Annotated in this window: 44 protein-coding genes and 1 pseudogene; 22 read left to right on the top strand and 23 right to left on the bottom strand. The window is 42.2% G+C overall.

Going from position 1 to position 48,143, the window contains the following annotated elements; all coding sequences use genetic code 11:
• Positions 1-237 precede the first annotated feature (237 nt).
• Both R8N28_RS20220 and R8N28_RS20225 read right to left on the bottom strand, forming a co-directional pair.
• A complete protein-coding gene (locus R8N28_RS20220) occupies positions 238-567 on the bottom strand; it encodes a hypothetical protein (protein WP_065274451.1) in 330 nt (109 codons plus the stop codon).
• A gap of 168 nt (positions 568-735) precedes the next feature.
• On the bottom strand, positions 736-1,347 hold the full coding sequence (locus R8N28_RS20225; protein WP_065274450.1) for a hypothetical protein: 612 nt from the start codon (positions 1,345-1,347) through the stop codon (positions 736-738).
• Positions 1,348-1,931: 584 nt separating this feature from the next.
• On the opposite strand from R8N28_RS20225, the gene R8N28_RS20230 reads away from it, so the two are divergent.
• Both R8N28_RS20230 and R8N28_RS20235 read left to right on the top strand, forming a co-directional pair.
• The gene (locus R8N28_RS20230) at positions 1,932-2,363 is read left to right on the top strand and encodes a GNAT family N-acetyltransferase (protein ID WP_065274449.1); all 432 of its coding nucleotides are present in this window, start codon (positions 1,932-1,934) and stop codon (positions 2,361-2,363) included.
• Complete coding sequence (locus tag R8N28_RS20235; RefSeq protein ID WP_065274448.1) at positions 2,356-2,838, top strand: deaminase; 483 nt, start codon at positions 2,356-2,358, stop codon at positions 2,836-2,838. The genes R8N28_RS20230 and R8N28_RS20235 overlap by 8 nt, the downstream gene beginning before the upstream one ends.
• Here the strand turns inward: R8N28_RS20235 and R8N28_RS20240 are convergent, their stop codons facing one another.
• From R8N28_RS20240 to R8N28_RS20250, 3 genes are read right to left on the bottom strand one after another with little or no spacing between them, the layout of a single operon-like run.
• On the bottom strand, positions 2,839-5,460 hold the full coding sequence (locus tag R8N28_RS20240) for a carbamoyltransferase C-terminal domain-containing protein (RefSeq protein WP_065274447.1): 2,622 nt from the start codon (positions 5,458-5,460) through the stop codon (positions 2,839-2,841).
• Positions 5,461-5,518: 58 nt separating this feature from the next.
• Entirely contained in the window at positions 5,519-6,364 is an 846-nt protein-coding gene (locus R8N28_RS20245) for a thymidylate synthase (RefSeq protein ID WP_162780828.1), read from the bottom strand.
• Positions 6,365-6,382: 18 nt separating this feature from the next.
• Complete coding sequence (locus tag R8N28_RS20250) at positions 6,383-7,387, bottom strand: hypothetical protein (protein ID WP_065274445.1); 1,005 nt, start codon at positions 7,385-7,387, stop codon at positions 6,383-6,385.
• 1,247 nt (positions 7,388-8,634) lie between these two features.
• Between R8N28_RS20250 and R8N28_RS20255 the strand changes: the two genes are divergently transcribed.
• Positions 8,635-10,944 (top strand): hypothetical protein, encoded by a 2,310-nt coding sequence (locus R8N28_RS20255; protein WP_065274444.1) that lies wholly within the window; start codon positions 8,635-8,637, stop codon positions 10,942-10,944.
• A 78-nt stretch (positions 10,945-11,022) separates the two neighbouring features.
• Here the strand turns inward: R8N28_RS20255 and R8N28_RS20260 are convergent, their stop codons facing one another.
• Together R8N28_RS20260 and R8N28_RS20265 are read right to left on the bottom strand one after the other, a co-directional pair.
• Positions 11,023-11,868: a hypothetical protein gene (locus tag R8N28_RS20260; protein ID WP_162780827.1), complete on the bottom strand. Its 846-nt coding sequence runs from the start codon at positions 11,866-11,868 to the stop codon at positions 11,023-11,025.
• Positions 11,869-11,902: 34 nt separating this feature from the next.
• Positions 11,903-12,649: a recombinase family protein gene (locus tag R8N28_RS20265; protein ID WP_065274441.1), complete on the bottom strand. Its 747-nt coding sequence runs from the start codon at positions 12,647-12,649 to the stop codon at positions 11,903-11,905.
• A gap of 57 nt (positions 12,650-12,706) precedes the next feature.
• On the opposite strand from R8N28_RS20265, the pseudogene R8N28_RS20270 reads away from it, so the two are divergent.
• Positions 12,707-12,964, top strand: a pseudogene (locus tag R8N28_RS20270) (carboxypeptidase M32); the annotation flags it as partial.
• A gap of 69 nt (positions 12,965-13,033) precedes the next feature.
• Here R8N28_RS20270 and R8N28_RS20275 read toward each other — a convergent pair.
• From R8N28_RS20275 to R8N28_RS20285, 3 genes are all read right to left on the bottom strand, one after another.
• On the bottom strand, positions 13,034-13,984 hold the full coding sequence (locus R8N28_RS20275) for an LpxL/LpxP family Kdo(2)-lipid IV(A) lauroyl/palmitoleoyl acyltransferase (RefSeq protein ID WP_064369089.1): 951 nt from the start codon (positions 13,982-13,984) through the stop codon (positions 13,034-13,036).
• A gap of 420 nt (positions 13,985-14,404) precedes the next feature.
• A complete protein-coding gene (locus R8N28_RS20280; protein ID WP_069593657.1) occupies positions 14,405-14,740 on the bottom strand; it encodes a DMT family transporter in 336 nt (111 codons plus the stop codon).
• 123 nt (positions 14,741-14,863) lie between these two features.
• Complete coding sequence (locus tag R8N28_RS20285) at positions 14,864-15,250, bottom strand: DUF6559 family protein (protein ID WP_005377791.1); 387 nt, start codon at positions 15,248-15,250, stop codon at positions 14,864-14,866.
• Positions 15,251-15,590: 340 nt separating this feature from the next.
• Between R8N28_RS20285 and metA the strand changes: the two genes are divergently transcribed.
• The 7 genes from metA to R8N28_RS20320 all read left to right on the top strand — a co-directional run bounded on the left by metA (position 15,591) and on the right by R8N28_RS20320 (position 25,702).
• The gene (gene metA / locus R8N28_RS20290) at positions 15,591-16,532 is read left to right on the top strand and encodes a homoserine O-acetyltransferase MetA (protein ID WP_005377792.1); all 942 of its coding nucleotides are present in this window, start codon (positions 15,591-15,593) and stop codon (positions 16,530-16,532) included.
• A gap of 179 nt (positions 16,533-16,711) precedes the next feature.
• A complete protein-coding gene (pilW, locus tag R8N28_RS20295) occupies positions 16,712-17,437 on the top strand; it encodes a type IV pilus biogenesis/stability protein PilW (protein WP_062730688.1) in 726 nt (241 codons plus the stop codon).
• A gap of 267 nt (positions 17,438-17,704) precedes the next feature.
• Positions 17,705-18,634, top strand: coding sequence for a phosphate/phosphite/phosphonate ABC transporter substrate-binding protein (locus R8N28_RS20300; protein WP_005377794.1), 930 nt, complete (start codon positions 17,705-17,707; stop codon positions 18,632-18,634).
• On the top strand, positions 18,634-20,790 hold the full coding sequence (locus tag R8N28_RS20305) for a GGDEF domain-containing phosphodiesterase (RefSeq protein ID WP_065274439.1): 2,157 nt from the start codon (positions 18,634-18,636) through the stop codon (positions 20,788-20,790). Before R8N28_RS20300 ends, R8N28_RS20305 begins: the two co-directional genes overlap by 1 nt.
• A 156-nt stretch (positions 20,791-20,946) precedes the next feature.
• On the top strand, positions 20,947-24,123 hold the full coding sequence (locus R8N28_RS20310) for a response regulator (protein ID WP_082240147.1): 3,177 nt from the start codon (positions 20,947-20,949) through the stop codon (positions 24,121-24,123).
• 9 nt (positions 24,124-24,132) lie between these two features.
• Positions 24,133-24,609, top strand: coding sequence for a hypothetical protein (locus tag R8N28_RS20315; protein ID WP_017633987.1), 477 nt, complete (start codon positions 24,133-24,135; stop codon positions 24,607-24,609).
• A 1-nt stretch (position 24,610) separates the two neighbouring features.
• The gene (locus R8N28_RS20320) at positions 24,611-25,702 is read left to right on the top strand and encodes a hypothetical protein (protein WP_025766727.1); all 1,092 of its coding nucleotides are present in this window, start codon (positions 24,611-24,613) and stop codon (positions 25,700-25,702) included.
• Positions 25,703-25,848: 146 nt separating this feature from the next.
• On the opposite strand, the gene R8N28_RS20325 is transcribed toward R8N28_RS20320, so the two are convergent.
• From R8N28_RS20325 to R8N28_RS20340, 4 genes are all read right to left on the bottom strand, one after another.
• Entirely contained in the window at positions 25,849-26,160 is a 312-nt protein-coding gene (locus R8N28_RS20325) for a hypothetical protein (RefSeq protein WP_005377799.1), read from the bottom strand.
• Positions 26,161-26,362: 202 nt separating this feature from the next.
• Positions 26,363-26,797 (bottom strand): DUF962 domain-containing protein, encoded by a 435-nt coding sequence (locus R8N28_RS20330; protein ID WP_005377800.1) that lies wholly within the window; start codon positions 26,795-26,797, stop codon positions 26,363-26,365.
• A 119-nt stretch (positions 26,798-26,916) separates the two neighbouring features.
• The gene (locus R8N28_RS20335) at positions 26,917-27,270 is read right to left on the bottom strand and encodes an MmcQ/YjbR family DNA-binding protein (protein WP_017633985.1); all 354 of its coding nucleotides are present in this window, start codon (positions 27,268-27,270) and stop codon (positions 26,917-26,919) included.
• A gap of 23 nt (positions 27,271-27,293) precedes the next feature.
• Entirely contained in the window at positions 27,294-27,776 is a 483-nt protein-coding gene (locus tag R8N28_RS20340; RefSeq protein WP_005377802.1) for a MarR family winged helix-turn-helix transcriptional regulator, read from the bottom strand.
• 110 nt (positions 27,777-27,886) lie between these two features.
• Here R8N28_RS20340 and R8N28_RS20345 point away from each other — a divergent pair, with 110 nt between their 5' ends.
• Positions 27,887-28,774 carry a DMT family transporter gene (locus tag R8N28_RS20345; RefSeq protein WP_064376927.1) on the top strand — a complete coding sequence of 296 codons (888 nt, stop codon included), beginning with the start codon at positions 27,887-27,889 and terminating at the stop codon, positions 28,772-28,774.
• Positions 28,775-28,905: 131 nt separating this feature from the next.
• Here the strand turns inward: R8N28_RS20345 and R8N28_RS20350 are convergent, their stop codons facing one another.
• The 9 genes from R8N28_RS20350 to R8N28_RS20390 form a co-directional block, all read right to left on the bottom strand.
• Positions 28,906-30,402: an EAL domain-containing protein gene (locus R8N28_RS20350; protein ID WP_065274438.1), complete on the bottom strand. Its 1,497-nt coding sequence runs from the start codon at positions 30,400-30,402 to the stop codon at positions 28,906-28,908.
• A gap of 346 nt (positions 30,403-30,748) precedes the next feature.
• Positions 30,749-32,020 carry a 4-aminobutyrate--2-oxoglutarate transaminase gene (gabT, locus tag R8N28_RS20355; protein WP_065274437.1) on the bottom strand — a complete coding sequence of 424 codons (1,272 nt, stop codon included), beginning with the start codon at positions 32,018-32,020 and terminating at the stop codon, positions 30,749-30,751.
• A gap of 14 nt (positions 32,021-32,034) precedes the next feature.
• Positions 32,035-33,462, bottom strand: a complete 1,428-nt coding sequence (locus tag R8N28_RS20360) for an NAD-dependent succinate-semialdehyde dehydrogenase (RefSeq protein WP_065274436.1) — start codon at positions 33,460-33,462, stop codon at positions 32,035-32,037.
• 54 nt (positions 33,463-33,516) lie between these two features.
• Positions 33,517-34,599, bottom strand: coding sequence for an agmatine deiminase (aguA, locus tag R8N28_RS20365; protein ID WP_065274435.1), 1,083 nt, complete (start codon positions 34,597-34,599; stop codon positions 33,517-33,519).
• Positions 34,600-34,611: 12 nt separating this feature from the next.
• Positions 34,612-35,478, bottom strand: a complete 867-nt coding sequence (gene aguB, locus R8N28_RS20370; protein WP_033905196.1) for an N-carbamoylputrescine amidase — start codon at positions 35,476-35,478, stop codon at positions 34,612-34,614.
• 17 nt (positions 35,479-35,495) lie between these two features.
• Entirely contained in the window at positions 35,496-36,773 is a 1,278-nt protein-coding gene (locus tag R8N28_RS20375) for an NAD(P)/FAD-dependent oxidoreductase (protein ID WP_065274434.1), read from the bottom strand.
• A gap of 37 nt (positions 36,774-36,810) precedes the next feature.
• Positions 36,811-38,295: an aldehyde dehydrogenase gene (locus R8N28_RS20380; RefSeq protein ID WP_065274433.1), complete on the bottom strand. Its 1,485-nt coding sequence runs from the start codon at positions 38,293-38,295 to the stop codon at positions 36,811-36,813.
• Between the two features lie 35 nt (positions 38,296-38,330).
• Positions 38,331-38,888: an HTH-type transcriptional regulator PuuR gene (gene puuR, locus R8N28_RS20385; RefSeq protein ID WP_054730171.1), complete on the bottom strand. Its 558-nt coding sequence runs from the start codon at positions 38,886-38,888 to the stop codon at positions 38,331-38,333.
• Positions 38,889-38,906: 18 nt separating this feature from the next.
• Entirely contained in the window at positions 38,907-39,653 is a 747-nt protein-coding gene (locus R8N28_RS20390) for a gamma-glutamyl-gamma-aminobutyrate hydrolase family protein (protein WP_005377814.1), read from the bottom strand.
• A gap of 340 nt (positions 39,654-39,993) precedes the next feature.
• Between R8N28_RS20390 and R8N28_RS20395 the strand changes: the two genes are divergently transcribed.
• The 10 genes from R8N28_RS20395 to R8N28_RS20440 all read left to right on the top strand — a co-directional run bounded on the left by R8N28_RS20395 (position 39,994) and on the right by R8N28_RS20440 (position 47,920).
• Positions 39,994-41,337, top strand: a complete 1,344-nt coding sequence (locus tag R8N28_RS20395) for a glutamine synthetase family protein (protein ID WP_005377815.1) — start codon at positions 39,994-39,996, stop codon at positions 41,335-41,337.
• Positions 41,338-41,355: 18 nt separating this feature from the next.
• Positions 41,356-42,831 carry a Na+/H+ antiporter NhaC family protein gene (locus R8N28_RS20400; protein WP_054576461.1) on the top strand — a complete coding sequence of 492 codons (1,476 nt, stop codon included), beginning with the start codon at positions 41,356-41,358 and terminating at the stop codon, positions 42,829-42,831.
• Positions 42,832-43,080: 249 nt separating this feature from the next.
• Positions 43,081-43,764, top strand: a complete 684-nt coding sequence (locus tag R8N28_RS20405; protein ID WP_065274432.1) for a DUF4336 domain-containing protein — start codon at positions 43,081-43,083, stop codon at positions 43,762-43,764.
• 416 nt (positions 43,765-44,180) lie between these two features.
• Positions 44,181-44,648: an Sbal_3080 family lipoprotein gene (locus R8N28_RS20410; RefSeq protein WP_065274431.1), complete on the top strand. Its 468-nt coding sequence runs from the start codon at positions 44,181-44,183 to the stop codon at positions 44,646-44,648.
• Positions 44,649-44,712: 64 nt separating this feature from the next.
• The gene (locus tag R8N28_RS20415; protein WP_005377819.1) at positions 44,713-45,045 is read left to right on the top strand and encodes a YnfA family protein; all 333 of its coding nucleotides are present in this window, start codon (positions 44,713-44,715) and stop codon (positions 45,043-45,045) included.
• A gap of 141 nt (positions 45,046-45,186) precedes the next feature.
• A complete protein-coding gene (locus R8N28_RS20420) occupies positions 45,187-45,591 on the top strand; it encodes a DUF1801 domain-containing protein (protein WP_017633973.1) in 405 nt (134 codons plus the stop codon).
• A 153-nt stretch (positions 45,592-45,744) separates the two neighbouring features.
• The gene (locus R8N28_RS20425) at positions 45,745-46,125 is read left to right on the top strand and encodes a hypothetical protein (protein WP_033905190.1); all 381 of its coding nucleotides are present in this window, start codon (positions 45,745-45,747) and stop codon (positions 46,123-46,125) included.
• Positions 46,126-46,275: 150 nt separating this feature from the next.
• Positions 46,276-46,776, top strand: a complete 501-nt coding sequence (locus R8N28_RS20430; RefSeq protein WP_017633971.1) for a GNAT family N-acetyltransferase — start codon at positions 46,276-46,278, stop codon at positions 46,774-46,776.
• 98 nt (positions 46,777-46,874) lie between these two features.
• A complete protein-coding gene (locus tag R8N28_RS20435) occupies positions 46,875-47,126 on the top strand; it encodes a TIGR03643 family protein (protein ID WP_318183403.1) in 252 nt (83 codons plus the stop codon).
• 404 nt (positions 47,127-47,530) lie between these two features.
• Positions 47,531-47,920 (top strand): lysozyme inhibitor LprI family protein, encoded by a 390-nt coding sequence (locus R8N28_RS20440; RefSeq protein WP_065274430.1) that lies wholly within the window; start codon positions 47,531-47,533, stop codon positions 47,918-47,920.
• Positions 47,921-48,143 lie beyond the last annotated feature (223 nt).

Below are 48,143 nucleotides of genomic sequence, written 5' to 3' on the forward strand. Positions count from 1 at the left end.
CATAATGTCACCTGTTAACTTATGAGGTGATGATATCACCTCTAACTAAGTGACCAAATTCACTATGCCACTACAAAGGGACTCCAACGACCGAGACACTAAACATTGAAATGCCACTGTATTTCACAGAGTTTTTAATGAAACAACTAAGAAATATCGAAGACTGAGGGCTGTTTCAAACATTTGAACAAAGCTGCGCCAATATTCATATGATTGCAAGTCAAAGAAATTGATCAATCAGCAATCAATATCAGGAATTACCATTCTTTCGTATTCGAGTACTTCTGCTTCAACGATAGACCAAATCGTCACTTCGTCTCCTGATACATCAAATACTTTGCCATGATTTTTGGGAGATATGGACTTCATTTGATCAAAGTTTGATTGAAAACTCTTTATGTTCGGTAGTTGATTCCGCATCATTGATACTGTGACTCGGTCACTCCCATATCTCCTCAACTTAAGGAACACATTAAGAATCTGCGCATTAATTTGATGCTGATTTACTGCCCATTTTTTCAGCTTTCTCGCAACTTTCTCTTTTTCTCTAACAACCTCATAAGACATAGATCTACTTGTCGTTTCATGATCTCCAGAGCGAGTACCATGAGCGTCGCAAGTAGCACTTCGCTTATAGAAAGAGTTAACTCCATCTTCATTTGCAAAATCGTTTGTATGGAAGGTCTTGTCGTTCGAGGAGTCTGAACTTTGAGACTCTTCATTACCGTTATCATCCTATCCCTGTAGAATATGCGCTGTAGCAAGAGTGCCAGATTCTTCTTGCTCCATACAAAGTAGGGCTAAAACAGAATGGTGTATAGATGTAGGCTCTTCACATTCAAACATTAACACCGCCCCTCTTGAGGGTGTCAAAACAAACCCATTAGCAAAGACTTCCAACTTTGCCAATGATGTCCAGCTAAATCGTTTTGAACTCGTGGTTGATGTACGAATTATTGTTTGATTAGATATAGTGACTAGGGTCTTATCATCCTTCTGCCAGTCTTTATTTGCGTGCAGTTGTCCCACTCCAGCATTGTACGTCAACCCTTTAGCAATTCTCATTCGGTATCGGAACCCATGCCCTGCGACTCGACCAGTCGACTTGTATCGATATAAATCAAAACTTGCATCTTCAAGCATATACTCATTACGCTTACTGCGAATCTCTGAATCAATAGGCCTAATTCCGAGTTCTAGATACTCATTCACCTTTTGATTAATTCGCCTGGAGCTGCGGTTTATCTCTTCCTGCCGATTTTTTTCCGCTGTACGACGAAAGCTTGAAAGGCTAAGTGAAATCAATGACCCAGCAATAAACAGCATCACTAGACTGAAGCCATCCATACTTACGCTTCCTGACAAATAACTTTAATTATAGTCGAAAATCATAATCACATTAATTCTATCAGGCTTTCACTGAGAGTACGGTGGAGGGTTAGAAATCTTAGTTGAATCAGATTAATCAGAGCCCCTTGATTCTTGTCGAAATCGGCGTGAACACGTCCTTGGACATCTTCAATTTACGGTGACGAGCTTTAGTACCTAAGTGGCAATCAGGCACAACATACAAAGACGGAGATATACACTGAAAGGACATATCAGAATTAGACATGCTTGAATAATAGTGGAAACACGAAATCGTAAATACCGAAGTGCGCACTTTTATTATATAGTCTACATGGATCTTATCTTTGGCCAAGGGAAGTATACTATTAACTAAAGCAACAAATTGAGACCTTCAACAGAACAAAGCTTTAGTTAGCAAGTACTTTGTATAGTAAAAGTACAAACAACGTATCACGATCAAGGGCTCAAGAAAACATCATTAATGTGATAAATCTCATGACTATCAATCGACATAATGTAATACCATATTTAAAATATAACAAATATCATATATACATATCAGTTTGACAAGGTGCTACAACATGCAAGAAAAATTAATATTCGATTTTGAACCTGATACAAAAGACGTAAAATATGTTTTCGATATGCTCGAATTGCACAATAGTGACTATATCAATATTCATTCTGAACCGTTCAAGGTTACTGTTAGAAACCAGGAAGGCGAAATAATTGCTGGAATCGAATCTTTCACAAAATGGGGATTGTTACTTGTAGATATTTTGTGGGTTGATAAAAAATATCGTGGCTTCGGACTAGGAAAAAAACTGATGGATGAAGCAGAAATGTTTGCAAAGAAGGCAGGAGTAAACGGTGTTGAACTTTATACAATGTCCTTTCAGGCACAACATTTTTACGAGAAACTAGGTTACGAAACGATAGGTGAAATAAAAGATTGCTATCAAGGTCAAAGTAAAATCTACATGTATAAAAAACTGAGTGATAGCAATGAGTGATGATTTCGAGTATCCATATAAACACCACTCAAGAACAGTCGGCTATGCAAGAGAAGACAACAAATGGATACAACGAGCTAAGGAAGTCGCGCAATCAACCTCTCTTGATAAGTTCGTCCCCACAGGAGCTGTTATAGTTAAAGATGGCAAGGAGCTAGGCTTTGGTGCTAATGGTTCAGAAACTCATATAAAACATGGATGTAGAAGAATAGTAATGAACTCTAAGACAGGAGAGGACTACCACTTATGTGAAGGATGTCAACCTCATAACCATGCTGAATTTCGAGCTATACAGTCTGCAAAGCAGAAGTTATCAAGCCTAATTCATTGTGACCTTTATCTTTGGGGACACTATGGAATTTGCAAAGACTGTTGGCAGTTAATTGAAAAAAACAAAATAACTCGCGTTTTCCTTATTGAAAATGCAAATTATTTGTTTAATAAAAAAAATCCTAACAACATACTTCGTAAGTAATTATTTTACTTCTAACCCTGGGAAACGATTAAGGAACCTTCCAATCAACCGATTCTGGCTCCCCCACACATTAGATCTACTTGGTTTAGTCATAAAGTCTGAACCACCAATTGCAGAAATCTTAAAATGATTAGCATATTCAATAAGCTTTTTTGTTTGCAAATCCGAATAAAAAGGTGCACAACATATAAGTGCATCTATTCCCCAGCCCATAGCCTTATCGATAGAATACATCCAATTTCTTTCATCATCAGCAGAGGGAGAAAATACCAGAATACCCCCTTTCTCTCTAATAGTTCTCCAATCTCTATTCTTAAAAAGAGAAAAGTTATCTTTGACTAGCTCTCTTAAACCCACCAATCCTCTAGGTGAATATACATACAAGTATTCACTATCTGAAATACAAACCTTTGTCCCCCATACAACAGCTACGTCACTTTTTGGTATGGATACTTGGGCATCACCTACATTGATTGAATCTAAGTCAAGTATTAGCCCAACAATCGCAAAACTCGATTGCTTATCTAGATATCTTATTTTTTCTATCGCACTTTCTAAATCGATCTGAACAAGAAAATCAGCGTAATATTGAAACATTCCTGCCCAAGAATCATAATTATGGCTGGCCACGATCTGTCGATAAGAATTTAAAGTGTCTTTTAAGTCAATGTTTTTCTGAAAACGTATTTCTAGCTTAGTATACCAATCATTCACAACTTGAGTCGCTTCTGTTCCTGATAAGAGGATAAGTAAATGGGTATCTTTCTCATGCTTATATAGTTGTTTATTGTCGACCTTCAGGTTTAACTGTATTAAAGAATCAAATAATTGTTCAACTTCTTCCACCTCACCGCGGATTCTCAAAAATATTGTTTCATTCCGCCTTCTAGGGTTGCTTGTACCTTTTCCTGATATTCGCGAAGAGCTATACATTGGTAATACATCACCTAAATGTACAATATTATTTTCGATGACTAACATGCTATTTTCTATGCCAGCGGCTGAAAACGTTTTCAAGGCATCTTCTGGCGTTTCTACAATTGGCTCACCATGCAAATTAAACGAGGTATTTATAATTATAGAACTACCTGTAAGACGCTGTACTTCCAACAATAAGTCATACTTCCAACTATCTATCTCATCAACTAAATGAGGTCTAGTAGAGTAGCCACCTTCTCTAGTAGGGTGTACAACAGCAGGAAATGCATCGGCAAACTGCTCATTAACCAGTGGGGCCATTAGCATATGACTTAGACAGTTCCCGTCTGTAGGAGAAATTACATACTCTTCAAATTCCGACTTTAATAGACTACACCCATATGGCATGAATGTTTCTCTATCTAAAGCTGAGTTCAGCATTTCTGAAGCAGATAAAGAGTTAGCAGAACAAATAAATGAACGGTTTAGTAAGGCTCGAGGGCCATGTTCACTCCCTCCAAAGAACAATGCGACCACGTTTCCTTTAGCAATACTATTGGCTACTTTCTTAATTGTATCTTTTGAATCAGACTTAAGGTATTTGTGACAATAACGATCGAGTATATCACTAACCTCATACTTGTAGTCTCTTCCCCAAAATATATCTTTAAATTCAATTTTAGGAAATTGATTAGTTATTTTTTGTAGTAAACCTAAGGCAGAACCGAGAGCGTTACCTCCATCCCCAGCAGCTGGGAAAATATTAACTCTCGTTACACCAGTAAGCTCTGAGATTAATCGATTTAATCGAACATTTAAAAATAAACCACCACCTAAAGAGACCTTATCTCCAGAAGTTCTTAAACTGTTAGATATTATACCTAAAATGGTACTTTCCACTAAATTTTGAACCCCTGCGGCTACATCTTCTATTTTGTACTGTTTACAAGAATACTCTAGATATAACCTTAGGGCTCTGGCAACTAACATATCGTCATATTTATCAAGTTCAGATGGCAACCAATTTTTTAACTTCTGTAGGTTCCAAGATACCTCTTGATTATCAATAATTAGTAAATCATCAAAAATACTAGATACCTTACTTGGATTACCTTTATTTTCTAAACCTAATAGTTTCCATTCTTCTGCGAGCATAGAGTATCCCAGTGCCCCTGTAACATATTGATATAAGAGTCCAAGGCTACTTGTTATACCATGACTAATCAATGGTATTTCTGGCACGACTTCACATAATGGTCTGCGTATGGTTAGACTCTCATTATCTCCAAAACCATCGCATGTTACTATTAAAGTACTTTCACTATTGCTAGAAAAATGTGCTGCACAAGCATGAGAGAAATGATGATTAACTTTATTAATTGAAGCTTTCGTTATTCCTATTGATTTAATACTATGTAATATCAGTTCATTTACATCTAAATCTAAACTAGCCATTCCACATAAATATTTGTCTCGAACACTACTTAAGTGATCTTCCTCATAGTTTGAGTACGCCACATGGGATATTTCATCTGGACTTACCTCAGACGATTCAAGAACATATAAAATTGATTTAAAAGGAAAGCTCCTTTCTTTTTTATTTCTTGTTATTCTAGCTTCATGAATCGCTGATAAGACCTCTCCTTGAGAGTTGATAATAACTGCTGATGGGTCATGACCGATATTAAGTCCAAGTATTAGCATTTTAACTCAACTCCTTAGAAGATTGATGATAGTATTCGTTAACAAAACTAAGTTGATTTTAGTATGAATTATAGTTGTATAATTCCACATACCAATCATGCCAATATTTTGATAGTTCTCTAGCTTCAATAGGTTGGTGGTTTCTTAATTTCTCCTCTATTTCAATTAGTTCATATACACCTTCAGTCATGCTATCCATAGCAATTAGTTTTTTATTTGAACACTTTATAAACTCCTCCGCTATATGCAGATCTTTTTCATATAGATGCCAACTTCCAACTTGATGATGATAACTACCTAGTTGTAAACCTAACTCAAAAGCCATTAACTCCTGCATCATTGTAAAGGCAAAAATATCATACATCGAACCTATCATTACATCATTGCTACGCATAGTTGTAACCATATATAGCTTGTTGTCTCTAACAAGAAACTGTAAAGCTAATGTGCAGGGATGATCTTTAGATATGATTTTCGAATCATTCGGAGTACGAATATGAATTATTGCTTGTCTAGATGCAGAATCATTTTTAAGTACCGCTTTTACATGATCCCATTGATCATACCCTACCGAGTTGTGATGCCCGAATATTCTGTATCCATATGCTGAATTTAAAGTTACATTGTCATCTGAATACTGCGACAGAGAGGGTGCGTAATGAGCCATAGTAGCCAGACTATTTTCTCCCCGCATGTACCACAAAAACTCTGCCATGGCGAATGACAAGCTCCAAGGTTTAGATTTTCCTCTATAAATTAGACGATTTCTAGGATTACTTATCTCGAGTGATAAACCTATAATTTCTCGAGTTTTCATTCCCCTAGGGTTAGTTATCAATGCTTCATTTGAGAGTAGCCTTTGAGTAACGTTAATTAAAGCACTTTGTACAGAATCGAAAACCAAAATCATAATCCTATATATTTATTGTCTATCTATAAGTCGAGGATGCCATTGCACTGATATTTTTTTTATAGCAGTTAACGTTTTTCTATAGTCGTTGTTGTCATCCAAAGACCGAAGCCAGGTTCTGAGCTCCCCCGTATATATTTTCGCGGGCTCCATCATAAGTACAGCAGAATCATCAAAAATCTCGATGTTGGCTTTAGGCATTTTTTCATTCAGTTCTTGATAAAGCCTTTTCTCATCACACCACAACACTTCAAAATTTGCCTTTTTCAAAAATTTAACTTCTCTTTGAAAAACATCTAAATTCTTTGATTCACTCAAGTATTCTGTAGTGCACAATAAAACAAACTGACACCTTATATGTTTGTCTTCTCCAATATCTTCAATAAAGTTTACGAATTGTGGAGACCAAGCGCTTTCTGCATCACAAATATCTTGCTCCAATATCAGATACGAACTTCCACCTTCCATTAATGTTTTTGATAGTGTCGCAGTATCGTTCATCGATAATACTTGACCTTCTTCGCCTAATAGTTTATTGACTGACTCTGACCAAGTGGTAATAGTCGTTTCAAAATATGACGCAAAAGCACGTTGCATATATTTTGGTTGATTGTGACACTTTTTTAGGTAATCAGTTATTCTATTTAAATGTAACCTAGCGGATACCATATCCTTTGAAGATGAAGGCAACATCAGTTCAATTAAAGAAGAAGTAAATGCATCAGAAGTGCTTTCTACAATAGTCCCTACAATATCTTCTTGAACTCTACGCCTCATGTCCGAAATCGTTGTATAAGCCCATATAACTAACTCTACGAACAAGCCAAAAAATATACTCAATACAAATACAACAGGCTGCAATGCTGGATACTTAGCTAATTCTGGATAATATTGTGGTAAGTATTGACTGATTGCTAATCCTACCACCCCAGAGAATAAAAGTACTAATAGAGTACTAGTAATCCATACTATGGGAGATGTGACTTTTGACTTTCTTTTTGTCAGGGTAGAGGACATCGATTTTCCTATTCATAAATGGACTTTAGACACTGAAACAATAGTAAGCTATCAAAGATTATATAAAATCTCATTTTAGACCTCGTTAAGCCGTGACTCACATCATAAATGTGAATGTATTAGGTGAAAACTATATTGTACATCAGTTACCTAGCATCTTAATTGAAGTCAAGCTACTTATGGTCATTACTGCAATGCTAATAACCTTATATCCGCTAGCAATAAGTTGTTAAAGTAGACTGTGCTATCACTGAATAGGGCAAAGATGTGCCAGACGATTGGTAGTTTCTTCGTGACACGTCAGGTGTTTCTATCAGAAACTCCCTGTACCAAAAAGTTTTGCTAAGGTCACCCACATAGCCTACACATTTCTTATCGTTTCATACTCAACTTAATTGCCCAAAAAACCGTAAAAACTTCAGAGCAGCAACACCATGAGTTGGACTCATGAACCATTGCCCTCCTTCAAAGAGCAGCTTTGGTTTAGCGACTTTTCTTTATTTATATAAAGAGAGAAAGCTGCTCATTTAAGAACACACTCAAATTCAAGCGATCTACAGGCAACTATCAAAGCTTTGATGTTGCGAAAGTTTAATTGAATGCCTTTCATCCTCCCATCTATCAGTTCTTAAATCCCGAACCGCACTTTGCAAACTACTAAGTTCCTCTCAATAGTCACTGAAACGTACCCTGCTAACTTTGATAGCCTCAATAAAAAAACTCATCAGATAAATGATTGATTACACACCGAATCCGACAATAACTTTCTAATCCATTGATTTTATAAGTAGTAGTGAATTGACGAGCACATTTTCAGGCGGGTATGATTCGCTCAAATCAACGATACAAAGTCATGCAATACTTCGACAGGAACTCAACAAAACAAACAGTTTCAACAGTCATATCAAGCGGAACCAACCGTTCAACCAAAGTGGTCTACTCCATTTTTAGGTGCACTTCACTCACGCCAAACAATTGGTTGAACTTTAAGTGCATACGCCGCCTACAGAGCCACATCGAACAATTCAAAACGCAGTTTTGGGTTAGCTGGTATCAAGGTGACTTGCTTCTACTCAATGCAATGCACTGAAACAGGTTCAACAGTTTGAAGGGCACAGCGATGCTTACCTAGCAAACCTAGTTCAATCAAAATCCAATCCCTTGTTCTAGCGTTCAGATACTAAGTGATCATCTATCTGACGTCAGGCAAGGTGTACCCAAAAATCATAACAATAAGAATTTACACTATGAAAATTTTAAACGAATCAACAACTAGCGAACATGTCGGAATCAAAAAACTTCAGGAGAACAAAATCTCTATTCTCATATCCAATGGTATTAATTACGAATGTTCTGACCGAAGAATCGTCGCTCCGATGTACGGAAAAAATAATTTTTTTGAGGTCGCGAGGTCTTACATGCAAGCCAATCTACGCGACATTGAAATAGTAATCGATTCTAAGAAGCACCCTGAACTTTCAGAAAAGGCACTAGCAGAGAACGTGGAAAATGCTCGTTTGCCAATATTTGATTTAGCAACTGGAATCCATTTTGACAGGCTCAGCACAGTTCAAACACTGCTCGAAGGCTACAAACTTTTCAGAAGCACAACGCTTGCTGACTCAATCTCGAGGAATCTGATTCAGAAAATTCCACTCCATTTCGAAACTTCCGAATCTTGCCTATCGCACTACCTTGATGCTGGTTCAAATGGTTACCAGAAGCTCCTCAACGCCTTAAACAAAACAAAGGCCGATTATGAGTCGATGCTTAGTGATGCTACGAAAGTGACTGAATTCGACCGATTAGTTGAAGTTGAGTCGTTCGACAATGTCAGCTACCTCATCGAAGACACTCAATTTGATACAACAGTATTGCTAGGAAAAACAGGCACAGGGAAAACCAAATTTGCATTGCAGCCACTGATAAAGTCAGCCACTGAAAACAAAAAGGTAGTTTATCTCTCGTACCTAATTCCTCTCGTAAAGCAGCTTTGTGAATCTGTTGGAGCAGTAAATTACAAGAATGACTCATTATTTGAGATCGAGAACGCAACGTCACTGGGTGTTGTCGTTAACAGTGCCTATAAAGATCATCTAGCTTCAGTCATCCTGAACTGCGACATACTCATTATCGATGAATTTGAAAAAGTTATGGCCAATGTCTGTGGTCATAACGACACGATGCGTGACGAGGTATTTGACGTACTGACTCTAGCGATCCAGAAGGTTCCCAAGGTCGTTGTTGCCGATGCCGATATTACAGATACCACCCTACGCTGGTTGCGTAAGCATCGTAAAAGCATCCAAATCATCTGCGCGAAGCAAAACCCATACGCCAACATCAACGTCACTATTGCGAATAAATTTGCCGCTTTTAGCAACACATCTAGAAAGCTCAAAGGGGAAAATGTCATTCTCTTCGACTCTCTAAGGTCAATGCGCATGACAATGATAGACATGGGATTGACTGATAAGAGTGGGCAAGCTTGTGAAAAAGTTGCACTTAAGAAACAGGTTTTGGTACTAACTGGCAGCAACAAGACCATGGAAGCTCAAGCGAGTTTTCTGACATCACCTTCAGAAGAGTGCACCAAGTATGACATGATCATTGCATCACCGTGCCTAGCTTCTGGCTACTCATGCGAAGCAGAATTTACAGACAATGTTAACGTTGTCAGTGACCTCGTGCTGGGGATCGATGAATTGGTCAATTTCTCAAGGCGTTTCCGTGCAAGTAAAAATATTACGTTCTACTTGACTCAAAATGACCATTTTAATTATGTCCCTACTCTGCTTTGTGACACTGACTCCGACCGCGACATCCTACGCAATGAATTTGAAGACAAGAAGAAATTATTCGATGCGAATCAACCTCTCAGCATGATGTGGAACCTGAATCGGCTTGGTTTCAATGTCCAAGTGCAACAATCAAGCAAAGAGCAGCTTGAAGAAGGTGTTTTCCGATTCAATCTCCTAAAGGCTAAGGATCTCGAAGCGCGAATTAAGGCTATTTTGGCGGCACGCCTGATCACGCGAGCCGAGGCTGAAAGGCTACTCATGAGCAACCAAGTGGGTTTTGAAGAACTGGCAATGCTCAAGAGGTACGAGATCATGCGCGACTATCAACTAGAGGAGATCACCAAGCAGGACATTTTATTTGATGAGGCTTTCTATAACAAAGCACTGTACAAACAAATTTGGAATCCCAACGGGGTTAACCAAAACAAGTACCTTGTTGAGCCAGCTAAGTTCATTAAGTCACGGATTTTACAAAATCCAGACTACCAAGGTGATAATGACACACTTGTCCTTTCTCGCCCGCAAGTTCATGGCATCGCCACAGAAATTTTCGGTAATTGGGGGGCATTTAAACACTTACTACCAGATAACGAACAGAAAAAAGATTGTACGCGGACGGCGGCAACCAAACTCTTCAAGGCCTTGATGTTGTCATTAGGGTATATCTGGCCAAAAGGGGGGTATCAAAGCGAGCCTAAAAAGGTAACAATTTCGTTGGACACTAGGGCTCTAGCCTACAAAAACAGTCTTCTGTAACAGCAACCAGCGGGTAGAAATCGGGCACACATGCGCCCGATTTTCACCAAAACTAGATGAGGTCTGAATGAGTACAATTTAATGGTTCTTTAGCCTTCGCTTGTAAAATGTAACCGTCTGATATATCCCTTGCCCATCTTTACCTAAAGAAAAGTTATTCCCATTCATAAATTGAGCTGTCAAAGACTTCTCTTCAAAATTAATAGTAATTTTATCTATTGATTGAAGTAGGATTTTTTTAAAAGTTCGTCGCTCATTAGAGTTTTTGATATCTATACACTTCTCTGCCAACTCTCTCATTTTATGAAAATCTTCAACTCCCGTTTGGTGGTCATAACTTTGGTTTAGTAAACCGTTAAGCTCCTTTTTTTCCAGGTCAAAAGCTCTAATTTTTTCTTTTACCTTCATAATGATATCTATCGAATCAAGCTCATCGATAGATTTAAGTAGCGCATCAATTTTTGCATCTAGAATCGAGATGTCCTTTCGAAGCCTTTCTTCGTCGATTTTGCCAGCATTCTCCTTTTCCAAAAATTGGGGGTTAATATGCGTACATATTGCTCTTATAAAAGCCATTTCCAGTTCTTGGCAGATAAAGCTTGGTTGACAATCAGATGATTCTTTGTGTCTACCGCAATGGAGGCGCTGTACATTTCTCCCTGTATACTCATTTTTCCTATTCTTTTGTTTTTGATACTGGGTGTGGGTATTTTTCCCACAATGTGCACATACGCTTTTACCCTTACCGTAGGCTGACAATAGATACACATTTTCGTCTTCTCCATAAGATTCTCTAGAACCAGAAGTGTTTCCCTTCCTTACTTGTATGATGTCATATTCTTCCTTAGTAATAATTGGGGGGTAATAGTCATCAAGTTCATATGGTGGTTCTGCGATGTAGCGACCATTTCTTAAATACGTCAACGAAAACTTCTTATGTCCGTAAAGAGCTTTATTATCAAGAATTTTTCTGATTGTGGTCGCCCCCCCAAGCTTTACCCTTTCCTGAGGGCGTACTGTAACCTCTCTTTGTTAACTCTCTTGCAATCAGATTAAGTCCTTTGTGCTCCTTTAGATACATATCAACAATTAGCTTTACTATGTCCGCTCTTTCTTGATCTAATTGAAGATAGCCGTCTTGTGTTTTAATCCAGTGTGGGTCTCCACCTACGGATTTTGGTTTAGCACCGTCTTTAAAGGCTTGGATTTTTGCTTCAATAGCTTCTAGCGATCTAATATGTTTATGCTTTGATTCATCATGAGCACGCTGCATACTCCCCATGATCAAAAATAGCTTACTTGATTCTGTTGCTAATGTTGCTTCATTGTAGGTTAAACCATCATTTGCAGTTATGACTGTAATACCCTTTGACATTAAAATATTAAACTGTATCTGAGCAGCTAGAGGGGTATCCCTGCTTAATCTGTCCATAGACTCAACAATGAGTATGGAGCCCTCTGCAATAAGCCCATCCTCGATCGCAGCAATAAATTTGCCAAGCGCTCCTCGTTTAATATGTTCTGCTTTAAAAGCAGACAGTCCCCTGTCTCTCATTATGAGATCTTCATTTATAGGGATGTTGTGCTTTTTCGAGGTTTCCTCTGCAAGCTTCATTTGTCGCCTTAAGGAATCACCATCTTCTTGACGCTTTTTAGAAAAACGCATGTAAAGATATACCTGAGGAAGTAAGTATTTGTTTTTCATGTATAGTTCTCAATTTTTTATGCATTGTAGCATGCAGTTAAGATTCTACACTAGGCGGACGGAAGTTTTGGCTATTTCCCGTCCTACACGCTCGGTGCGATGTACGCTGCACAATTTATGGCAGCAATGAAACAAACCGTCGATGTAGATGCGGTTATTCGTTCTGGCGACTTAGCTCCGATATTCAATTGGCTCTCGGAAAACATCTGGAGTAAAGGGAGCTTATTCACCACTGATGAGTTGGTAAAACAAGCCACGGGTGAAACACTGAATGCTAAACACTTTCAAGCTCACCTAAAAGATCGCTACTTATAAAGCGAAAAGAATAGAAAGTAAAAGCCCAAGGTTCGTACGTTCCTTGGGCTTTTTTAGGCTCTCTATGTGCTATGCCAAGCTAGGGATGAGCCTAGGCTTGTACAAACAGTCCTCACCCTCTGGTCTAGTTTTAAACCGACGATGAAGCCACATATACTGGCTCGGACTTGCCATGATTGATGTTTCAACTATTTGATTCACGAATGCGGCGGCGCGTTGATGATCCTCTTTCGGGAAACCTTCGACGGGCGCACTAATGGTTAGGGTATAGTGTCCGTCTTTTCCTCTTACCATCGTAAAAGGCACAATGGCGCAATCTGTAGAATCAACCAACAAACTTGTACCTGTCGTAGTACAAGCATTTTTAACGGCAAATAACGGTGCAAATGTCGAGCGTCGGTTACCATAATCGTGGTCCGGTGCATACCAAACCCGCTCACCCGTTTTAAGTGCTTCAAGCATGGCTTTGACGTTTTTACGATCAATCAGTGTACGATTAGAGCGAGAGCGTCCTTTATACTGAAAATAATCAAAACACGGATTATTGTTTGGGCGATAAACACCGGTTCCAGACTTTTTAATGCCAAAAGCTCGAGCACCTAACTCTAGATTCATTGAGTGTACGGCCAACATTAATGCACCTTTGCCTGACTTCTCTAAAGCCTCTAGATGCTCCATGCCTTTTATCGTGACGTGTTTGTTTACCCGTTTATCTGACCAAAACCATGCCATTGCGGTCTCAAAAAGTGCGATGCCAGTATTGTCGATGTTGTCTTTTAGAATTGCTTCGCGTTGGCATTCTTCCATATGAGGGAAGCAAAGCTCAAGATTGCGTCTGATCGTAACTTGACGTTTTCTCATGAGTCGCATAGCTAAACGACCAATGTTGCGTCCCAAAGCTAGTTGAACTTTAAAAGGAAGGAGGCTAAGTAAGTACATCACGCTAATGATAATTAACGTTCCCCAGTAACGAGGCAAAAGAAATTCGGCCTTGAATGCAGGCTTTTTGTATTTGTTCATGTAAGTATTGTCAGATGTGCCCATCTATAAGTGATAAAAACAATGATAATGGACTGCACTTTTATCATTGATAACGCTAATAACATAAATTAAAGCGCGCGGATTCTATGGTTCCTCGACACACTACACAATAAGAACTTTGCAGAAATATGTAGGGAATGAAAAAGCAGTAAAGATGAGTCGCCACGTTAACATCTATCGGAGTGATTTATCTACTGCCCTTTCCTAAAGTTTGAAGAAACATAACTTTGTATTTTCAATGCGCTAAATAATGCCTGTTTTTCAATCACATAATGCGACCGTGATGAATGCAACAATAAGACATCATATCAATACTCGCCATTAGCGATTGAATTTGTACTAAAAAGCCGCAGCAATTTCTCGCTGCGGCTTCTTATTCACTTAACAAGTAGAGTGGCGTTATTCGTGCCCTACTGTTTTGGATAATAAATTTACGATCAACACACCAGCGATGATAAACCCAATACCAACTAGGGCTGGTAAGTCTAGACGCTGTCCGTAAACAAAGTAACCAACCGTCGCAACCAAAACGATCCCAGCACCACTCCATATGGCATAAACAACCCCGACAGGCATTGTTTGCACTGTGACGGAAAGCAAGAAGAAAGCGATGCCGTAACCAATCAAAACGACTGTGCTCGGCATTACTTTCGTAAATTGCTCTGTTTTGGGAATATAAGAAGTGGCAATCACTTCACATACAATCGCTATCGACAGCGCCAACATTGGTGGCATAGAGACAAGCATTTTGAACATAAGGCATTAACGCTCAACAGAAATGTAACCGACAACATGTCCGGATAATTAGGCCGCGCATTATACCCAACTCATCTCACGATGGAATACCACTAACGATGTTTACACACCATCACTTTCACTTACTTTTTGATGACCAGGTGAAAGGCTGACGTTTTGGTGCTGACGAGAAATTTCAAAGTAGATATGCATATCAATCGGCTCAGGTGTATTGAGTAGCATCTTACCTACTTCACGTTGGAAATGACCATAATTACCTAGCTCATCCGTTAGTTCTAGGAGCTCGTAAGAGGCTTCATCGGCAAACATTCCATACGCATACTGATAATGACTGATATCCTTGCTCTTATCATAACCCAGCTTTTGAAGAGCTTGATCAATCTCTTCCGGCGTATAAATGTCTTTATCACCAAAAGAATGCAGTAGCACGCAAGGAACTTCTTGAGCTATGCTCTGAATCTTTGTCTTTCTCTTGAAAATACCGAACATAATGTCCTCCACTGACGATGTTTCCAAATATGCACATTAATGCAAAATGGTGAGCTGATTGTTTTTAGTATGGCTCATTAATTTGAGACTTCCTTACTACGAAGTCACCTTCACATATTAACGTGATCGCATAATTACCAGCAAATAGTACACACTGCGTTTCAAACCTATCTCATCAGAAACTCTGCTTTAGTCACAATTGTGTGACAACCCCGAGTACGGTTTACCATAATGTAAAGAGTAGATTGAAAAGTCGGATTTCGTATCGACATCTAAACTTAATTAAGTTAGCTTTAGAAGTATAGACGTCTAGATTGACTATACTTAGGGAGAGAAAGTCGTGCCAATTAGAATTCCAGATCAATTACCAGCTACCGATGTATTAAGGACAGAAAACATCTTCGTGATGAGTGAAACGCGTGCAGCGAGTCAGGAAATACGTCCTTTAAGAGTGCTGATCCTTAATCTGATGCCAAAAAAAATAGAGACTGAAACTCAGTTTCTGCGTCTACTCTCAAACAGCCCACTACAGGTTAACGTCGAATTACTGCGCATTGATAACCGCCCGAGTAAAAATACGCCAACTGAACATTTAGACACGTTTTATCGCCAATTTGAAATGGTGAGAGATAAAAACTTCGATGGCATGATCATTACTGGAGCTCCATTAGGTTTGGTGCAATTTGAAGATGTCATTTATTGGGATCATCTCAAAACCATCATGGAGTGGGCAAAAGATCATGTGACATCTACTCTTTATGTTTGCTGGGCTGCGCAAGCAGGGTTAAAGCTACTCTACGATCTACCTAAAAAAACGCGTAAAGAAAAACTTTCAGGTGTTTATCATCATCAAATCCATCATCAGTTTCACCCTATCTTACGCGGATTTGATGACACGTTTTTGGCTCCTCACTCGCGTTACGCAGATTTTTCGCCTCACTTTCTAGAAGAGCATACTGACTTAGACATTTTAGCGACATCGGATGTCGCAGGTGTGTACTTGGCCACCACAAAAGACAAACGCAATGTCTTTGTCACAGGACACCCTGAGTATGATTCTCACACCTTACATAATGAATATATCCGAGATTTAAGCGAAGGTATGGAGCCCGCTATTCCTGTCAACTATTACCCAAACAACAACCCAGATAACCCACCAATTGCAAGCTGGAGAAGCCATGGACACCTCCTCTTTTTAAACTGGCTTAACTACTGTGTTTATCAGCAAACACCGTACGACCTCGATCACTTCAGTGAAGATGCTTTCACTAAAGACGATTAGCTTCAAAATAAGCAAACAAAGCACTCATCATTACCGAAATGTAATATGTGAACCAAGCCGCCATATGGCGGCTTTTTCATAACAGTTTGCAAACCTGATCGCATAGTGTTTTTTCCTCAATAGGCTTTTGCTAAGTAATTCATATCATGCAGAAAGATTCAGGGATGTAGGGATAAAGAATGAAAACAGCAAAGCTCGGTGCACTATTATTATTGTCTCAGTTTGCACTCGTGGGTTGCGTGACGGTGAAAGAAGATGGAAGCCCTGTCGTTAAAGCCGATCCTGTGGCAATGGCAGAATCACGTATCGCACTTGGCTTAGGTTATTTAGACGGCGGTAACATGATTCGCGCGCATGATAACTTACAACAAGCCTTAAACCACGCACCTCAATACTATCGCGCGCAATTATCTATGGCTCACTACTACGAAACGGTTGGTGAAGATATTAAAGCCGAACAGATGTATAAACGCTCTCTACGCCAACACACTAAAAACGGAAATGTGCTCAATAACTACGGTACTTTTCTTTGCAAGCGAGGTGACTTCGAAAAAGCCGATCAGATGTTTAATCGAGCCATTGAGCAGCCTTATTACTACCTTATTCCAGCGAGCTATGAGAATGCAGCTTTTTGTGCGCTAAAATCACAAGATAAAGACAAAGCGAGATACTACTTTACTAGAGCTATCGATCATGACCCTCATAGACCAAAATCGATTTTGCAACTCGCTAAAATAGAAATTGATAGCGGTGATTATACTGAAGCTAGAATTCGATTAATGAGATTCAATCAAATGTATGGTGTAAAGAAGCCTTCTTTGCAACTCATGATTCAACTTGAACGTGCAGCAGGCAATGAAGCTCTCGAGAAAAAGTATCAAAAACAATTGGAAAAATTTTCTTAGTACAAAATAGCGATACATAAGGCGCATTAGCTCACAGCCAATACAGCGCTTGACCAAGAATCCAGTGAATTCAGACTCACGGTGATACATTCATCCTGTACATAAACGTCAAATTCGGTACTATTTGAACGGAATAAGTGACCAAGTCACATTATAAAAAGTGCGCACACAACGAAATTTGTACATCATACTGTTTTTAAGATTGATTTCGGCACATTGATAAATACTAAATATTACTGACATGCACCAGAAGGAAGTTGAAGCCGGATGAAACCTGCCTGCACTCTGTTATTACTCACTTTGCTGAGTTCACCTTTTGTCGTCAGTGCACAAGAAAATATTGAGAAAACATTCACGTTTGGCATTGTGTCCAATAAAGCCCAAAGCAAAATCAAAAAAGCGACGCCCCTTACTCAGTATGTAACTGAAAATATGGCTGAATATGGTTACGCAAAAGGGGCGGTAAAGGTATTTAAAAATTATCGTCAGCTCGCGGTTGCGCTTGAAAATGGCACCGTTCAAATTGCAACGGCGACCCCCTTTAATGCGATGACCTTAGAAAAGGAGTCTAATAGCCAAATCCTTGCTATACGATGGAAAAAAGGCCTGCAAAAATATCATACGGTGTTCTTTACTAATAAAGAGAGTGGCATTGAGTCATTTTCTGACCTGCGCGGAAAAACGCTTGTTTTCGAAAAGCGCACGTCTACCAGCAGCTATTACCTACCTGCGATTACATTGCTGAATCACGGAGAAAAACTGCAATACCTTCCCTCTCCTGATGACAAACCGGCCAAAGACAGCATTGGTTATTTATTCCTTGATGAGCAACTCGCTCAGTCAAATGAAATCAACCTATCTGTATGGGTATATAAACAGAGAGTTGCAGCAGGAGCATTCAGTAACTTCAACTGGAACAATCCCAAAGATTTGCCAGAGAACATGAAAGACAAACTAGCGATTTTTTCTCGTTCTGTTGAAATACCCAGGGATTTAATTCTCGCTTCTCCAAGCATGAGCCTAGAGCAACAGCGTAAAATCACGTCAATACTGCTTGATATGGATACAACTCACGAAGGCTCTCTCGCACTTAAAAAGTTTCAGAACACCAAAAAATTCAGCGCGCTTACTCCAGAAATGCGAGCCTCCTTAAGTACAGTGCGCAAGTCAGTTCACTTGTTACCGAAGGTGGATTGATGTTTAAAAAGCTCTCACTCGAAACCAAATACATTTGCTCGACAATGTTCGTTGTCTTGTTTGTTGTGGTGATAAATCTTGCGTTATACATGCACGGTTACGATGCGTATTCAAATAGCTTAACTCAACAAATCACGAACAACTCTCAAGAAAAAACAGAATCTTACGTTAAGCAAAAAGGGTTGGTTTATGCAGAGCTATTATCAAAACAGCTTTTTGATCCACTCTATACAGACAATATCAGTCAAGCGTATGAGCAAATTAAGGCAACATTGAGCCAGCCAGATGTCTCGAAAATACATGTTGTTGACAATGAAGGGCTAATCTTTCACGACGGCACTACTCAGCTAAGGATGTTTGCCCAACCTCATTACCGCTCTCCTTTTATTTTGAAAGCAATAGAAGAATCTAGAACTCTCGTTTCCTTTTCCAAGCATCAGTTGGAGATCGCAGCGCCGATTCAGCAATCAAACATTACTCTTGGGGCGGTGTATCTTGAGCTTAACTTGATACATCTACTGGAAGAGAAAGAACAGAATATTGAACAAGTCCAAGCGATTACCTCAAACGATAAACAGAAGATGTTTAACTTGCTGCTAACGATCAGTGGGATATCCGTTCTATTCGGTAGCATCATCGCTTATGCTTTGGGGCGGTCGTTAACTAAACCACTCAAGCAACTAAAAGATCAATTTTCAGAGTCAAATACCCAAGCGCTGCCAGTCACTGACATACAAAGCAAAGATGAAGTGGGAGAACTTATTTCGGCGTACAACAAAATGTCAAACAAAGTGAACCGATACACCAGCCGAGTTGAGTTCATGGCGTACCACGATATTCTGACTTCCCTGCCAAACCGAGAAAAGTTACTCATTGATATTCAAACGCAAATAACTGACCACAAATCCCCCTCACTCGCGGTTGTGTTTATTGACTTGGATGACTTTAAGCACATTAACGATAACTATGGACATAACATTGGGGATAAATTGCTAGGCCATCTTGCCTCAGAGCTTCAAGGCCGTTTGCCGAGTTATTTTAAGCCGCTTTACCGCCTTTCTACCATCGTAAGTCGAGTAGGTGCGGACGAATTTGTACTGGCCTTTCCGTGCTCGGACAATCATGAAGCTAGAGAAAAAGCGCACGCTATTCATCGCCAACTACTCTCTCCCTTTAGTTTGGAAGAGAACGATATTCAAATTACGGCAAGCCTCGGAATTGCTGTGTATCCAGAATTTGGTTCAAACGCAGAGTCTCTTTTACAGCTTTCCTCTCTTGCGGCGCAGGAATCTAAAAGACGCGGTAAAGACATTATGACGATATACGATTCCACGTTTGATGAAACGATTAAACAACGTTTATACATAGAACGAGAACTGCGTCGTTCAGTACGTGATTTGTCTCAATTCGAGCTGTGGTATCAACCACAATTTGATCTAAAAACTTATCGCCTAATTGGGGTCGAAGCATTGGTTAGGTGGAATCATCCCGAGAAAGGTTATATCAGTCCAGAATCGTTTATCCCGATCGCAGAACAAAGTGATTTAATATTGGAGCTTGGAGAACATATCATTGAGACGGCAGTTGCTCAGCGGGCAATGTGGGCAGAACATTTCGGTACTGATTTTCACATCGCATTAAACTTGTCCCCAAGACAAATCTATCGCCAAGATTTAAGTCAATTATTTTCTAAGTATTTACGACGACATGATGTCGCCCCTCAAACCATTCATGTTGAAGTGACAGAGTCACTTTTTATTGATGATACAGAGAAAGCTCAATATGTGCTTAAAAAACTACAAAGTATCGGAGTGGAAGTTTGGCTAGATGACTTTGGTACGGGGTATTCAGCCCTTGCCTACCTACAACATATGGCTTTTGACGGGCTCAAGATTGATCGTTCATTTATCGCTCAAATCCGAAAAAGCGATCAAGACGATTCATTAGTTCGCGCGATTGTATCCATGGCTCACAACCTAAGAATGAAAGTAGTAGCCGAAGGCGTAGAAACTCAAACTCAACTCACACGAATGGAGTCTCTCCACTGTGACGTCGTACAAGGTTTTTTCTTAGGTAGACCTGTACCTGCCGAGGAATTGATTGCATTTGAACACCAACGAGGGAGTGGCGCTCAAAGCGTCAATCACTTTGCTTAGAACGCCGTTTTGTTAACTATTGCCGCTTAGCGCGTTAGTACTCGTAATGCAATATCGGTCACACTTCCCCCACCTCATTAATATGAATTTTCTCTTAAAATCTAACATCTGAGATAAATAAACTACACTTTTCATATCAACTTCTTGGATATGGAAATGCGCGTGGTAGGAATCTTTTCTTGGAACAACCTGTCGGTAAAACAAAAGCTATTTGGGTTGGTTTTGCTGCCAATTTTATTGTTGCTTGTCCTCGCGGGTAAACATGTACAAAGCCTTTCTATCCAGGCTCAGGAACTACAAAAAGCACAGTTATTCTCTGTCTACATCGACCGCGTATCTTCGCTTTATCACCTACCGAATAACCCTGATGTAATAGATAAGCAACTAAAAACTCAGCAGATATCTCAATTGTTACGCGACACTGCAGCACCAGTATTCGGTGAAAACGCTGAGATACTAAACCAGTTGACAAGCTTTGAGGAAGCAACCCTCTCGATGCTCTCTTCGCAAAATCAAGAAGAAAAGTTAGATGCGGCAGAGTGGCGAGCTGATACGTTCAAAGAAATCCTCATGAGCTTAGACAAAGTCTATTTTAGAAATGTGAGTTATGAAACAAACACTCACCTTTCTTCTTTGATGCAACTTGAATGGTTGATGTTTTGGTCTACTGAAGAGCATAGATTAAGCGAATATTTGATTCGATCTTCAGAGGAAAATAACGAGTATGACCTCACAACACAGGCTTCTATCCAATCTTTAATCCAGAACCAACAACTATTTCTAGAGCGTTTTGTGACGCTAAATGCCAATCAACAACAAGTAGATCTGCTCATTGAGACGTTTACGGGTGAAGTCTTTATCAAAAGCCAAGAGTTTCGTGCCTATTTATTGCAACCAGCTCAACTCAAATCATTAACCCCGGATGAGATTGATGCGGGGTTATCTGCACTCAACAAACGCTTATCGTTATTACAAAGTGTTGACGACAAAATGGAACAACAGCTGAGTGATGATATATCAAAGACAATCAACACGACGACACAGCACCGCTTTACCTTTATCGCAATGATGAGCCTTTTAACGCTGTTGGTCGTAAGTTTAACGCTAAGATTGGTGCGAAAAGTTACTGGAAACTTGAATCTAGTCCTCAAATTTCTCAGTAACGAAAGCAATGAACAAAGTAACACTGAAAATTCACCTCTTGCTCAACTAATAAAGGGTAAAGACGAGCTGAGTAAGTTTGCTCGAGAGGTAAAAAAGCTTAGTGATGAGCGGATGTTGTCCAGACTAAAGCTCACACAAGCTAAAGAAGATGCAGAACAAGCAAAAGATGATGCAATTAAGGCGAGTAAAGCCAAAAGTAGCTTTTTGGCCAACATGTCCCACGAGATCCGCACGCCGCTAAATGGCGTTATTGGCATCTCTGAAGTGTTATCCGATACTTCCCTGACTGCCACACAACGCGATTACGTCGACACGATTGAAACCTCCTCCCAACTGCTTTTGAGTTTAATTAATGACGTTCTAGACTTCTCAAAAATTGAATCTGGGATGTTGCTCATTAGCCCACATTCAACTTGTGTTCGAGAGTCTATCTATGACATTGCTTCTATCATTTCACCGAAAGCAAAGGAAAAAGGCATCGATGTGCAAGTCAACATTAGCCGTAACACGCCTTACCACGTAATGTTGGATGACCATCGTATACGCCAAGTTGTCATGAACTTCATGTCTAACGCGGTAAAATTTACCGAACAAGGCAGTGTAGAGCTATCGGTCATCACCCGCGAAATAAAAAATGGTGAAGCGGTCATCGAGTTTTCCGTTAAAGATTCTGGGATTGGTATTGATGCCCAGCAGCAAAAGAAAATATTTGCTCCATTTGCCCAAGAGGATAACTCTACTACCCGACAATTTGGGGGAACTGGACTTGGGCTTGCCATTAGCACGCAATTAGTTGAGCTAATGGGTGGAGAAATTCAACTTGAATCCGAGAAAGGTAAAGGCAGTCGCTTCTTCTTTGAACTAACTGCTCCTGTTGTGACTCAAGAGTTTAACGCTTATCACGCTCTGAATCACAACGACATATGGATTGTATGCAGCAGTACTCAACTAGAACAAAAACTGCGTAACGAGTTAAGTTTTTTCAACATCAATATAACGCAGTCAGTAGATACCTTAAGTGCGTTGCCAACGTGGATTGATAACGAGCGCGTTATCGTTATTCATGTAGAAGCATCACCAAATGCAGCGGCGATGCATATCGATGAGATAGAAAGCCTTTGTAAACGAAACATTCGTGTCTGCCTCATCAAGCACCTTCATAGCCCACAATTCGACTTTAGAAACAATATCAGCGCCTTGGTCACTCAACCACTACTAGGGCAGCGCTTAATTAAAGCACTTGAAAGTTGTGCGGCAAATTTCTCGCACGCACAACAAGAGAGCACTTCAGCGCAACATGTTAAATCTCTGCCGAAAATTTTGGTCGTTGATGACAATACGGTCAATCAAAAAATCGCGGGGCTACACGTCACAAAAGCTGGCTTCGACTTTGATGTCGCAGTAAACGGACAAGAAGCGGTTGATAAATTTCAACAGAATCAGTACAGCCTAATTTTAATGGACTGCATGATGCCCGTAATGGATGGATTTGAAGCCACCCAAATAATTCGTCAAATAGAAGTAAAAGAAAAACGCGCTTTCAGAATTCCAATTATTGCTCTAACGGCAAGTGTGGTCGATGATGATATACAAAAATGCTTTGACGTTGGAATGGATGACTATGTGCCCAAACCGTTTAAAGCAGGGTTGCTTAAAGAGAAGTTAGATAAGGCAATTGGGTTACGTGTTTCCAACACGACGCCTGCTGAACCACACCAAGAGAACACCACCCCCGATAAAACTCATGAACTACCTGCAAGTTCTGAGCAACCAGAAGCAACGGTAACGCCTATTCGCTCCGAACGCATCTTGCTTGTCGAAGATAATAGAGTGAACCAGAAAGTGGCTTCTCTATTGCTATCTAAAGCAGGCTATCAATTCGAAGTCGCAGAAAACGGACAAATTGCAGTCGAAATGTTCCAAAAAGATGGAAAGTTTGATGTTATTTTGATGGATTGCATGATGCCCATAATGGATGGGTTTGAAGCTTCTAGGCAAATTAGAGCTTATGAAGCGAGTAAAGGATTAGCTAAGACGCCCATTATCGCATTAACAGCAAGCGTCGTAGATGATGACATTCAACGCTGCTTTGATTCAGGAATGGATGCCTACGTACCAAAGCCTGTGCGCAAAGAAAAACTGTTGTATCAAATTGAACAAGCAATGTAGGTGGATTCTATGAGTAGAAATCATTCTCGCGTTGCTTTTCCTTTGCGTTACATAAAACGCTATCTGTTTATTCTGATTGCCCTTCTTTCATTAAATTGCCAAGCTCTCGCTGCAGAGAGCTACGCCGTTTTCTCATTTAATGACGAATTCTCTCCGCTCACTGTCAATAAAGCGCGAAAGTTGTACAGAGGGAAGACGCAACTTTTACAAGGCCAGCGAATTGAACTCTCTGACTGGCCTGCGACATCAACAGAAAGAGCTGAGTTCTATCGTTATCTTCTCAACAAAAATTTAGCGCAAATGAACGCGCATTGGGCAAGCTTGTCTTTTTCAGGTAAAGCTAGACCGCCAAAAGTGATTGCACGCTCCAGCATTGATGACCTCATAGCATGGATGCAAGAGAAGCCGAATAGAATTGGTTATGCCCCAACATCGAGCGTCCCTAGTAATGCTCATGTTTTATGTGTGGTTAGCTCGGAGAATTGATATGAAAAAATATTTAACCATGTTATCGCTGAGTATCGCGACCTTTCCGAGCTCAGCCACGATTGAACTAACAGAACAACTTTCTTTAAGTGGTTTTGGCTCTACTTCGTGGGCAAAATCCGATAACCCAACTACGTTACTAGTTAACCGCTTTATTGGCGATGAATCTTGTTTCGATTGCGATACCACTTTCGGCATGCAGCTCGATTATTTTCACAAGGCATTTCGGGCATCCGCACAAGTCGTAAAGCGCCCGCAAGACCATTGGAGCTCGCCTCAGCTCGAGTGGGCGTATTTGGCTTATACCTATCAAAACATAGAAATACGAGGAGGACGCTTAAGACTGCCACTGTTTTTGATGTCTGAGTACAACTATGTCGGCCACGCTTTTACCCAAGCCCGCCCACCGAATGAGGTATATGACAGCATTCTAGGTATCACGGCTTATAACGGCCTATCTGCACGCTGGATTCATGACCTCAATGAGCAAGTCGTACTTACCGCCATGCCGTTTGTCGGGTTTAAAGACAATAGTGACGTAACCATCAATGAACGTACTGAATTGGAAATTGAGTCAAACAATACTGCAGGGATGAACTTAACGCTAAGCGGAGAGAGCTATCGTTGGAATTTTTCCTACCTCCACGGCGATTATGATCAAACAACGACGCTCTCTAACATTGAGCAGTCCACTCCCGGTGGCGGAACCACAATCATTGACCGTCTAGTTGAAACAGAAAAAAACAACACGATCGATCTGTTTTCTCTAGGGTTAAGATACGAGCTCGATAACATTGTGATTATGGCAGAAGGACAGACCAGCAATCTTTCCTCATCTTGGTACGCGACAACAAGTTATAATGTAAACAAGCTGACTCCTTATATTGTTTACGGTCAGCAGTTTAATAGTCGGGATAAAAAAAGTGGAGACAGTTTCTTACTCGGGTTGAGATACGACCTAGATTACAACGTTTCCCTGAATGCAGAATGGCAAAGGTTCAACGCCTACAATAATAGCTCTGGCGCGTTTTCATCAGCCCCAAAGGATGACAGTGCGAGCCTTTATACGCTAATGCTCAACTTCGTTTTTTAATGTTTCTTACAGTACCAATTTCCACAACACTGGGGGCTGTTGTATTAAGAAGGCTTTTTGCAACACGTAACTAAACGCTAAACGACTGGAAGGGATAGAATCGATCAGATAGGTAAGTGGCAATCCAAACAGAGACAAAGGTTACTCTATTTCGGTTTGTTTTGATTGCCTTTTAACCGCTTTTCTTTGCGTCGCAGTGCCCGGAAAAACTTTGACTCTTCGTGATACCAACCAAGGACACTAATTGGGAAGCCCACGAGCATCATAATAAAAACATCCGCAGGGAGTTGTTCCCAAATGTCGCTTAAAGAATGCAGCTCTCCAAAAATGAACAAACCGATGACTTTACCAAGCAGTAATGCACAACAAATCATAAAGAAGGACTTTAATATATAGTGCCATTTGCCTTTTTTACGCTCTTCTCTCCAATAGGCATATTTATATTGTCGGTCGTACATTCATCCCCCTAAAGTAAACTTGCCGTAAGTTTAAGTATCTCGATAGCGTAAAGTGCGTTGGCACCTCTTTAATCATAGTGCGTATCTAAAGTGAATGCTTGTCGTGGCAATAAGAAGGAGAGGTATTCTGTAGTAAGAGCTACATAATCTCTGAACGTTATATGTCTTGTGTCATTCGGATGATGCCTGATTTTGCTTATCGCTAGTGTTTTCTGAACACCCAAATCGGGCCGATGAGTAGAAACTGTAAATCCTCAAAAAACGACGGTTTTTTACCTTCAATCTTGTGACCGATAAATTGCAATATCCACAATACGCCAAACAAGAGCATAGAAATATGCAGAACGGGCAACATCAATACCTCTAGCGACCAAATAAGGCCAATGCACGCTAATGTGTAGCCGATCATCATCATGAATACACTCAGAGACAAACGAAAATAGAAAACCCAAGTGGGGATCACCGCTACCCAAACCCAATTAAGTTCGAAGCCTAATAATGAAATCTGGGGAATCGACCAAATAAGTCCAACCACAGAAAGGTAAATACCTGGAACTGCGATTGTGTGAATCTTTTGGTTGATAGGGTTTTGGTGACTCTCCCCGTATTCTTTTAGCCATTCAGATAATGCTCGCATATCATTCCCCTTTTCCACCTTCTTATTCTTATATAGCCCGAGGATGAAAAAGGTGCGAATTTTTCCGTAAAGGCTACGAGCAACGAGCGACAAAACAACAGAGGCCAGTGCGTTGCCGATTACTCACCAAGCAACGCTCGTTGTGCTTTCGGCAGCTTGGCAACGACAAGAGCATAAGAGCGTTCACACAAGTCTTGAATCAACCCATCCTCGACATCACCGTTAAAATAAACCGTTATCCAATGACGCTTATTTAAGTGATAACCCGGGATAATGTCCGTAAACTGCGACGTTAAGACTTCTCCATCTTCTGGTTTTACTTTTACGCTGACATACTCCCGACCGTTTCTCTCTGCAATGATGGCAAACATCTTGCCTTTGATTTTGTAAACAAGCGCTTCAGGCCCAAATGGGAAATCGCTTTCTGCACACATGAAGGTACTTAAGTATTGTTCTAGTTCTTTGCTTTTCATATCCCCTGCCTCCTTCTGCATTCTCACTCAAATTGTGGCAATAGCAATTTTAACGCCTGGTTAACCTGCTCTTTTTCATTGCCTTCTAAACCATGCAATAACGATTGCTGAACGTCTACATGCTCCAAAATTAGCTTGTCAATTAAGGTTAAGCCTTGCCCTGTTAGTTCAACGGTGACGCTACGTCGGTCTTCTTTACTATGGGTTCTGGTAATAAACCCTTTCTTCTCTAGTTTATCTAAGCGATTAGTCATCGCACCCGAAGTGAGCATCATCGACTCTATTAACGCTGAGGGAGTAAGACAATATGGTGAACCAGCTCGACGCAGTGTCGCTAACACATCAAATTCACCCATTTTCAGATCGTACTTCTTATGTAGCTCGGCGACCCTAGATTCCATGTGTTTTGCAATTCGCATTAGTCGACCCATTATTGCCATCGGTTCAGTGTCGAGGTCTGGCTTCTCCCTAGCCCACTGCTCTACCACTCTATCAATTGCATCCATTATTTCTCTCCAAACATCATATATTTTTTATTTTAACATAAAGATACTTTACAAAAAGCCACCTTGCCGATATCGTTACATTTAATTATCTCTACATAAAGATATTTAACATGAACATTTTACTTGCGATGATTCCTGCCTTTTTTTGGGGGACTACTTACGCTGTTACTCAGTTTACTCTACCGGACTGGCCTCCCGTTTTACTTGGCGCTCTAAGGGCACTGCCTGCGGGTCTTTTGTTGCTGGCAATAAAGCCCTCGTTTCCAAAAAGAAGTGAGTGGAAGGTGCTGCTTGTTTTAGGAACCATCAACATCGCTTGCTTCTTTGGTCTCATTTTTGTCATGGCGTTGACGCTTCCTTCTGCCATCTCTGGTGTTGGTATGGTTTCGGTCCCCGTTTTTGCGATGCTGTTTGGTTGGGCGGTCTACAAACGCCAGCCTAGTGGCATCCAAGCTATAAGCGGCGCAACTTTGATTGCTTTAGCTTGGTTCTTATTTGATCCTAGCTCTATTTCTCTCGACCCCGTGGGATTACTTGCGATGATCTCCGCCATTATGTGCATCGTGATAGGAAGTAGCGTAACAAAGTCACTAGGTACAAAAATGCACTGGTGGACAGTGTTAACATGGCAGCTCATTTTGGGTGGCGTGATTATGTCTATCGCAACAAGTGTGCTGGCGATAAACAATCCAGAGCCATATGTTACGGTCGTTCAGGACGTATCCATGACGAATATTCTAGGGTTACTTTGGGTAATTATTCTGAACACCGCATTAGGGTATGGCATGTATGTATGGTTATTACAGCGGATGTCGGTCGTAGATTTTACCTTTGGTGGTATTGCAAACCCAGTCGCAGGCATTGTTTCGGGCCTACTGCTATTGGGGGAAACGTTCACTCCTCTGCAATACAGCTTAATGCTGGGAATGATCGTAATGTCATTACTACCTCAGCTCATTACGTCAATCAAAACGAAAAGAGCCGCACTCTCCTCCTAAGTAACGTTAATTCCTAACACTCTAGAAGTAATGAGAGTGTTAGGAATCCTCAAGTGTTACCCCATCAGCAGAAATCAGCACTAACCTAGGCAACTGACACTTTAAAACGGTACGTTTTGACGTTATGGCTGTTAAGCGCTTGCAAGGTTAGTCAGGGGCTCTGGTTTAGCGTAAACATAGCCTTGAATAAGGTAAATCGCATGCTGAGCCAGGTATTCGACTTGAGCCTGGCTCTCTACACCTTCTGCAATCATCTCACATTCAGCTTTGTTCGCTGCAGACACAATTGAGTCCAGCACTTTCAACTTTTGGTCGTCAGATCCTATTGGATCAATGAACATCTTATCCACTTTTACACACCGGATGCCCAAATCTTGTAGGTAAGAAAAGCCACCATATCCGGTACCAAAATCGTCAATTTTGAACTTGTAGCCTTTATTCGTTAAATACAAAATCTCTTTTTTCGCGGCCTCAGTGTCTTTTACTGGTATTCTCTCGGTCAATTCAAAATGAATTCTATTCGAGATTGGCCAATTTAACTCCGACAGCAACTTCGTTAATACACCTGACTCTAAATGGGAGGAAACAATATTGATACTGACCCACGTATGCTCGGGTAAGTCACTTAAGTCTTGTATGATTTTACGAATAAGCTGATTGGTCATCGGGATAATCAGGCCACTTTCTTCTGCAGCACCAATAAACATATTTGGTGGCACCATTCCATCACGTCGCGACCATCGAATCAGAGCTTCATATCCTACTGTCTTACCATCGCGACTATCGACAATCGCCTGGTAGTAAGGAATAAATTCTGCATTACTAATCCCATTTTCAATTAGACCTGTAATGGATTTTCTCAAGCTTTTACCAGATATGTATGCAAAGGCAGTCGCAAGACCAGCAAGCACACTTACAAGACCGCCCCACAAAAGTACTCTTTCCTGAGCATAATTTTTAAGTTTTTCACCGCTGTATATCTTGATGAGCATGTTGGCTTGAGACTCTCCTGAAAAGAAAAACTCTTTTGACAGTGCGTTTTCTTCTCCTGCAATATTCGCTTTGCCACGGCTTATCGTTAAATCACCAAATATTGGTTCATCATACTTAAACTCTACAAATAGGCAGTCTTTGCAAGGCGTTTTTATTACCTCGTTAACCCAACTGTTATCAAGTACCCAGAAGACTTCAACGTGTTCATTATCATAAATGACCATCCACTCTATTTGGTCATTCTGTTGCGGCAAAACAAGTGATGCGAAAAAGTTCTCATCCATCTGAAATCGTTCACTACTAGATGGGCGAGACACTTCACTACCAACCGTGGAACACGTTTTTCCGCCTTCTGTGGTCATCGCAATAAAACGAATGTAACGGTTATAAAAACGTGGGTCGCGTAAAGTTCTTACATCACTATCACTACAAGTAAAATCTAACTGAGCAATCTGCTTCACTATTGCTCCGTCCAAATAGGCAGACCTTTGATTTAAATAATCTACGTAAGCATCTATTTTCGACGCTTTTACCGAGTTGACGTAAAAGTTGGTTATCGAATGAAAGGCCACTACAAATATGGCGATGGGAACTAAGCCGAGTAAAATGGCATACCTTGTATTCTTTGTTATCAAAGTTCATCCTGCTAATCTGTCAAGCAACCTAAGTGGGATATGAATACTATCTCATTTTTATAGTCCAAAAAGTGAGGAATGACGCTCAATAAAATTATAGACTCAAGTGGCTTTCAGATGTCGGGATTTAGAATGTGAGCACCAAACCACATTCGAGGAGAACAAAGTAGCGACTAAGTGGAAAGTAAGAACGAGCCCAATTGTTAAGTCATCCGTAATAAAAGTGACGACTTGGAGCTTGAGCAATACTTTTTAGATAGGCAGCAGATACGCTAAAAAAATAAAAAGGAAACGATTGATACCAACCGCTTCCTTGATTTGTTATTGCTATTTAAAAGTGCGTGAATTACGCCACTTCAAGAATCACTTTTTCCAACTTATCTAAACCTTCACTAAGCACTTCAGGCTCAATGGTTAGCGGCGGTAACAAGCGAATCACGTTCGCTTTTACCCCACAAGAAAGCAAAATCAGACCATTTTCTTGCGCTTTAGAAATCACCGCTTTGGTCATCTCTTGCAGTGGTTTGCCTGATTCAGGGTCAGTAAACTCAATCGCCATCATTGCACCAGTAGTGCGGATTTCACCGATAGCAGGTACTGACTGTTGCAGCTTAGTCATTCGTGCATTGACCACTTCACCAATGCCCATCGCTTTAGTGCACAAGTTTTCTTCTTCGATGATTTTCAGCACTTCAAGACCAGCAACACAACCAAGTGGCGAGCCCGCATAAGTGCCACCTAAACCACCGGGTAGTGCAGAGTCCATCACATCCGCTTTCCCAACTACCGCTGAGATTGGGAAACCACCAGCAATGCCTTTCGCCATTGTCATTAGGTCTGGTTCAATGCCTAGGTACTCTGTGGCAAACATTTTACCGGTACGAGCAAAACCCGTTTGGATTTCATCGGCAATCAGCATGATACCGTGCTTATCACACAGCTGACGTAAGCCTTGTGCAAACGCTTCAGGTGCTTTGTAGAAGCCGCCCTCACCTTGTACTGGCTCGAAGATGATCGCCGCAACGCGTGAAGGTTCGATATCGCAAGCAAACAGATCGTCGATTGCTTGTAAGCTTTGCTCAACGCTGATGCCGTGGAACGCATTTGGGTACGGCGCGTGATAGATTTCATTCGGGAAAGGACCAAAGCCTGCTTTATATGGCGCAACTTTACCAGTTAACCCCATCGTCATATTTGTGCGACCGTGAAAGCCGCCTTTAAACGCTATCACGCCGCTACGGCCTGTATGAGCGCGTGCCACTTTTACGGCATTTTCGACCGCCTCGGCGCCAGTGGTTAGAAAGATCGCTTTCTTCTTAGTCTCACCTGGTACAAGTTCTGTCAGCTTTTCTGCCAGCTCAACGAATGACGCATACGGCGTAACCATCGCACACGTGTGCGAGAAGTTATCCAACTGAGCTTTTACCGCTTCACTGATACGTTTGTGAGAATGCCCGGTGTTAGTTACCGCGATGCCCGCTGCAAAGTCGATGTATTTGTTGCCTTCGATATCCCATACGTAAGCGTTTTCTGCTTTCTCGACGTAAAGTGGGTATAGTGCGCCCATGCCTTGAGCGATAACTTGGCTTCTTCTTTCGTGTAGTTGTTGGTTTGTCATTGTTTTGTCCTTAATTAGTTGCCGCCAAAGCAGAGATATTTCACGTCCATGTATTCATCGATACCTTGTTTTGCTCCTTCGCGTCCGATGCCGGACTGCTTAACACCACCGAAAGGAGCAACTTCAGTAGAGATCATACCTTCGTTAATGCCGACCATGCCGTATTCGAGCGCTTCTGCGATTTTCCAAACACGGTGGATGTTTTGGCTGTAGAAGTACGACGCAAGACCGTAAATGGTGTCGTTCGCCATTTCGATCAGCTGTGCGTCACTGTCAAAACGAATCACTGGCGCGACAGGGCCAAAGATTTCCTCAGAGACAATCTTCATGTCGTGAGTAACGTCTTTGAGTATCACTGGCTGCATAAATAGACCATCCAGCTTTTTGAGTTCTGAAACTGGCTTAGCACCTTGCTCGATAGCACCATCGATCAACGCTTGAATGCCTTGCTTTGCCGATTCGCTGATCACAGGACCGATGTTTACGCCCTCTTCTAAGCCGTTACCGACGTTGAGCTGCTGAACCGCAGCGTCGAACTTAGCAACGAACTCGTCATACACTTTGCTGTGTACGTAGAAACGGTTCGCACACACACACGTTTGACCTGCGTTACGGAATTTCGACGCCATCGCACCCGCCACGGCTGCATCAATGTCGGCATCATCGAATACGATAAACGGCGCGTTGCCACCGAGCTCCATTGAGGTACGTTTAATGTCCGCCGCGCTTTGCTGCATCAGCACACTACCAACTTGGGTCGAGCCAGTGAAAGACAACTTACGAATCAACGGATGCGAAGTAAAAATAGCGCCTACCTGACGTGAATTTTCACCCAGAACCACTTGCAGCACATCGCGAGGGATACCCGCTTGATAGGCAAGCTCTGCGACCGCAAACGCAGACAGCGGCGTAGATTCAGATGGTTTTACAACAAAGCTACAACCGGCCGCTAAAGCTGGCCCTGCTTTGCGCGTGATCATCGCAATAGGGAAGTTCCAAGGCGTAATCGCACAGGCGACACCAATTGGCTGTTTGATGGTCACCAAACGCTTGTCCGCACTTGGGGCAGGAATCGTCTCACCGTAGGTACGTTTCGCTTCTTCAGCAAACCATTCGATAAAACTCGCGCCGTAAAGCACTTCACCTTGAGCTTCAGCCAGCGGCTTACCTTGCTCTAACGTCATTAAGCGGCCAAGGTCGGCTTTGTTTTCTAACAGAAGTTGGAACCAACGATTGAGCATGCCAGCGCGCGTTTTTGCTGGCAGTGCCGCCCACTTTTTCTGCGCCACACTGGCACGTTCAATGCCATTTAAAATGTCGTTTTCGGTTGAGACTGGTGCGTACCCGAGGAGTTCTCCGGTCGCCGGATTAGTCACTGCAATGCCCTGTTGTGGATTCGCTACCATAAACGAAACAAGGCTTTGGTTTTGTATCTGTTGCATGGTCATTCCTTTTGACAACTCATCATCGCCGCTAAGCCAGCGGCGAGTTTATGTTTAAGCAGGGATCTGCTGCGTAATACAGTGAATGTTCCCTCCGCCGAGTAGAACCTCTCTCGACGGTATCGCGATGATTTGGTATTCCGGCATCGCGTTTTGCAAAATATCGATCGCCATAGCGTCGGTCTCTTCGTCCAGCATCGGCAAGAACACATGCTCGTTGACGATAAGAAAGTTCGCATAAGAGGCACTTAGGCGTTCGCCAGCTTGTCGACTCATTCCTGAACTGGCGTCAATGCCATTGGCTTCGCGCTCGCTGTAATGCAACGGACCCGGTAATGGCAAACGGACAATTTCAATCTCGCGTCCTTTCGCATCGTGCTGCGATTTCAGCACTTGCTCTGCTTGACGAGATAACGCGTATTGCGGGTCACTTGAGTCATCGGTCCAACTCAGTACCACCTTACCCGGTGCGATCACGTGCATCAGGTTGTCAACATGGCCGTCTGTTTCGTCATTGAATAAACCATTTGGCAACCAAATGACTTTTTCGATACCGAGATACGCCTTTAACTGCTCTTCGATTTGCGCTTTGCTCAATTGCGGATTTCGCCCCGGACTGAGTAAGCACTCTTCTGTGGTGTAAAGGGTGCCTTCACCATCGGTGTGAATCGCCCCTCCTTCAAGTACAAACGGAGCACGGTAATGATCAATACCGATGATGTCGCATACCGAGCCAGCGACAAGATCGTCCTGCTGCCAGTTATCGTAAAGCCCGTTGTATTCGCCGCCCCACGCGTTGAATTGCCAACTAATCCCACGGCGCTCGCCCGCCTGATTCACGAGCACGGTCGGTCCAATATCGCGCATCCACGCATCGTTAAATGGGATTTCCACCAAACGTACATCTGAGTGAAGCATTTGACGCGCTCGGTCAAAGTTGTGCGAGCACACCGCCACACACACTTTGGTCACTTCCGCGATTAAGTTCGCGATTCTGGCAAAGGTTTCTTGCGCGGGTAATGCGTCATCACGCCAATTGTCTTTCCTTTCTGGCCACGCTAGCCAAACTTCACTAACCGGCTGAAACTCAGCCGGAAAATAGAAGCCATCTTGCGCTGGTGTTGTCGATAACTTCATACTAACGCCTCTTTAAACAGCTAGCTTGCCAACGCTGGTGTAGAGGTCTGGACGACGGTCGCGGAACAAGCCCCACGCATGACGCGCTTTCGCTATCGCAGCGAGATCGATTTCTGCGTAAATGATGGTTTCACCTTCACGTGGTGCTTCGGCAATTTTTGCACCAGTGTGGTCAGTGATAAAAGAAGAGCCGTAGAACGTGGTCTCGATACCATCATCGACCTCAGTACCAACTCGGTTTGACGCGATGACTGGAACGAGGTTTGCTGCCGAGTGACCTTGCATTGTACGTTGCCAGTGATCACGTGAATCCAGTGTCGGATCTTGAGGCTCAGAACCGATTGCAGTTGGGTAAAAAATCGCTTCCGCGCCGTGCAGAGCCAAGCTGCGCGCAAGCTCTGGGAACCATTGGTCCCAACAAATGCCAGCACCGAACTTACCGAACTTGGTTTGCCACACTTTGAAACCGGTATCGCCAGGGCTAAAATAGTACTTTTCGCTGTAGCCCGGGCCATCAGGAATGTGTGACTTGCGGTAGTTATCTAGTACCGTACCATCGGCATCAATCATCACTAGCGAGTTAAAAAACGTATTGCCCGCTTTTTCAAAGTAGCTGACAGGAATCACCACGCCGAGCTCTTTAGCCAACGCACTCATCTCTTTAATAAGACGACAATTCTCCGTTTCTTCTGCAAGCTCGAAATACTTTGCTTCCTGTTTTTTGCAGAAGTAAGGCGCAGCGAACAGCTCTTGCGGAAGAATCACGTTCGCACCGTTTTGTGCTGCTTCACGAATCGCCTTTTTTGCTTTGGCTAGGTTATCTTCCAGATCCCAGCTTTTCGTCAGTTGAAGGGCTGCAAATTTCACCACTTTGCTCATTGGATATTCCTTATCTCTTAAATCGCCAGTTTGTCACGTAGGTTGTAGTAAGCCGCGCCCATTGCCGTAAACGGAATTTGGAAGTGGCGGCCACCTGGGAAGGAGTAATGTTTCAGTGCAGCAAACGCATCGAAACGTTCAGCGTGTCCGATCAATGCTTCTGCCAGCAACTTGCCTGCGAGGTGAGTACACGTTACACCGTGACCGCTGTAGCCTTGTAGGTAGTAAATGTTGTCTGCAAACGAGCCAAATTGCGGCATGCGTGAGTAAGTCAGCAAGAAGTTACCCGTCCAGGTATAATCAATCTTGATGCCTTTCAATTGTGGGAAGACTTTCTCCATCTTCGGACGAATCAATGCTTCAATGTTTTCTGGGTCACGTGCGCCGTAAACCACGCCACCTCCGAATAACAAACGCTTGTCGGCGGTTAAGCGGAAGTAGTCAAGCAAGTAGTTACAGTCTTCAACGCAGTAGTCACTGGTCAGCACTTGTTTTAGCTGCTCATCACTCAAAGGCTGAGTCGCCACCACTTGTGTGCCACACGGAATCGCTTTGTTGCTGATGTTTGGTGCCAACCCACCAAGATACGCGTTACCTGCCAAAACCACGTACTTGCTCTTCACGCTACCTTGCGCCGTTTTGACTACTGGGTTAATCCCTTTGTCAATCGACACGACCGCCGACTGTTCGAAGATTTGGCCACCCAGAGAAATAAACGCAGCGGCTTCACCTAACGCGAGTTTAAGCGGGTGAATGTGACCACCGCGCATATCCAACAAGCCACCAGTGTACACTTTGGTCCCTACCGCTTGTTCTACTTCTCCTGCGTCAAGCAGAGTCAGTTGGTCGTTGCCGTAACGCTCCCAGTTCTTCTTATGCTCTTCTAGCCCTTTGAGTTGTTTACTATTCAGTGCCGTGAACAAGCCGCCTTGCTTGTAATCACAGTTGATGTCGTATTTGTCGATCAGACCACGGATGATATCGCCGCCTTCAAAAATCATATCGCACAGAGCTTTAGCTTGGTTTTGGTCGTAACGGCTTTCAATCACGTCAACATCTCGGCTGTAGCTATTAACGATTTGGCCGCCGTTACGACCAGTTGCCCCAAAGCCCACTTTTGCGCTTTCTAGCACAACAACTTTAAAACCTTTTTCCGCTAGGTGCAGTGCAGAAGAAAGACCAGAGAATCCCGCACCGACTACACACACATCGCACTCGATGTTGTCTTGTAATTGTGTGTATTCCGGCATGTTTGGCACAGAGTGCGCGTAGAACGAATCCGTATGCTTGTTCATAGAACTATTCCTTTATTTATCGTAATCGTCAGCAGGCTTAAGGATGGAGGCGAATCCAAGTGGTTTTGGTTTCGGTGAATTTTTCAATCGCGTGGAGAGACTTGTCTCGACCGTTTCCGCTCATTTTGAATCCACCAAATGGAACCGTCATGTCACCTTCGTTGTAGTTGTTAACCCAAACCGAGCCGGCTTGCAGTCGTTTTGCTACGCGATGAACGCGGTTGATATTGCTACTCCAGAGTGCCGCGCCTAAGCCGTACTTCGAATCGTTAGCGATCTCGATTGCTTGCGCTTCGTCTTTGAATGGAATGACACACAGCACCGGACCAAAAATTTCCTCTTGGGCGACACGCATCTTGTTGTCGACGTTGTCTAAAATGGTTGGGGAAACAAATGCGCCCTGCCCATCGACATCGCCGCCACAACGTACGTTTGCACCTTCTGATTCACCTAACGAGATGTATTCCAATACTTTTGATTTATGATCTTGGTCGATGAGCGCACCCATTGATGAACTTGGGTCCATTGGGTCTTTTGGCGTGAACGCTTTCGACGCTTGAATAACTTTTTCTATAAACTGCTCTTTGATGCTTTCGTGAACAAGCAGGCGGGTTGCCGCGACGCACACCTCACCTTGGTTGTAAAAACACCCTGCAGCGGTATCTGCTGCTGCGCGGTCTAAATCATCACAATCTTCAAACACGATGTTCGCGTTCTTGCCGCCCGCTTCTGCAAACACACGCTTTAGGTTGCTCTCACCCGATCTGACCATCAGTTGACCTGCAATGCGCGTCGAGCCTGTGAAGGCGATGCAGTCTACGTCTTGGTGTTTCGCCAGCGCGTCGCCAGCTTCATGACCAAAACCCGTAACGACTTGGAAAACGCCTGTTGGCAAGCCCGCTCGAGAAGCAAGTTGACCTAGGAATATCGCGGTGAGAGAAGATTTTTCTGACGGTTTTAGAATCACGCTGTTACCAGCGGCTAAAGCAGGGCCAAGCTTCCAGCACGCAAGCCAAAGGGGGAAGTTCCACGGCACAACCGCAGCGACCACGCCAATTGGCTGATGGGAAATAAAGGCATGTACATCTTTTTCGGTTGGGGCAACTTCGCCGTATACTTTGTCGATTGCTTCTGCGTACCAGCGTAATGCACTCGCCGCGCCAGGAATATCGGTAGAGAAGCTGTGAGAGATAGGCTTACCGGTATCAAGCGTTTCTAGCAGAGCCAATTCTTCTTGGTTTTGATCAATCAAGTCAGCAAACTGTTTAAGCACTGCTTTGCGATGAGCTGGGCTGCTCTCGCTCCACTGACCGGATTGAAATGCTTGGCGAGCGTATGAAACCACGAGATCAACATCTTCATTTTGGCAACGGGCGATTTCGGTGAATATCTCATCTGTTGCTGGGTTAACTACCGGGATGGTTTGCCCTGTTAAAGCGGCACTGTATTCACCGTTAATGTACGCCCTGTTTTCGATGTTTAGATTGTTTTTTAGTTCAATCCATTGCTCTTGGGTTTTCATACGCTCTCCTTGTGATCACACAAGGCAAGCCCCCACTAAAATGTGGTTGGCGTATGCGCACTTATCATTCGACAAGCCTTGTCTGTGTGATTTGTAAATCGATGGGGCTTCGTCGTATCAATAATGTACGACTCGCCCGCTGTTATGACATGAGATTGCCCTTTATATTCCAGAGTGATTTCACCCTCTAATACGGTGCCAATCTCTTCGCCTTCGTGTTTGATTTCTGCCGCACCAGTGGTTCCATAAGGTGCGTATTCCTCGATCAAGAATCCGATGACTTGATCTTTGTCGCCATTCGTTACCAGTTTCATGGACACCGTCTCGCTCCCGATTTCCACAAGATCTGACGGCTTGATGACTACTTTCACTTCCTCGTTCGAAGGTTGTTCAAAAGTGAAAAACTCTGATAACGATAAAGAAAATACATTAACGATTTTTTGTAGTGAGCTGACCGACGGGCTCACTTTTCCATTTTCAATGGATGAGATTGCACTGTGGGTAATACCAGCGCGCTCGGCTAGTTCCCTTTGTGACAATCCATGTTTTTTTCGTAACTGAACAATATTTTTACCAATCTCTTGATTGTCCATTCATACAGCTCCAAACGTTTAACGAGAGGTAGCCATCATAAATTCATTGAACAAAATTTGAGAGAAATGATTGGTTTTTGCTTCCCATTCTGGGTGCCACTGCACGCCAACGAAAAATTTTTGATTAGGAAGGCTAAATGCTTCTACCAAGCCATCCGGGGCTTTAGCTTCTACTTGTAATAGAGGAGCAAGCTGATCGACGCCTTGGTTGTGTAGTGTGTTCACTTCAAAGAAGGTGGTATTTTCCCAATGATTTTGCACCAGCCATTGTTCAAATAAGCTCTGCTTTTGAACTAGCACAGCGTGTGCTGGCGCGTATTTTTGTTCGAAATCTTCAACAGGCGCTTCACGATGGTCATTGAAGCCGGAGTCATGAACGGCTGGGTTTAACGAGCCACCAAGTGCGACATTCATCTCTTGAAAGCCGCGGCAAATACCAAGGCACGGAATGTTTTGGTCAACCGCATGACGAATTAACGTGAATGAGAGCTCATCACGAGCTTCATCTTTGTAGCTCTCTTCGTGCGTTGCATTGTATCGATGTGGCGCAACGTTAGAGTGGCTGCCAGGAAAAAGAAAACCATCACATATGTCTAGGATGGTGGTTACGTCATCGCCCGACATGTCGGGAGCCAACATAATCGGTAGTCCTCCAAAATCCTTTATGGCGCGAAGGTAAAAGTCGTTGACCGCTTGTATCTGATAGCCACCCAACTCTTTAGCGCAGCTAACCACACCAATGATGGGTTTGTGTGTATCTGCCATGATATGTCCGTGTTCAATTTATTTAACACAAACCCTACAAACCATGTACAAAATTATCAACACAGATGACCATTATTATCGTCGCAACGTGATCTGGCGCACTTTTTAGGCTTCAAAACTGAATATTTATGCTCATTATATTGAACAAAACAAAACCAACTGTTACAAAATAGTTAACAGAAAGACATAAAAACAAGCCGTTAAACATCAAAAGCACAGTATAAGTGCATGTTTAAATTAAAAATAACCTGAAAAACAAACAACTCGTTCAGAGTTCTGTAATTTATTTGTTAATTTGGTTATTTCTAATTTCTACTCGTCAGGCTATTTGGAGAAGAAAATGGAATCGTATCTACAGGAAGTACAAAATTTTAAACAAAAATGGCCCGATATTGAATTTATCGATCTCATCTTTACCGATATAAATGCCACCCCAAGAGGAAAACGCATCCCGATAGATGCTCTAGAAAAACTGAATAAAGGTGTTGCCCTCCCCCTTTCGACCATCACCCTAGATACCAAAGGTAACGTCGTTGAAACGGCCGGGTTGGGAGAAGATCTCGGAGAACCAGATAACCTCTGCTATCCAATCAGCGGCACCTTAATGCCGACGGCAAAAGAACAAGTTGGTCAGCTACTGCTTAGTATGATGGATGAAACCGGGCAGCACCCTAACCCACTGTTCATCCGAAACATTCTCGCTTCTATATTGCAAACACTGCATGCTAAAGACCAATATCCTTGTGTCGCGCTCGAGCTGGAGTTCTATTTAATAGACAAAACCCGCGGCGAAAATGGCGAACCATTAACGGCAATTAACCCCACGAAAAAAACTCGAGAAAAAGATACCGAGGTTTACGACCTTGATGGACTAGATGACTACGCTGATTTCTTGGCCGACCTTAATCGAATTGCATTAGAACAAGGTTTAAACACTTCCGGAGCCCTATCTGAATCGGCACCAGGGCAGTTCGAAATCAACTTCAACCATTCTAAAGATGTACTTCGAGCATGTGATGAAATCATCATCGCAAAACGCTTGATTCGCCAGGTCGCTCATCAGCACGGATTTGACGCCACATTTATGGCGAAACCTTTTAGTGAGCAAGCGGGTAATGGCATGCACATTCATCTCAGCTTGGTTGATACAGATGGTAACAACCACTTTAGCCAATCAGACGGTCAAGCGAGCGCCTTCTTCTATCAAACCATGGCAGCGATGCTGTCACAAACATCCGATGCCATGGCCCTAATCTGTCCTAACGTTAACTCTTACCGTCGCTTTGTTCCTGGCGCTTACGTCCCAACCAAAGCCGATTGGGGAGAAAACCACCGCGGTGTTGCGTTGCGTGTGCCTATCAGCGATAGCAAAAATCGCCGTATAGAGCATCGTATAGCAGGCGCTGACGTTAACCCATACATTCTCGCTGCAGTAGTACTTTCCGCAGTATTAGCGAGTGAAAGCTACACCAAAGATCAATGTCCACCGACTCTCAGTGATGATGCAATTGAGTTACCTCTGCGTATGTCAGAAGCTCTAGAGCGACTGGAGCACAGTGAGCTAGCTCAATACATCTCAAGAGACTTTATCGATTTGTATCTAGCTTGCAAACAGAGTGAACTCGCAGAATTTGAGCGAGCGATTACTCCATTGGAAATCGACTGGATGTTGCACTCGGCATAAACAAAGGAAATGAACTTTATGACTACGCAGACCAAGGCGCTGGATGCGCCTCTTAAAATCAACTCTCAACACATTATTGTTTCTTTAATCTCGGTTGCGACGTTTGTCTTTTTTACCACAATCGGTTTGAACCATGAGGAAGGCGAAGCCTACGGATGGATGAGTCTTTTACCAACGGCGTTGGTATTGGTCTTTGCGCTGACAACACACCGAACTGTGGAAGCCCTCTTTAGCGGCGCTATTGCCGGTGTTCTTCTGCTTAACCCAACTGAAGCGGTGGAACAGATTGTTGATATTTCCATGAGTGTAATGATGGATGAAACTATCGCCTGGATCATCCTCGTTTGTGGTTTGATGGGCGGCCTAATTGCTATTTTGGAGAAAGGCGGCAGTATCTTAAGCTTCTCCGACATGCTGGTCACGAAAGTAAAAAGCCGTAAGCAATCGATGCTGATGACCTTTGCGTTAGGTATTCTGATCTTTATCGACGATTATTTGAATGCGATTGCAATTTCTTCCTCAATGAAAAAAGTTACGGACGGCTACCAAATCTCGCGTGAAAAGCTCTCATATCTTGTGGATTCAACCGCCGCACCTATCTGTATCCTCGTACCAATTTCCACTTGGGCAATTTTCTTCAGTTCTTTGCTAGAAGCAAACGGAGTAGCAGAAGCGGGAGATGGTATCAAAGCATACATTGAAGCTATTCCATACATGGCTTACGGCTGGGTAACGCTGGTGATTGTTTTGCTGGTTGCAATGGAAAAGGTCCCAGATCTAGGCGCGATGAAAAAGGCAGAAAAGCGTGCGAAGAATGGTCAAGTTCGTCCAGACGGTGCAACAGATGTCGACTTTGGTCCCGATGTCTCTGCACATACCAACCCAACCATGGGCCTTGTCAACTTCTTGTTACCAATGATCGTACTTGTTGCCGCAAGTTGGTATTTTGGTATCGATCTACTTGCTGGTGTTTTCGTCGCGTTAATCTTTACTATTAGCTTTTACGGCGCACAAAAACTGATCTCGATGAACGACATGTTCGAAGCTGTTTATGATGGCATTAAGGTTATGCTACTGCCGCTTGCGACCGTTATTGGTGGTTTCATGTTGAAATCGGTCAACGACTCATTGGGCGTCACGCAGTATGTCATTGAGACCGTCAGCCCTTACCTGTCAGCGTCTTACTTCCCTGCGATTATCTTTATGATTACGGGCGCGTTGGTATTTGCAACGGCATCGTCTTGGGGAACGTTTGCAGTAGCGATGCCAATTGTTCTACCTTTGGGCGAACAGCTTGGTGTGCCTCTACACTTAACCGTTGCAGCGCTGCTTTCAGCATCAGCGGCAGGGAGCCACTCTTGTTTCTTTAGTGACTCAACCGTGTTATCTGCACAAGGTTCAGGCTGTACAGCAATGCAACACGCAACCACACAGTTTCCTTATGCGTTGATTGGTATTGTTGCAACCGCGATTTTCTTCTTCATCATCGGTTAGCCCCTTTATCTAATTGCAAAGCCCTGCTCAAAAATAGCGGGGTTTTGTTCTATCAAGTCAAATGATCCTCTTAAAACGACTTTACGTCCGTTCAGTATAAAAACACTCAAAGATATACATCTGCACTCAATAATGGTTTGGTAAACCTAATATTTTTGGTTTACGCTTAGCGAAGCGTTTATTGTGCAGCAAGGCAGCTTTTGAGTAACTTAAATGCCGCCTTAATACAGTGTTAACGGTTGGAGAGACATGAAAAAGTTAGCCCAAGAGATATGGATATTTGACGGAGATCCCGTCCAATTCTTAGGACTCCCATACACCACTCGTATGACTATTGTTAGGCTTTCTGATGGTGGCCTTTGGATTCATAGTCCAATTAAGTTATCAAATTCGATTAGAGAGCAAATCAACAATCTAGGCCAAGTGAAATACTTAATCGCTCCTAATCATTTACACCACTTGTTCTTATCTGAATGGGTATTTGCCTATCCTAGCGCAGAAGTTTATGGCACAGATGAAGTCATCAAGAAGTGCCGTGATATACACTTTCACGCTTCACTTAACCAAGGCGGTAATGCTTGGAACTCTGAGGTTGAACAAGAACTATTTTCTGGCTCTCCATTAATGGAAGAGTGTGTGTTTTATCATCGACTTTCAAAGACCTTAATTGTTACTGACCTCGTCGAGAATTTTTCTGGCCAGGACTTTAACTACTGGCAGCGGTTTGTGGCTAAAGGGGCCGGTATTCTTGCTCCGAATGGAAAAATGCCTTTGGATTGGCGCCTAAGTTTTATGTTTAGCAAACAAGAGGCTCGAAAACACTTAAATAAACTGCTGTCTTGGAAACCTAATATATTGGTTATGGCTCACGGTGAAATCGTCCTTGATAATGCAGACAAGTTCTTACAGCGCTCTTTTAAGTGGCTAGTATGAGACAACATTGAAAACTCACACAACAGAATAGACAAGAAGCTATTTTAAAACATTAGGCCCTTTTAGCTTAGTCTTAGGGGGCAATTTACAGAACTACACGTTATGTTTAACGATAAGCTCCCCTATTCCTCTTAATTGAGCATTATGCAGCAATTTAAAATTCCGTTAGAATTGCACTTCAAAAACTTCAATGCGAAGAATTCTGAACATTGATACGGACATAAGTTCAAGAGTTAACATAACGCTATAGCAATCTCTTACTAATTATTTTGCTTCGAGACATTGGCATACTCCCGAAACAAACCCTTCGACTCTAAAGGTTTTGTTAATAACTGTTGCCATGCTTGTTAGTTATTCTCGTTGAACTCAGTATCTTGAAGTTGTTTGAATATATAAATTTAAAAAAGAGACATAAGATGCACAAAAAACTCATCATTCTAAGCTTGCCTATTCTATTAGCCGCATGTGCGGCACCAAAGTATACGGTAGAAACAATCTCGAAAGAAAATCAGAGCAAGGAAATCACCATCGTAAAAGACAACGCCACGCGAGATGTTTTCTTAGATTCGATGCAAGACTGGTGTTTGGATACCGCCCATAAATGCACAGTCGTAAGCGACGGCACTCATCCTGTTAGCTCTGAGCTGACACTTACTTACGTATCACGCTGGAGCTGGGATTTTAGAACATTTATCGCTGATGCTCAGATCAAAGCCTACAAAAATAACGAAAAAGTAGGACAAGTTGAATTTAAAGCACCAAACAGCGCGAATCCAGATAAATGGGGTAAAGACAACAAACGAATCATTTCGATGATGGATTTGTTATTCGGTAAACAAACCGTGAGTGAGGCTCAATCCAAGATTAAGCTGGGCGAAATGTAATGAGCTGAGCAATTGCCCATTTAACCAGCATCATATATTTGTAGATAAAGATAGGAATGTTTAAGTGACTGAAGTCAAAACCATTGGGCTTTTCTTTATAACCGCCATTGCAGAAATATTAGGCTGCTACTTACCTTATCTCTGGTTAAAGGAAGATAAGTCAGTTTGGCTTTTGGTACCAGCAGCGCTATGCCTTGCTATGTTTGCTTGGCTTCTATCTTTACATCCTACCGCAACTGGCAGAGTTTATGCCGCTTACGGTGGTGTCTATATTTTTGTCGCAATTCTATGGTTGTGGTGTATCGACGGCGTTCGACCAACGCTCTGGGACATAGTGGGGGTTTCTGTCGCTATGCTTGGCATGTCAATCATCATGTTTTCACCCAGAGCATCCTAAACGTAACCGAGGGAAACCCTTACGCTTAGTATTTTGGCTATGTGCTAGATTTATTGATTAATAACATTATGACGTAATTGCTACATAGCCAAAGTACGCTTGGGCTTCACCCCAAAACAGCGCTATTTATAGGAGATACCAATGAACCATGCAGTGAAGGCAAGATTTGATGAGTATCCAAAACATGTGCGTATTCGGATAGAAGAGCTACGAAATATCGTCTTAACTATCGCTTCTGAATTAAAACTGGGGGAAGTTGAAGAATCTCTAAAATGGGGAGAGCCAAGCTACAGTGTGAAAACAGGTAGCCCGGTAAGGATGGATTGGAAACAGAAAACGCCTAGTCGTTATTATCTGTTCTTTAATTGCCAAACTAAGCTCGTCGACACATTCCGCGAACTGTATAGTGACTCACTTGAGTTTCAGGGTAATCGAGCAATAATTCTATCTTTATCAGCACCTTTGCCAGAAGCTTCAATCAAGACCTGTTTAGAATTAGCATTAACCTATCAAAAGCGAAAGAACTTACCTCTTTTAGGTATGTAAGATCGCTTAATAAAACTATTTACGGCCGATTAACCATATTCAACTACTCTACCTTTGTATCCTTTTTAATGCTTCCGCAGTAAAGTTTTAGATTAAGTGGTCACGTTAATAGCGCCGTAACCAAACTAGTAATATCGAAATAAAGAAGAGTTTATGAAATCAAAAATCTTGTTCTTACTTATGCTTGGAGCTCATTTCAATGCTTTTTCAGCGACGAACTATCAAGTCAATGTGGTAGTAACAGAGCCTCAATCAACATTCATTTTTCCGACTTTTGAAATATCCTCTAAAGGAAAAAGCAAAACCAGTTTTGTCGACGGCTGCACGTACTTAGGAACCCTTTCAGAACCGAGCAAAAATAGCATACAGCTTGAAGCTACCATGTCATGCAACCGAGATGGCGCTACGTCAAGGATGGAAATGCCGGTATTTGTACTCAACTCCGAGGGTCAAAGCGCGAGTTATGATCTTGTAGAAAACGGGATCGTGATGTGGAAATATTCTGTAGAAGTTAAGCCGTCACTTAAAAAGTGATATATCAGAAATACTAAAGTAACAATCAGCACTATTAACCGCCGCTTAAGTGTAATAGGTATATTCTTTACGACTTAATGACGTTACTTGTTGCCGCAAGTCTCCAACTCATGTACAAAACAGCCCTAATTTTAATAGGAGCTAAGTGGCATGAATTTAATTGTACGTCAGGTAACTTTAGGTGATGCTGAAGGCATTACAAACGTCCTCAATCCCATCATTATTGAAGGTTTATACACTGTATTAGATACGCCTTTCACACCTGAAGAAGAAAAAGAGTTCATTACTCATTTCCCAGAACGGGGCGTGTTTACAGTCGCTTTATCCGAAAATAGCTCACAAGTCATTGGTTTCCAAAATATCGAGCCCTTTGCACAATATACAAAAGCTTTTGACCATGTTGGCATAATTGGTACGTTTGTTAGTGACGGTGCTCGTGGCCAAGGTGTGTCTAAACAGCTTTTCAAATCGACATTCGAAGTAGCCAAACAAAAGGGTTACGAAAAACTATTTGCGTACGTTCGCAGCGATAATGAGCGAGCGTTATCAGCCTATCTCAAACAAGGCTTCGAAATCGTAGGGACCGCGAAGAAGCATGCAAAAGTTCGTGGGAAATACGTAGACGAAGTCCTCATTGAGAAGTTTTTGTAGGTGTTATGTCGCTAAACACTAAGCACGCATATAAGAACATTTGAACCAAGACTCAATTTCCGTCGTAGAAATCTCTTTTCTAAAATAGGTTATTTGAAATGAAACTGACCTCGGAAACTGAGTCAAGAATAATAGAAATGGCATGGGAAGACCGCACCCCATTTGAGGCTATCGAATTTCAATTTGGTTTGAATGAATCCGACGTGATTCAGTTTATGCGTAGCCGGCTCAAATCAAGTAGCTTTAAATTGTGGCGTATAAGGGTTTCGGGGCGCAATACAAAACACAACAAGCTACGAAACTCAGACATCATTAGAGGTTATTGCCCAACTCAATATAAGCCGCGATAGCGAACTGCACTTGGCATAAATTTTTATTACGAATCGCAACATTTATCGCCCTACCTTTGAACCAACTTCATGATTGGAGGGGAATAGTCACCACTTAATTCAACCTAAGTGTTTCAGGGCGATAATAAATTCAATGGGAGTCATCTTAACGTCCTCAGTCGCCATCAAACTAATGATTCCACAGAAAAGATTGATACAAAACGCCCACTAAAAGTAACTCAGATTAAGGCGTCATTTAATCCGTGTATCAATCTCTTTTACCTTCTGTTTAGGCACTAGAATCACTAACCTTCTATTTTATCTTTGAAGGCACAGATAAAAAGCTGCATGATTAAAAAGGAAAAATAGCGGATAACTGTTTAACAAGCACTCGGAGCTTGGAGGCAATTTTGAACAAATTACTTATGATGTTTGCGTTGGTTTCTTTACCTTGCTTGGCTTCTGATGATGTTGAAGATCCCTGCAAAGTAAAAGGCGGGGGCGTTATGGCTGGTTATCAGTGTGTAGAAAAGAAGATGGAATCTGCAGATAAAGAGCTTAACGAAAGTTACAAGGAAGCAATCGCTAGAATAGGTGAGGAAGAAAAAGCACTAAGGAAAACATGGTCTCAGACCGAACTGGTAGAGCCATTTCGAAAGGCCCAAAGAGCTTGGCTAAAATACAGAGACGCCGAATGTGAATTTACGGGCCTGTCTTCCACACCCTCACCCTGGCAAGGTGTCCAGATTGAAGAGTGTAAGTTAAGAATGACGTTAGAACGCGTCGAGTACTTCAATGGAGTATACGTAGGCTAAACGGATTACATCTAACAAAGCACTTCAATAAGATTCGCAACTCTTGGCAATTTCAGTTTAAATGTACTCGGTGTTTAAGATGCAAACGTTCAGGTTGAGTGGTCGCTCCGCTTACTACTTAACCCTGCGTTGTGCGTAAAGCTAATTGTAGTGGTCAACTAAAATTGGCCACGGTTTTAGAGTTTTCCCAATATAATCGTTCTGATTCATTGGGAGTTAGACC

It is taken from the genome of Vibrio sp. Vb1554, from assembly GCF_033344235.1.

Coding starts and splice junctions, on each gene's coding strand:
- R8N28_RS20220 (WP_065274451.1), bottom strand. CDS start 567: ATGTCTTATGAGGTTGTTAGAGAAAAAGAGAAAGTTGCGAGAAAGCTG.
- R8N28_RS20225 (WP_065274450.1), bottom strand. CDS start 1,347: ATGGATGGCTTCAGTCTAGTGATGCTGTTTATTGCTGGGTCATTGATT.
- R8N28_RS20230 (WP_065274449.1), top strand. CDS start 1,932: ATGCAAGAAAAATTAATATTCGATTTTGAACCTGATACAAAAGACGTA.
- R8N28_RS20235 (WP_065274448.1), top strand. CDS start 2,356: ATGAGTGATGATTTCGAGTATCCATATAAACACCACTCAAGAACAGTC.
- R8N28_RS20240 (WP_065274447.1), bottom strand. CDS start 5,460: ATGCTAATACTTGGACTTAATATCGGTCATGACCCATCAGCAGTTATT.
- R8N28_RS20250 (WP_065274445.1), bottom strand. CDS start 7,387: ATGTCCTCTACCCTGACAAAAAGAAAGTCAAAAGTCACATCTCCCATA.
- R8N28_RS20255 (WP_065274444.1), top strand. CDS start 8,635: ATGAAAATTTTAAACGAATCAACAACTAGCGAACATGTCGGAATCAAA.
- R8N28_RS20265 (WP_065274441.1), bottom strand. CDS start 12,649: ATGAAAAACAAATACTTACTTCCTCAGGTATATCTTTACATGCGTTTT.
- R8N28_RS20275 (WP_064369089.1), bottom strand. CDS start 13,984: ATGAACAAATACAAAAAGCCTGCATTCAAGGCCGAATTTCTTTTGCCT.
- R8N28_RS20280 (WP_069593657.1), bottom strand. CDS start 14,740: ATGCCACCAATGTTGGCGCTGTCGATAGCGATTGTATGTGAAGTGATT.
- R8N28_RS20285 (WP_005377791.1), bottom strand. CDS start 15,250: ATGTTCGGTATTTTCAAGAGAAAGACAAAGATTCAGAGCATAGCTCAA.
- pilW (WP_062730688.1), top strand. CDS start 16,712: ATGAAAACAGCAAAGCTCGGTGCACTATTATTATTGTCTCAGTTTGCA.
- R8N28_RS20300 (WP_005377794.1), top strand. CDS start 17,705: ATGAAACCTGCCTGCACTCTGTTATTACTCACTTTGCTGAGTTCACCT.
- R8N28_RS20305 (WP_065274439.1), top strand. CDS start 18,634: ATGTTTAAAAAGCTCTCACTCGAAACCAAATACATTTGCTCGACAATG.
- R8N28_RS20310 (WP_082240147.1), top strand. CDS start 20,947: ATGCGCGTGGTAGGAATCTTTTCTTGGAACAACCTGTCGGTAAAACAA.
- R8N28_RS20315 (WP_017633987.1), top strand. CDS start 24,133: ATGAGTAGAAATCATTCTCGCGTTGCTTTTCCTTTGCGTTACATAAAA.
- R8N28_RS20320 (WP_025766727.1), top strand. CDS start 24,611: ATGAAAAAATATTTAACCATGTTATCGCTGAGTATCGCGACCTTTCCG.
- R8N28_RS20325 (WP_005377799.1), bottom strand. CDS start 26,160: ATGTACGACCGACAATATAAATATGCCTATTGGAGAGAAGAGCGTAAA.
- R8N28_RS20330 (WP_005377800.1), bottom strand. CDS start 26,797: ATGCGAGCATTATCTGAATGGCTAAAAGAATACGGGGAGAGTCACCAA.
- R8N28_RS20335 (WP_017633985.1), bottom strand. CDS start 27,270: ATGAAAAGCAAAGAACTAGAACAATACTTAAGTACCTTCATGTGTGCA.
- R8N28_RS20340 (WP_005377802.1), bottom strand. CDS start 27,776: ATGGATGCAATTGATAGAGTGGTAGAGCAGTGGGCTAGGGAGAAGCCA.
- R8N28_RS20345 (WP_064376927.1), top strand. CDS start 27,887: ATGAACATTTTACTTGCGATGATTCCTGCCTTTTTTTGGGGGACTACT.
- gabT (WP_065274437.1), bottom strand. CDS start 32,020: ATGACAAACCAACAACTACACGAAAGAAGAAGCCAAGTTATCGCTCAA.
- R8N28_RS20360 (WP_065274436.1), bottom strand. CDS start 33,462: ATGCAACAGATACAAAACCAAAGCCTTGTTTCGTTTATGGTAGCGAAT.
- aguA (WP_065274435.1), bottom strand. CDS start 34,599: ATGAAGTTATCGACAACACCAGCGCAAGATGGCTTCTATTTTCCGGCT.
- aguB (WP_033905196.1), bottom strand. CDS start 35,478: ATGAGCAAAGTGGTGAAATTTGCAGCCCTTCAACTGACGAAAAGCTGG.
- R8N28_RS20375 (WP_065274434.1), bottom strand. CDS start 36,773: ATGAACAAGCATACGGATTCGTTCTACGCGCACTCTGTGCCAAACATG.
- R8N28_RS20380 (WP_065274433.1), bottom strand. CDS start 38,295: ATGAAAACCCAAGAGCAATGGATTGAACTAAAAAACAATCTAAACATC.
- puuR (WP_054730171.1), bottom strand. CDS start 38,888: ATGGACAATCAAGAGATTGGTAAAAATATTGTTCAGTTACGAAAAAAA.
- R8N28_RS20390 (WP_005377814.1), bottom strand. CDS start 39,653: ATGGCAGATACACACAAACCCATCATTGGTGTGGTTAGCTGCGCTAAA.
- R8N28_RS20395 (WP_005377815.1), top strand. CDS start 39,994: ATGGAATCGTATCTACAGGAAGTACAAAATTTTAAACAAAAATGGCCC.
- R8N28_RS20400 (WP_054576461.1), top strand. CDS start 41,356: ATGACTACGCAGACCAAGGCGCTGGATGCGCCTCTTAAAATCAACTCT.
- R8N28_RS20405 (WP_065274432.1), top strand. CDS start 43,081: ATGAAAAAGTTAGCCCAAGAGATATGGATATTTGACGGAGATCCCGTC.
- R8N28_RS20410 (WP_065274431.1), top strand. CDS start 44,181: ATGCACAAAAAACTCATCATTCTAAGCTTGCCTATTCTATTAGCCGCA.
- R8N28_RS20420 (WP_017633973.1), top strand. CDS start 45,187: ATGAACCATGCAGTGAAGGCAAGATTTGATGAGTATCCAAAACATGTG.
- R8N28_RS20425 (WP_033905190.1), top strand. CDS start 45,745: ATGAAATCAAAAATCTTGTTCTTACTTATGCTTGGAGCTCATTTCAAT.
- R8N28_RS20430 (WP_017633971.1), top strand. CDS start 46,276: ATGAATTTAATTGTACGTCAGGTAACTTTAGGTGATGCTGAAGGCATT.
- R8N28_RS20435 (WP_318183403.1), top strand. CDS start 46,875: ATGAAACTGACCTCGGAAACTGAGTCAAGAATAATAGAAATGGCATGG.
- R8N28_RS20440 (WP_065274430.1), top strand. CDS start 47,531: ATGATGTTTGCGTTGGTTTCTTTACCTTGCTTGGCTTCTGATGATGTT.